Below are 57671 nucleotides of genomic sequence, written 5' to 3'. Positions count from 1 at the left end.
CCTGCTCGACCACCTGCTGACGGTACGAGAAGCCCAGCGGAACCATCGCGTACTTGCCGCCGAAGAACCCGGGAAGGGTGTCGGAGCCGCCCATGCCGAGCGCGGTGCGCGCGGCACTGTGGTCGGTGTTGACCTGGTCGTGGACGGTGTCGGGGACGATCCGGTCGCCCTCGTCCGCGCGAATGGTCACCTTGCCGTCGTCGGCGCGGTGGAAGAGCTCGCCGCCGGCGGAGAGCCCCAGGTTCAGCGTGACGGAGACCGGCTCCTTGAGCGGCCAGGCGATGCCGTAGCGACCCCTGCCCGTCAGTTCCCCGGTGACCTGCCGGAACTCGGACCAGCTCCAGGGGTGTTCGGGCGTCGGGATCCGGACCCCGGACTCCGTCAGGATCCTGGTGTTGGCGATCAGGACGCGCGGCTCCTGGAGGAACGGCACTCCGTAGACACCGTCGCCGAAGGTGGTGGTGGACCAGCTCTGCCGCGGGATGTCCGCGGTCAGCCGGTCGGGGAGGAGTGTCCGCAGATCGGCCAGGTAGCCGCCGTACGCGAAGTCGGCCAGGTCGTCGGATGCGTCATGGATGATGTCCGGCGCCTCGTCGCCCTCGAAGGCGGTGAGCAGCTGGTCGTGGACGGTGTCCCAGCTGCCCGGGATGTAGTTGACATGGATGCCCGGGTGGGTCTCGTTCCACTCCTTCACCAGCTGCTTGTTGGCGTCGACCGACTCCTTCTGCCAGGCCAGCGACTGGAAGCTGAGCTCGATCCGCCCGCTGTCGCCCCCGCCGTCGTCCGTTCCCGCGCAACCGGTGAGCAGCAGGGCCAGTGCGGTGGCCGTCGCGGCGGCCGTCCGCCGCAGGGATGCCCGCATCAGTTCTTCACCGCCCCGGCCAGCATGCCGCCCGTGATCCGCCGCTGGATGATCGCGAAGATGACCAGCGAGGGCAGGGTGGCGAGGAAGGCGGCCGCGGCGAGCGGCCCGAGATCGGCCGCGCCCTCCGCGCCGATGAAGTGGGTCAGTACGACCGGCAAGGTCTGCTTCTCCGGTGTCTTGAGCAGGACGAGCGCGAAGAAGAGCTCGTTCCACGCGGTGATGAAGGCGAAGAGCGCGGTGGCGACGATGCCGGGGGCCAGCAGCGGGGCGGTGACCGAGACGAGCGTCCGCAGCCGCCCCGCCCCGTCGACCGAGGCGGCCTCCTCCAGCTCCGCGGGCACCGCCCGTACGTAGCCGACCAGCATCCAGAGCGCGAAGGGCAGCGCCCAGACGACATACACCATGATCAGCCCCCACCGGGTGTTGATCAGATGGAGGTTCTTCAGGATCAGGAAGAGCGGAATGATCACCAGGACGAGCGGGAACGCCTGGCTGATCACCACCCATCCGGTGGCCGCCGTCGAGAGCCTGGAGCGGCGGCGGGCCATCACGTACGCCATGGGCGTGGCGACGAGGACCGCGATGAAGGCGGCGCAGACCGCGGCGACCAGCGAGTTGGCGGCGGCCTGGAGCAGCGGCTGTTCGTCGAACGCGGCGCGGAAGTTGTCGAGCGTCGGGTTCTCGGGGATCCAGGTGGGGTGCAGGGAGCCCAGTTCGCGGGCGGGTTTGAAGGCGGTGGAGATCAGCCACAGGAACGGGAACGCCAGGAAGACGAGGTAGCCGAGCAGTGCGGCGTACTGTCCGGCGCGTGCGGCTCTGCCGGTGCGCATGCTCATCGGTCCTCGCCTCCCCTGAGCCGGCCGGCCAGATACACCGCGAGGATCACGGAGATCACCGCGACCATCACACAGCCCATGGCCGCCGCGTACCCGAACTGTCCGTAGTGGAACGCCTCCTCGTACGCGAAGAGCATCGGCAGCCGGGTACGGCCGCCGGGGCCGCCGTTGGTCAGCACGTAGACCAGGGCGAAGGAGTTGAAGTTCCAGATGAAGTTGAGCGCGGTGATGGAGAGCGCGACGGGCTTGAGCACCGGCCAGGTGACGGTACGGAAGCGGCGCCAGGCACCGGCGCCGTCCAGGGCGGCCGCCTCGTGGAGTTCGTGCGGGGTGTTCTGCAGCCCGGCGAGCAGGGCGACGGTGGTCTGGGGCATGCCCGACCAGACGCCCACGACGATCACGGCGGGCAGGGCGGTGGCGAGTCCGGTGAGCCAGTCGCGGCCGTCGCCCAGGCCGAGATCACGGATGGTCTCGTTGAGGATGCCCGCGTCCGGGTTGTAGACGAGCCGCCACATGAGGCCCACCACCACCTCGGGCATCGCCCACGGGATGATCGCCAGGGCCCGTGCCAGCCAGCGCAGCCGCAGATTCTGGTTGAGCAGCAGGGCGAGGCCGAGGGCCAGTACGAACTGCGGGACGGTGACGCCGAACGCCCAGACCAGACCGATCCGGAACGAGTCCCAGAAGAGTGTGTCGTGGAGCAGGTCCTGGAAGTTCAGTCCGCCCACCCACTGGGTGGAGCGGGTGCGGCCGGACTGGGCGTCGGTGAAGGCCAGTGCGATGCCGTAGAGCAGCGGGCCGACGCTCAGGACCAGGATCGGGATCAGCGCGGGCAGCACCAGGAACCAGGTACCGGCGCTCCGGTTGACCGGCCGGGACCGTTTGTCCTGCGGGCTTCCGGGCGGACCGTGCCTCTCGGAACGTACGGTTGCACTCGCCAATGTCACGAATCCGCCCCCTTGTGTCATTACATCGGATTCATACCGTTCTGGCCGCTCAGATGGCCTCCGTCATCGTGCTGACGGGTCATCGGTTCGTCAAGCAGGCCTGCACGGATGCGAAAATCGGAGTCATGAACGAGATGCGTGCGCGTGAGGTGCTGACCGCTGCCGGGCTGTCCGGCGGTGCGGAGCTGCTCGCGATGGGTGAGAACGCGGTGTTCGCCGTCGGCGACCTGGTGGTCAAGATCGGCCGCGACGCCGTGCGCCACCCGGAACTGCGGGACCGGGCGGAGCGCGAGGTGGCCGTCGCCCGGTGGCTGGCCGCCTCGGGCGTCCCCGCCGTACGGGCCGCCGAGCCCGCGGCACGCCTGGTCGAGGGTCATCCCGTGACCCTCTGGCACCGGCTGCCCGATGCCGTACGCCCCGCCGAGCCGCGGGACCTCGCACCGCTGCTCGCCCGGGTGCACGCGCTGACCGTCCCGGACGGCCTCGCCCTGCCGCCGCGTGAACTGCTGGGCGGGGTCGAACGCTGGCTGCGGCTCGCGGGCGATGCGATCGACCCGGCCGACGCCGACTATCTGCGCGAGCGGCGCGACGGCTTCGCGGCGGCCGCCGCCGCGCTGGTCCCCCACCTGCCGCCGGGTCCGATCCACGGCGACGCGCTGCCCCGTAACGTCCATGTCGGCCCGGACGGTCCGGTGCTGGTCGACCTGGAGACCTTCTCCGCGGATCTGCGCGAGCACGATCTGGTGGTGCTGGCGCTGTCCCGGGACCGGTACGGCCTGGCGCCCGAGGCGTACGACGCCTTCACCGCCGCCTACGGCTGGGACGTCCGGGAGTGGGAGGGCTGCGCGGTGCTCCGCGGGGCCCGGGAGACGGCCAGCTGTGCGTGGGTGTCCCAGCACGCACCGGCCAATCCGAAGGCGCTCGCGGAATTCCGCCGCCGGGTGGCCTCGCTTCGGGACGGCGACACGGCGGTGCGGTGGTATCCGTTCTGAGGGCGTCCCCCGGATCCGGCCGCGGGGCCGGAGCGCCGGAGGCGGCCCGGCCCGTCCGCGTCGGGTCCGTACCTCTGCGCGCCGTCAGCCGGCGGTGACTCCGGCCGGCTCCCGCAGCGGCCAGTGGCCGTCGACCACCGCGTCGGCCGTGCCCTTGCGGCGCAGGAACTGCTGGAAGTCCGCCGCCCATTGCGCGTACCACTCCACCTGGCGCTCGTGCAGCTCGGCGGCGGTCAGCCCGGCCACCGAGCCGTGCCGCTCGGCTATGGCGTACGCCACCCGGACCGCGGCCAGCGCGTCCGCCCCCGCGTCATGGGCCCCGCCGTGCACCACGCCGTACTCGACGCAGACCGCCTCCAGGTTGCGTTTGCCCTTGCGGTAGCGGTCGACGGCCCGGTCGATGGTGTACGGGTCGATGACCGGGCCGATCCCGGCCCCGTCGAGCCGGTCGCTCAGCGACGGCAGCCCGTGCCGGCGCAACTCCGCCGTGAGCAGCGTCAGGTCGAAGGCCGCGTTGTACGCGACGACGGGGACGCCCCGGCGCCAGTAGCCGGTGAGGGTCTCGGCGATCTCGTCGGCCACCTCGCGCACCGGCCGGCCCTCCGCCGCCGCCCGCTCGCTGCTGATGCCGTGGATCGCCGAGGCCTGCGCGGGGATCCGGATGCCCGGATCCGCCAGCCAGGCGCGCTGGCGCACCGGCTCCCCGTCCCTGCCGCGGACGCCGACCACCGCGGCGGTCACGATCCGTGCCTCCAGCGGCTCGGTGCCCGTCGTCTCCAGGTCGAAGCCGACCAGCGGCTCCCGGTGCCAGCTCATCCCGTACCTCCTTCGTGGTGCTCTCCCCCAGGTGATGACCACCCTCGCACGCACCACTGACAACGCGGTGGCGGCCCCTCAGGAGACGGGCCGGGAGTCCGCCCACACGGACTCGAACTCCTCGCGGTACGTCTCGAACAGCCCGTGCTCGTTGTCCTGCCCCGCCCGGACCACCGCGCGCCCGCCGCCGCGCAGCACCAGCACGGGCGCCTCCATGCCGCGTGCGCGCCGCAGATAGGTCTGGACGACCCCGACCGCGTCGGTCCCGTCGCCGTCCACCAGATAGGCCGTGAAGCGCGGTGTCTCGTCGAACACGTGGATCTCGAAGGCGCCCGGGTCGCGGAGCTTGGAGCGGACCCGGCGCATATGAAGGATGTTCATCTCCACCGACCGGCTCAGCTCGCCCTTCTTCAGCCCCAGCTCCCGCTCCCGGCGCTTGACCGCGCTGCTGGCCGGGTTGATGAAGAGCAGCCGGACCCGGCAGCCCGACTCGGCGAGCCGGATGAGCCTGCGGCCGGAGAAGTTCTGCACCAGCAGGTTGAGTCCTATGCCGATCGCGTCGAGCCGGCGCGAACCGCCGAAGAGGTCCTCGGCGGGCAGCTGGCGCTGGAGCCGCACCCGGTCGGAGTGGACCGAGACCACATCCGCGTACCGGTCGCCGACCAGCTCCTCGACGGCGTCGACCGGGAGCCGGTCGGCCGACGGAACCGCGGCGCCGCTGCCCAGGATCTCCAGGAGCCGGGCGGAGGCGCGCTCGGCCTGGGCGAGGACCGCCTCGTTCAGGGCGCGGTTGCGGGAGACCACGTTGCGGGCGACCTCCAGCTCGTCCAGGGCCAGCTCCACCTCGCGCCGGTCGTCGAAGTACGCCTCGAAGCACGGCCAGTGCTGGACCATCAGCTCACGCAGCTGCGGCAGCGTGAGGAAGCTGAGAACGTTGTCGTCGGCGGGGTCCAGCAGATAGCCCTTGCGGCGCGAGACCTCGCGCACGGCGACGGCCCGCTGCACCCACTCCTGCCCGGCGGGCCCGGCGGCGGCCACCACCCAGTCCTCGCCGTGCACCGGTTCGTAGATAGGCCGGAGCACCGCGGCGACCACGGCACGCAGCCGCTGTTCCACGAGATTCAGCCAGATGTAGGCGCGTCCGGCCCGCTGCGCGCGCGTCCGCACCTCGCTCCAGGCGTCCGCTCCCCAGTCCAGCTCCGCGCCGATCTCCATGGGCTGCGCAAGCGATACCGCCCCTGGCGGGACATCGGTGGAGTCCCCCTCGTGACCCGGGTCACCTGGGGGCAGCTCGAATCCGCCCGAGCTCACCCGCGCACCGCCTTCCACTCCCCCACGAACGATCAAGGAAGGGTACTCCGGGAGCGGGAGCCGGTGCAGCCGGATGCGCATGCTGCTTCGTCAACTCCCCTACGGCGCAGGCATGTTCTCAGCGGCAAGATCTGCCGCAGTGAGGTGATTCATAGTGATTAACCACCCCAACCCGGGCTCAGTACCGGGCGAGCGCCGGTTTCCCGGGCCCGGATCCCGGTTCCGGGCGACACAGAGGGGCCCGATGTTGACCGGACCCCGTGACGTCCCCGGCCGCCCGGCCCCGCGACGCCGCCCCCCGATTGCCGGTCGGTCCTAGGTAGCCGCACCTGTTTCGGGGAAGATCTGGCACCAGGGCCCGCCCGGCGGATCAGGGGTCGGACGCGCCCTGGCAGCCCGCAAGCTCCAGGCACCCGGATCAGAAGTGGAAGGGTCGAACCTATGCAGGTCTGGCCGGGACAGGCGTATCCCCTCGGTGCCACGTACGACGGCGCCGGGACCAACTTCGCGGTCTTCTCGGAGGCCGCCAGACGCATCGAGTTGTGCCTGCTGCACGACGACGGTTCCGAGACGGCGGTGGAGCTCAGGGAGACCGACGCATTCGTCCGCCATGCCTATCTCCCCGGCGTGATGCCGGGGCAGCGGTACGGATTCAGGGTCCACGGGCCGTACGAACCGGAGCGCGGCGCCCGCTGCAATTCGGCCAAGCTGCTGCTCGACCCGTACGCCCGTGCCGTCGCCGGGCAGATCCGGTGGGGCGAGGCGGTGTACGGCTATCCGTTCGGCCGGCCCGACGCGCGCAACGATCTCGACTCGGCCCCGCACACCATGACCTCGGTGGTGGTCAACCCGTACTTCGACTGGGGCGACGACCGGCGTCCCCGTACGGACTACCACCGCACGGTGATCTACGAGGCCCATGTGAAGGGCCTGACGATGCTCCACCCGGGGCTGCCCAAGGAGCTGCGCGGCACGTACGCGGGGCTGGCCCATCCGGAGGTGATCGCCCATCTGACGGAACTGGGCGTCACGGCGATCGAGCTGATGCCGGTGCACCAGTTCGTCCAGGACCACCGGCTGGCGGACGCGGGGCTGGCCAACTACTGGGGCTACAACACCATCGGCTTCTTCGCCCCGCACAACGCCTACGCCTCCTGGGGCGACCGGGGCGAGCAGGTGCTGGAGTTCAAGCAGGCGGTCCGGGCGCTGCACCAGGCCGGCATCGAGGTGATCCTCGACGTGGTCTACAACCACACCGCGGAGGGCAACCATCTGGGCCCGACGCTCTCCTTCCGGGGCCTGGACAACGCCTCGTACTACCGGCTGGCGGACGACCAGCGGTACTACATGGACACCACGGGGACCGGGAACTCCCTGCTGATGCGGTCGCCGCACGTGCTCCAGCTGATCATGGACTCGCTGCGGTACTGGGTGACCGAGATGCACGTGGACGGCTTCCGCTTCGATCTGGCGGCGACCCTGGCCCGGCAGTTCCACGAGGTGGACCGGCTGTCGTCGTTCTTCGACCTGGTGCAGCAGGACCCGGTGGTCAGCCAGGTGAAGCTGATCGCCGAGCCGTGGGACGTGGGCGAGGGCGGCTATCAGGTGGGGAACTTCCCGCCGCTGTGGACCGAGTGGAACGGCAAGTACCGGGACACCGTGCGGGACCTGTGGCGGGGCGAGCCGCGGACCCTCGCGGAGTTCGCGGGGCGGCTGACCGGGTCGTCGGACCTGTACCAGGACGACGGGCGGCGGCCGCTCGCCTCGATCAACTTCACCACCTGCCACGACGGATTCACGCTGCACGACCTGGTCTCGTACAACGACAAGCACAACGAGGCGAACGGCGAGGGCAACCGGGACGGCGAGAGCCACAACCGGTCCTGGAACTGCGGCGCGGAGGGGGACACCGACCAGCCGGAGGTCCTCGATCTGCGGACCCGGCAGATGCGGAACTTCATCGCCACGCTGATGCTGTCGCAGGGCGTGCCGATGCTGAGCCACGGCGACGAGTTCGCGCGTACCCAGCGGGGCAACAACAACGCGTACTGCCAGGACAGCGAGTTGTCGTGGGTGCACTGGCCGGACCCCCGGGAGCCGGTGCGGGAGGGCGCCGACGGGGCCGAGCGGGGCGAGGACGGTGCCGGGGGCAGCAGTCTGCTGGAGTTCACCCGGGCGATGGTGTGGCTGCGCCGCGACCATCCGGTCTTCCGGCGCCGCCGGTTCTTCCACGGCCGTCCGGTCGAGGGCACCCACGACGAGCTCTCGGACATCGCGTGGTTCACGCCCGAGGGCGGCGAGATGAAGCAGCGGGACTGGCAGGCCGCGCACGCGAAGGCGCTGACGGTCTTCCTGAACGGCCACGCGATCTCGGAGCCCGGGCCGCGCGGCGAGCGGATCTCCGACGACTCGTTCCTGCTGATGTTCAACGCGAGCGCGGAGACGCTGGAGTTCTCCGTGCCGGTGAACCACGGCCGGCAGTGGCTGGTGGTGGTCGACACGGCGCGTCCGGTCGGCGTCATGCCCGGTTCCGGGCCGAAGGTGGCCGGAGGCGATCGGGTGACGCTGGTCGGGCGCAGCATGGCGGTGCTGCAACGGCCCGCGTAGGGCCGGGGGCCGCCCCGCCGGGCGGGCGCGGACACCGCCGGTCGAGCCCTTTGCGGCGTTCCGTGACACAGAAGCCGCCAGGCTGGGTACGAACGTCCGCATGACGCCCACCGCCACCTACCGGCTCCAGCTCCAGCCCGACTTCCCGTTCCCGGCCGCCGGACGGGCCGTGCCGTATCTCGCCGCGCTCGGCGTCTCGCATCTGCATCTGTCCCCGGTCCTGGAGGCCGTGCCGGGCTCCCGGCACGGCTACGACGTCGTCGACCACAGCCGGGTACGTGCCGAGCTCGGCGGTGAGCAGGGACTGCGGGAACTGGCCCGCACGGCACGCGAGCACGGTCTCGGGCTGATCGTGGACATCGTGCCGAACCACATGGCCGCAGTCCCCCGCCACAACCGCGCGCTGTGGGAGGTGCTGCGGGAGGGGCCCGCGTCGCCGTACGCCCGCTGGTTCGACATCGACTGGGCGGCGGGCGGCGGCAAGGTGCTGCTGCCGGTGCTCGGCGGGCCGATCGGCGACGAGCTCGGCTCGCTCCGGGTGGACGGGGACGTGCTGCGCCACGGCGAGCAGGAGTTCCCGCTGCGGACCGGCACCGCCGGTCTGCCGCTGCCCGAGCTGCTGGACGCCCAGCACTACCGGCTCGGCTGGTGGCGGCTGGCCCGTACCGAGCTGAACTACCGGCGGTTCTTCACGATCTCGGAGCTCATCGGGGTGCGGGTGGAGGACCCCGAGGTCTTCGCCGCCACCCACGGAAAGATCCTCGAACTGGTCCGGGACGGTGTCGTCGACGGGCTGCGCATCGACCACCCCGACGGGCTGGCCGAGCCCGCGGCGTACCTGGAGCGGCTGTCGGAGGCGACCGGCGGGCGGTGGACGGTGGTGGAGAAGATCCTCACCGGCGGCGAGCCGCTGCCCGCGGACTGGGCCGTCGCGGGGACGACCGGGTACGACGCCCTGCACCGGGTGGACGGCCTGTTCGTCGACCCGATGGGCGCCGCGGAGCTGGTCGGCCGCTACCGGGAGTACGCGGGCCCCGCCGGCGACCGCGGCGGCCACTGGACGGCGACAGTCCGCCGCGCCGCGTACCGGGTGGTGACGCATGAACTGGCCGCCGAGACCGAGCTGCTGACCCGGCTCGCCGTACGGATCTGCGCGGCCGGCCCCGCGCTGCGCGACCACGCCCCGTGGGCGCTGCACGCCGCGGTGCGCGAGCTGCTGGTGCGGGTGCCCGTCTACCGCCCGTACGTGACGGCCGGCGGGCCCTGCCCGGAGACGGCCGAGGAGACGCTGTCGGACGCGGTCGTCCGGGACGCGAAGGCGATGTTCGCCGTCGCCCAGGAGGCGTCGGCCGTCGACGTGGTCCGGGAGCTGGCGCTGGGGCGGCTGGGTGAGGGGCCCGAGCGGGCGGCGTTCTGTGCCCGGTTCGCGCAGACCGCCTCCGCGTTGCGCGCCAAGTCGGTCGAGGACACGGCGTTCTACCGGTACATGCCGTTGATCTCGGCGAACGAGGTGGGCGGCGACCCCGGGCAGCCGGCGGTGACGCCGGAGGAGTTCCACGCCTTCTGTGCCCGGCTGGCCCGGGACTGGCCGGCCACCGGAACGGTGCTGACCACCCATGACACCAAGCGGAGCGCCGATGTGCGGGCCCGTGTCGCGGTGCTGACGGAGTGCCCGCAGTCGTGGTCCGGGCTGCTGACCGAACTGGAGCGGGCGACCCCGGCCACCGCTCCGGACCCGCAGCTCGCCTGGCAGGCCTGGCAGACGGCGGCGGGCTGCGCGAAGGTGCCGGGCCGCGAGATGGCGGGCCGGCTGGAGCCCGCGCTGCTGAAGGCGGTGCGCGAGGCGGGCCTCTTCACCGGCTGGACCGAGCCCGATCCGGCGTACGAGCGGGCGGTGACGGACTTCGTGGCGGCGGGGCCCGCCGCCGGCTCCGGTCCGGTGCGCGAGACGCTGGAGCGGTTCGCGAGCACCCTCGATCCCTATGTGCGGGCCAATGTGCTGGGTGCGGCGCTGGTGCAGCTGACGATGCCGGGGGTGCCGGATCTGTACCAGGGCACGGAGCGGGAGTACCTGGCGCTGGTCGACCCGGACAACCGGCGGCCGTTCCGCGAACCGGACGGGAACGGGGCCCTCGGCGAGAAGGGCGAACTCACGACGGCCGCCCTGCGGCTGCGGCGCGAACGGCCTGAGGTGTTCGGCGGGTCCGGTACGTACGCCCCGCTGGGCGCCCGTGGCCCGGCGGCCGCGCACTGTCTGGCGTTCTGCCGCTCCGGCGAGGTGGTCACCGCGGTGACCAGGCTGTCGTTGCGGCTGGCGGAGTCGGGCGGCTGGCACGACACGGAGCTGGTGCTGCCGGACGACGGCCCGTGGACCGATCTGCTGGCGCCCGGCCGGGAGTTCGCCGGGGGCTCCGTCGCGCTCGCCGAACTCTTCGCCGGGCGGCCGGTGGCGCTGCTCAGCCGGGCCGGACGAGGAGCGCCCGCGGACCCCGGGTGAGCAGCCCGGTGCCGGCCGGGCGGAATCCGTCCGCCCAGCGGAGCCGGGGCATCGCGTCGAGCAGCGCGCGCAGGCCGTGCCCCGCCTCCAGCCGGCCGAGCAGGACGGCGGGGCAGGACGCGGGGCCGGTGAGGGACCGGCCCTGGTCGCGGCGGAAGGGATCGAAGAGGTCGGGGGTGGCGAACCGTTCCGGATCGCGGCCGGCCGCGCCGATCAGACAGGCGACGTCCGCCCCGGCGGGGAGTGTGCCGCCGCTGAGGGTGACCTCGGTGACGGTGCGGCGCAGCACCACCTGGACCGGCGGATCGCGGCGCAGCGACTCCGTCCAGGCCCGGTCGGCCAGGGCGGGTTCGACGCGCAGCGCGGCGAGGAGGTCGGGGGCGTCCAGCACATTGGCGAGGAAGGAGGCGAGCGCCCTCTCGCGGAGGCCGGTGTGCCGGGTGCAGGGTGCGGCGGAGGCGGGTGCGGCGGAGGCGGGTGCGGCGGAGGTGGATGCGGCGGAGCCGGGCTGGATGGCGTAGGTGATGCGTGGCGGGGTGGTGTGGGCGGTGGCCGGTGCGGCGGGGGGCCGGGGGCTTCGTGCGATGCCGGGTGTGGTGCCCGGCACGAGGCCGGACAGCCGGTCGGCGTAGCGGCGGGCGCTCGTGCCGGGGGCGGCGCCGATGGGCAGCCAGCGGCAGAACTCATCGACGAGGTCCGCCTGTTGCCGGCCCGCGATCCTGCGCGCCAGCACGTACGCGGTCCGTTCGATCCGCGCGGCCGTGTGACAGGGGACCGATGGATGTGGCACCGGGGTGGGGTCCGGCATATGGCCTGGGTCCGAAGCGGGGTTCCACATGTGACGTGGCACTGGATCGGGGCCTGCCGTGTGACGTGTCACCGCATACGGGCCGGGGCTCGGGTCCGGGTCCGGCATGTGACGTGACCCAGCCTCCGGGTCCGGCATGTGACGTGACCCAGCTCCTCGATCTGCCATGTGACCCGGTACAGCCTCCGGCGGAGCCGGGGGCAGGTCGCGGGGTGCGCAGCGGGGGTCGCCGTGGCAGAGGCCGAGCGGGGCGGGGGCGCCACGCGGTGCGGTGTCGTTCGGGAGACCGGTGAACCGGGGGTCGGTGAGGGCCGTGACCACGTCGGCGTACCGGCTGACCAGCCACGCGCCCAGAGGTGCGTCGTAGCTGAGCGGGTACTCCTCGCGCAGGACCCGGTAGAGCCGGTACGGGTCGTACGCCGCGCCGGGTTCCAGCAGGCTGGGGCCGGTGCTCGGGTGGGGGCCGCGCACCGGCCGGCGCACTCGGCGGCCGAGGCCCGGTGCGGATATGCCTTCCGGCGCGTCGGCCTGCATCCGTACCCCCGGGGCGTCAGGGCGCCGGTGTGCGGCGCGGTTCCTCACCAGGGGATCACCGGCGGGGGCGTCGCGCAGTCGGCGTACGGCCGTACGGGTGAGGGCGGCGCGCCCCGCCCGGCGGTACACCGGGCGGCATGTCTCAGCCCGTCGGTGTACGGGGGCCGAGCGGCCCGGAGCCGGCGAGCAGTTCCGTGAACGCGGCGGTGGCCCCCGTCAGTTCCACCCGGGAGAAGACCGCCAGTCGGCGCCGCCACGGTGGATCGACGGCGAGGACCGCGCAGTCCTCGCCGACCGCGCCCCGGACGACATGGGCCGGAGCCGTGGCGACTCCGACTCCGGCCGCCGCCATCCGTACCGCCGTCGACGTGTGTTCGGTGCGCACCGCCGTACGGGGTGTGAAGCCGGCTTCCCCGCAGGCCAGGTCCAGGAACGGCCGGCCCTGGATCACGGGTTCCATCGCGCAGCGCACCCAGGGCCGGTCGGCCAGCTCCTGCAGGCGGACCGAGGCCCGTCCGGCGAGCGGGTCGTCGAAGGGGACCACCAGGACGATCTCCTCCTCACCGACCGGGACGACCGGCCCCGGCCAGTGCGCGGGCGGCGGGCCGACGGCGAGGTCGGCGGTGCCGCGTTCGAGCTGTTCCGCCAGGGTTTCCGGGGTGGCGTACTCGTGGAGCACGAGAGCGACCCCGGGATGCGCCCGGCGCCAGTGCGCGAAGACGTCCGGGAGGATGCCGACGGCCACCGCGTGCACCGTCGCGATGTGCAGCTCGCCGCCCTCCGCGCCCGCCGCCGCCCGTGCCGCCCGCCGTGCCTGGGCGGCACTGCGTACGGAGCGCTCGGCGTGCGGCAGGTAGGCGCGGCCCATCGGGGTCAGCCGCACACCGCGCGGCAGCCGTTCCAGCAGGGCGCCGCCGACGGTCCGCTCCAGGGCCTTGATCTGGTGGGAGAGCGCGGGCTGGGTGACGTGGAGGATTTCGGCGGCGCGGGTGAACGACGACTCCTCGACGACGGTGACGAAGTACTCCATCTGTCGCAGGCTCATCGTGCTCTCCCCCGCGGGCCGTACCCATGAAGACTGTGCAGGCTCATCGTGCTCTCCCCTGCGGGCCGTACCCATGAAGACTGTGCATCGGTGCCACAGAAACATTGCCTTGGACTCATGGCAAGTGCCGGGCGGAGGCTGTGGTCATGACACCAACAACGGATGGGCACGAGACCGATGTCCTGGTGATCGGCGGTGGCACCGGCGGATACTCCACCGCCCTGCGGGCAGCTTCCCTCGGGCTGAAGGTGGCCCTCGTGGAGCGCGACAAGGTGGGCGGCACCTGTCTGCACCGCGGCTGCATTCCCAGCAAGGCCATGCTGCACGCCGCCGAACTCGTGGACGGTATCGCGGAGGCCGGGGAGCGGTGGGGGGTGAGGGCGACCCTGGACCCGGTGGACTGGCCGGCCCTGGTCGCCACCCGGGACGACATCGTGGCGCGCAACCATCGCGGGGTGGTGGACCACCTCGCGCACGCTGCGGTCGAAGTGGTGCACGGAAGCGCCGAGTTGACCGGTCCGCGCAGTGCGCATGTCACCGGTCACGGAACGATCGTCGCGCGCCGCGGCATCGTCCTGGCGACCGGCTCGCGACCGCGCATGCTGCCGGGGCTGGAGGCCGACGGGCACCGCGTCGTCACCAGCGACGACGCACTCTTCGCGCCGGGGCTGCCGCGGTCCGTGCTGGTGCTGGGCGGTGGGGCGATCGGCGTCGAGTACGCCTCGTTCCACCGGTCGATGGGTGCCGATGTGACGCTGGTGGAGGCCGCGGACCGGCTCGTTCCGCTGGAGGACGTCGACGTGTCACGTCATCTGACCCGGGGTCTGAAGAAGCGCGGGATCGATGTGCTCACGGGGGCGCGGCTGCTCGGCGCGGAGGTGGTCGGCGACGGGGTGTCCGCGACGGTACGCACCCCGCGCGGCGAGTCCCGCACGGTGCGGGCCGAGCGACTGCTCGTCGCGGTGGGGCGGGTGCCGGTGACCGAAGGGCTCGGTCTCGCGGCGGCGGGACTGGCCGTCGACGAGCGCGGCCATGTCGCGCCCGCCGACTGGTCACGGCTCGAAACGTCCGTGCCGGGCATCCACGTGGTGGGCGATCTGCTGCCGCCGCCGTCCCCCGGGCTGGCCCACGCGTCGTTCGCGGAGGGCATGTCGGTCGCCGAGACGCTGGCCGGACTGAGCACACCGGCGGTGGACTACGCCGCCGTGCCGAGGGTCACGTACTCGTCCCCGCAGACCGCCGCTGTGGGCCTGACCGAGGCCCGGGCCCGTGACGCCGGGCACGATGTCGTGGTGGGCAGCATGCCGCTGACCGCCGTGGCCAAGGGGATGGTGCACGGGCGGGGCGGGACGGTGAAGGTGGTCGCCGAGCGGAACGGGCGGGTCCTCGGGGTGCATCTGGTCGGGCCGCAGGTCTCCGAGATGATCGCCGAGAGCCAGCTGATCGTGGGGTGGGACGCCGAACCGGCCGATGTGGCCCGTCACGTACACGCCCATCCGACGCTCTCCGAGGCGGTCGGCGAGGTCTTCCTCACCCTCGGTGGACGCGGCCTGCACCAACGGACCTGAGCCGGGCCGCCCGTCGCCGGCCTTCGACGTGGCCCGGCGACGGGCGCACCGGCCGTTCGACCGGCTCCGGCCGGCTCCGGCGGCTCCTCGGGCGGGGGCTCGGCCGGCTCTCAGGCAGGGGGGCCGAGCACGGGCGCGGAGAGCCGGAAGCTCATCCGGCCGAAACTCACCTGGTCCCCGTCGCGGACCGGGACCGTGCCGGTGACCCGCTGGCCGTTGACGCAGGTGCCGTTGGTCGAGCCGAGGTCGCGCAGCAGCCAGTGCCCGCCCTGGGCGGTGAGCTCCGCGTGCTGCCGGGAGACGGTCTCGTGGTTGAGCCGCAGCCCGTTCACCGGATCGCGGCCGATCCGCAGCGGGTGCGGGCTGGGCGCCGGGAGCAGGAGCTTGGGGAGCCGTTCGGTCTGCCAGACCCGGCGCACCCGGCCGGGGAATCCGGACACCCCGCTCACCACCCGGAGTATCCGCCGGGACCAACGGCCCTCGCTCTCCAGGTCGGCGGTGAGCGCCTCCAGTTCCTCGGGGCGGCGGGCGGTGAGGACGAGCTCCATGCGCCGCATGAAGGTGTCGTGGGAGAGCTTGCCCTGTGCCGCGCCGTCTCTGAGTACGCCGAGCACACGATCGCGCTGGGCATCGGACAGCCGCACGGGATACGTGTGGGACTCGAAGGAGGACGTCACGCGGCCAATTGTCGGTCCGACCGCCCCGGAGTGTCCAGAACATGCCCGTGGTCCGCCCCTCGGCCTGCCCGGCGCACCTCTTGGGAACCCGTTCGTCACGCCCCGCCGGCGCCGCCGCGGATATCCCCGCGCGGGGCCGCGACGACGCTGCTACCGTCTCCCGCCGCGGCCCGCACAGCATTCGCCGGTGGGCCGATGTCCGCACTTCAAGGAGCTTGTGTGACCCGTGCACCACAGGAACTGACCATCCGTCCGCTCGTCGGTCCCGAGGAACTGGGGCTCTTCCGCCGACTGTCGTACACCCTCGATCACGAGCTCGTCGACGACCTGGGGAGCGGACGGCGTCGCCCCGAGTGGATGTGGGTGGCGTTGCGCGGCGAGCGCCTGGTGGCGCGGGTCGCGTGGTGGAGCAAGGGCGGGGAGACGCCGCTGTTCCTCGACTTCTTCGACCTGGACGACACCCTGCCCGAACCCGAACGAGGCGAGGCGGGCCTGAAGCTGCTGGAGGCGGCGACGGCGGCGGTCGTGCCGGCCGGCTCCCCGCGGCCCGAGTACGGACGCTTCGTACCGTCCGACTGGCGCGAGGACCCGGTCACCCGTGACGCCGTCGAGGCCCGGATCCGGGTCATGGAGCGCTCCGGTGCGCGGATGCTGGTCGAGCGGCTCCGCCTGGAGTGGCGCGCCGGTACGCCGGTCCCCGCCGGCAGCGGCCGGCTCCGGTTCCGCCCGGTCGACGGCCGCGAGGACCTTCTCGCCCTGATGACACCGGTGATGGAGGGCACCCTGGACGCTCATGGGCAGGCCGACCTGGCGTCCGGGCTCAGTGCCCGCGAGGCCGCCGAGAAGCACTACGACGAGGAGCTGGCGGTGTACCGGACACCGCGCGCGTGGTGGCGGATCGCCGAGCTGCCCGACGGTGAACCGGTCGGCTTCGTGATCCCGGCCCGCAACGACTACAACCCGATCGTCGCGTACATCGGTGTGCTGCCCGCCCACCGCGGCCACGGCTACATCGACGACATCCTCGCCGAAGGCACCCGGGTGCTGGCCGCGCAGGACGGTGTGGAGCGCGTCCGGGCCGCCACCGACCTCGGCAACGTCCCGATGGCCAGGGCCTTCGCACGTCTCGGGTACGTGAACTTCGAGCGGTCCTTCGACATGGTGTGGGACTGACCGGGCTGCGGGGCTGAATCCTGTGGACGGCCCGCCGGAGCACCGGTTATGGTGACGACCCCGCCCCAGAACCGAGGAAGGAGGCGAGAACAGTGCGTACACCCACCCTTTCGTTCCCGCGCTCCCGTCCCGTTCGCCGGGCGGCATCGGTTTCTGTCTGACCGGGAGCGCACCGCTTCTTCCGGAGGACTGTTTCCATGACCGATCTGGTCGTCCGCGCGCTCACCGAGAGCGACGCGCACCTCTTCCACACCATGCGGGGCCGTGACCTCGTCGGCCGCGCCGCGTTCGGGCACCGGTACGCCACTGCGGACAACGGCGGCGACTACCGCCCCGAGTGGACCTGGGTCGCCCTGCGCGACGGTGTCGTGGTGGCCCGTGCCGCCTGGTGGGCCGGGCCCCACGACACCGAGCCGGTGCTGCTCAACTGGTTCGACTTCGCCGACGGCGAGGAGGCGGCGGGCGCCGAACTGCTGCGCCGCGCACCGCTGCACGCCGAGTACGAACTGATCCTGCCCGCCGACTGGCGGGAGCGGCCCGATGTCCGGGCCGCCGCGCAGGGCCGGATCTCCGCCGCCCGCGCGGCCGGGATGAAGCCGCTGGTAGAGCGGTACAACTACCGGTGGAAGCCGGAGTTCGGCCTGCCCGAGCGGCCGGGGCGGCTGGAGTTCCGGCCGGAGCCGGACGACGAGGTGATCCTCGATGTGCTGCGCCGGGTCCACTCCGTCACGCTGGACGCCCATGCCCGAAAGGCCATCGAGGCCGGCGGTCCGGAGCAGGCGGCGCGGGAGGAGCTCGAATTCTTCCACTGGTGCCCCTCGCCGCGCTCCTGGTGGCAGTTGGCGTACACCGCCGCCGGTGAACCGGTCGGCATCCAGGTGCCCGCCCGCAATCCGTCCGGCCCGTGCGTCGGCTTCATCGGTGTCGTGCCCGAGCAGCGGGGGCACGGCTACGGGTACGACCTGCTCGCGGAGTGCACCCACTTCCTGGCGGCCGAGGGCGCCGAGTTCATCGCGGGCGCCACCGACCGGGGCAATGTGCCGATGGCGGCCGCGTTCGCCAGGGCCGGTCATCGCATCAACCAGGAACGCGTCCATCTCGTGTGAGTTCAGGGGCTGTTTCCGCCAGCCATCGCAGGCGGAGCCGCTGCGCGGCGGGGATCTTCGCGTCCTCGCCGCGCGGCCCCACGCCGAGCAGCAGATTGCCGCCCCGGGCCGCCGTATCCCGTACCAGCGATTCCAGCGCCCGCCGGCCGAGGTGCGCCTCGGGCGGGGAGTTGCGGTTGTAGCCGGAGCCGTGGTCGATGGAGCGGGTGATCTCGTACGGGTCCGGTCCGGCGTGGCGGGCGGACTCAGGGGTGCGGAAGTCGTAGTACGGGGGCCGGCGCGGCACGAAGCCCCCGCCCCGGGCGGTGGTGCGGCGTTCCCGGTTGTTGTACAGGGCCTTGGCGCCGGGGACGGACAGTGTGCGCCAGACCGGTGCGCGGGGCAGCAGCCGATCGTTGACGACGCCGTGCGGGACGGTGAAGCGGTAGTACTCGACGATCCTCTGGACGTCGGTGCGTGAGCCGGGCCAGGCGATGTCGTTCCAGAGTATGTCGGGGTGGTGACGGCGGATCAGTTCGCGCAACTGGGCGCCGGCGTAGGCCGGGTAGCGGCCGCGCGGGACAGCCGAGACGGTGTCCGCGCCGGTTCCGATCGGGCGGTCGTCGAAGGTCCAGTCGAGTCCGCCCGAGTAGTGGATGCCGAACCGCAGCCCCTCGGCCCGTACGGCTTCGGCGAATTCGCCGACGACGTCGCGTGGGGTGTGCCAGCCGGCCCGGTGCGGGTTGGCGACCTCGGAGGGCCAGAGGCAGAAGCCGTCGTGGTGCTTGGTGACGAGGACGGCGTAACGGGCGCCCGCGGCACGGAAGTCACGGGCCCACGCGGTGGGATCCCACTGCTCCAGGGCGTCGTTGAAGTCGCCTCCGAAGGCGGCGTACGGGCGGCTGCCGTAGGTCGCGCGGTGGTGGGCCGAGACGGGGCTGCCGGGGAACCGGAGCGCGTTCTCGTACCACTGCACGTACGGCGTCCAGCCGAGCGGCGACCGGCGCCCGGCCAGGGGGAGTTCGGCCGCGGGGACGTACGGCGGGGCCCAGCCCGGTACGGAGGCGGGCGTCCAGTGCACGAATATCCCGAGGCCGGCCCGGGACCACCATGAAGCAACCATGCCGCGAAGTATGGATCACTCCGGGGGCCGTCCGTCGGGTCAGTGTGCCGGGCTGCCCGTCTTCTGCGTACGGATCAGGTCGCGGTACCAGGCGTAGGAGTCCTTGGGGGTGCGGCGCAGCGTCTCGTAGTCGATGTGGACGAGACCGAAGCGCTTGCTGGCGCCCTCGGTCCATTCGACGTTGTCGGTGAGCGACCAGGTGAAGTAGCCGCGTACGTCGACCCCGGCGTCGATGGCCGTGCGCAGGGCCCGCAGGTGGCCTTCGAGGTAGGCGATCCGGCGGGTGTCCTCGGCGGGCTCGTCGACGGCGCAGCCGTTCTCGGTGATGTAGAGCGGGGGGAGCCGGTCGCCGTAGCGGGTGTGGAGCTGGACGAGGGTCTCGCGCAGGCCGTCGGGGACGACGGGCCAGCCGAAGTCGGTCCTCTCGTAGCCCTCTATCTCGCGGATGCCGAAGGGGAGTTCGGGGGGCATCCGGTAGCCGGAGAAGGTCTCCGGGGCGCTGGTGTCGGGGGCGCCGACGAGGGTGGGGTTGTAGTAGTTGATCCCGTACCAGTCGAGCGGGGTGGAGATGGTCGTGAGGTCGTCCTCGACCGGGCCCGGCATCAGTGCGGCGATGTTCTCGTCGGGGTAGCGGCCGGTGAGGACCGGGTCGGCGAACATCCAGTTGGTGATGGTGTCGTACAGTTCCGCGCCCAGCCGGTCCTCGTCGCGGTCGCCGGCGGTCCAGACGGGGGTGTGCGAGACGGCGATGCCGATGTTGTCGGCGCCCGCGCCGCGCAGCGCGCGCACGGCGAGGCCGTGGGCGAGGAGCTGGTGGTGGGCGGCGGGCAGGGCGTCGAAGAGGAGGGTGCGGCCCGGTGCGTGCTCGCCGAGGGCGTAGCCGAGCAGTGTCACCTCGGCCGGTTCGTTGATGGTGATCCACATCGGTACGCGGTCGGCGAGGCGTTCGGCGACGATGCCCGCGTACTCGGCGAAGCGGTAGGCGGTGTCGCGGTTGAGCCAGCCGCCCTCCTCGTCGAGCGGCAGTGGGGTGTCCCAGTGGTAGAGGGTGGGGGCCGGGGTGATTCCGTGGGCGCACAGTTCGTCGACGAGGCGGTCGTAGAAGTCGAGCCCCTGCGGGTTGACCGGTCCGCTGCCGCCGGGCACGACGCGCGGCCAGCTGACGGAGAACCGGAAGGCGTCGGCGCCGAGGCCGGCCAGCAGGGCGACGTCCTCGCGGTAGTGCTGGTGGAAGCCGGTGCCGCGGGTGGTGTCGGTGCCGTCCTTGATCCGTCCGGGCTGTGCGGCGAAGGCGTCCCAGCCGGAGGGGCCCTTGCCGTCGGTGTCGGACGCCCCCTCGGTCTGGAAGGCGGACGCTGAGGCTCCCCAGAGGAAGCCGGGCGGGAACGACGGCACAGTCATCTCGGCCTCCACAGCCGTACGAGGGAGTGCGTATTGAGCGGAACCTGACGGGGCAATGATCAGAACCAGACCTTAATCGCCAGTAACGGGCTCGATCCAGTGTTGTGGGCCGGTGATCGTGGCCGCTGCCCACGATGGGGCGCGGGGCGATGAGACGAGGAGCGTTGCATGCTGTTCGAGGTATGGGCACCGGAGGCGGACGAGGTGGGGCTGCGGCTGGCGGGCGAGCCGTGGGAGATGGAGCGTGATCCGGCCCGTTCCGGCTGGTGGACGGCCGAGGCGCCGGCGTCGGACGGGGACCGCTACGGCTTCGTCCTGGACGGGGGCGGGAGCGCCGGGCGGGTGCTCCCCGATCCGCGTTCACGGCGCCAGCCGGACGGCCCGGACGGCGAGAGCGCCGTCGTCGACCACTCGTTGTTCGAATGGCGCGGCGACTGGCCGGGCCGGGGGCTGCCGGGCGCCGTGCTGTACGAGCTGCACATCGGTACGTACACCGAGGAGGGCACCTTCGACGCCGCGGCCGCCCGGCTGGGGCATCTGGCCGAGCTCGGTGTCACCCATGTGTCGCTGATGCCGGTCTGCCCGTTCCCCGGAACCCACGGGTGGGGGTACGAGGGGGTGTCGCTGTGGGCGGTGCACGAGCCGTACGGCGGACCGGACGGGCTGAAGCGCTTTGTCGACACGGCGCACGGTCTGGGGCTCGCGGTCCTGCTGGACGTGGTCCACAACCATCTCGGCCCGTCCGGCAACCACCTGCCCGCCTTCGGCCCGTACTTCACCGAGACCCATCACACGCCGTGGGGAGCGGCGGTCAATCTGGACGCCCCCGGTTCGGACGAGGTGCGGGCCTTCCTGCTGGGCAGCGCGCTCGGCTGGCTGCGGGACTACCGGCTGGACGGGCTGCGGCTGGACGCCGTGCATGCCCTGGCCGACGGCCGGGCGCTGACCTTCCTGGAGGAACTGTCGACGGCGGCCGACGCGCTCGCGGCGGAACTGGGCCGTCCGCTGCCGCTGATCGCCGAGTCGGACCGCTGTGACCCGAGGACCACGACACCGCGCGAATCGGGCGGCATCGGGCTGCACGCCCAGTGGAACGACGACTTCCACCACGCCCTGCACACCGCGCTGACCGGTGAGTCCCAGGGCTATTACGCGGACTTCGCCCGGGCTCCGCTGGCCGCCGTCGCCAAGACCGTGACCAGCGCGTTCTTCCACAACGGGACGTACTCCAGCTTCCGGGGCCGGACCCACGGCCGTCCCGTCGACATCGCCCGCACGCCCGCCCACCGCTTCGTCGGCTACGCCCAGACCCACGACCAGATCGGCAACCGCGCCCTGGGCGACCGGCTCTCCGCGACGCTCTCCCCCGGCCTGCTGGCCTGCGCCGCGGCCCTCGTGCTGACCGGGCCCTTCACTCCGATGCTGTTCATGGGCGAGGAGTGGGGCGCCCGCACCCCCTGGCAGTTCTTCACCGACCACACCGATCCGGAGCTCGCCGAGGCGGTCCGCAACGGCCGGCGGCGCGAGTTCGCGGCGCACGGCTGGGCGGCGGACGAGGTTCCGGACCCGCAGGACCCGGCCACCCGCGACCGCTCCTGTCTGGACTGGGACGAACCGTCGCGGGAGCCGCACGCCCGCCTGCACGCCTGGTACCGGGAGCTGATCGCACTGCGCCACGCGCTGCCCGACCTCAGCGATCCGGATCTGGCGTCGGTGCGCACCGCCCACGACGAACAGGCGCGCTGGCTGGCGTACCGCAGGGGCGATCTGCGGATCGCGGTCAACCTGGGCGAGAAGCCGGCCACGATCCCGCTGGGCGGCGGCCGGCACCAGGGCGGCGGGGACCGGGTGGTGGCGGCGTGGGAGCCGGTGGCGGCCCCGGGCGCCGACGGGCTGCTGCATCTGCCGCCGGAGTCGTGCGTGGTGCTGGCCGACGGCTGAGGGGCCCGGGCGCGGCGGCCGGGCCCCCGCGTCCGGCTACTCGACGATCGCGAGTTCGCGCGCCGTGCTGTTGAGGCGCCGGCCGCCGTCCTCGGTCACGGTCACGATGTCCTCGATCCGTACCCCGAACCGGCCCGGCAGATAGATGCCCGGCTCCACCGAGAAGCACATCCCGGGCACCAGCGGCTGCTCCTCGCCCTCGATCATGTACGGCGGTTCGTGGGTGGTGACGCCGATGCCGTGGCCGGTGCGGTGGATGAAGCGTTCGCCGTAACCGAACTCGGTGATGACGGCGCGGGCCGCCCGGTCGATCTCCTGGCAGGCGACGCCAGGACGGACCGCCTTGCAGCCCGCCTCCTGCGCCTCCCGCACGATGTCGTGGACCCGCTGCTCCTCGGCGGTGGGCTCGCCGACGTGGACCGTTCGGGAGGTGTCCGAGCCGTAGCCGTGCTTGAGACCACCGAAGTCGAGTACGACCATGTCGCCACGCTCGATGGTGCGCTCCCCGGCCTCGTGGTGCGGGTTGGCGCCGTTGGGGCCGGAGCCGACGACCGTGAAGTCGACCTGGGAGTGCCCGAACCGCTTGAGCAGTCCGGCCAGTTCGGCCGCGATGTCGGTCTCCTTGCGGCCGGAGAAGCGCACCTTGAGGATCTCGCCGTACGTGGCGTCGGCGGCGGCCCCGGCGGCCGCCAGCCGCTCCAGCTCGGGGGCGTCCTTCACGGCGCGCAGCATCGGCAGGGCCTCGGTGAGCGAGACGTACGAGGTGTCCGGCAGCGTCCGCCGGAGCCCGAGCAGATGCATCGCCCAGGCGTTGTCGCTGATCCCGAACCGGCCGTGGCCGTCGAGCAGCGGGGCGGTGACGGCGTAGGGGTCCTGGCCGTCGGTCCAGTCCCGCAGGGTGAGCGCCGGGGCGCCGACGGCCCTCTCCGCGTCCGGGGCCTCCAGCGTCGGGACGACGAGGACCGGGTCCTGCCCCGGTGCGAGGACGAGGACGGTGAGGCGTTCGGTGTTCACGGGCCGGTAGCCGGTGAGGTGGACGAGATCGGGGCCGGGAGCGACCAGCACGCCCGCGAGCCCGGCCTCGGCTGCGGCGTCGGCCGCGCGCGTCATGCGGGCCCGGTAGTCGTCGGCGGTGAACGGCACGGGCGTGCTCTGGCTGGACATGCGGGACCTCCTGGCGGCGCGACACGGCACACAGCATCCTGCCCGTCCGCGCCTGCCGACGCGAGCGGGGCCCTGTCTTCCCGATCCGGCCGTACGACAAGGCCGGGGCTCAAGATTCCCGATCCGGCCGTACGACGAGGTCGGCGCGGGTGCGGCCCCGCTCGACCAGGCGCGCGTTGGCTTCGTCGGACCGCGCCACCCAGCGCTCGGCGTACGGCCTGGGCTTCCCGAACCGCACATGGCGCTCGACGAGCCGCCGTACCCGCAGCACCGGGTCGGTGTCCAGGAACCACACCTCGTCGAGCAGCCCGCGCACGGGCGCCCAGGGGCCCTCGTCGTGCAGCAGGTAGTTGCCCTCGGTGATGACCAGCGGGATGTCCGGGGGTACCGGGACGGCGCCGGCGATCGGCTCCTCCAGGGCGCGGTCGAAGGCGGGCGCGTACACGGTGGTACCCGGCTGCGGTGTGCGCAGGCGTCCGAGGAGGGCGGCGTACCCGGCGGCGTCGAAGGTGTCGGGGGCACCCTTGCGCGCGGCGCGGCCGAGCCGCTCCAGCTCGATCCGGGCGAGGTGGAAGCCGTCCATGGGAACGAGGACGGCGAGGCCGTCGAGCGCGTCGACGAGCTGGGCCGCCAGGGTGGACTTCCCGGCCCCGGGCGGCCCGGCGATGCCGAGGATGCGGCGATGGCCGGGGACTGCGAGACGCCGGGCGCGGGCGCCCGCCCCGCTGGGATCTCCGGTGGCCGGATCGCTGATGTCCATACGGGGCATTGTCGCGAACCGGAGGCGTCAGCGCGCCCCCTTGCCCTCCAGGTACGCCAGCACCGCCAGCACCCGCCGGTGCACGGTGCCGTCGTCGGGCTCCAGGCCGAGCTTGGCGAAGATCGAGCCGATGTGCTTGCTCACCGCCCGTTCCGACACGACCAGTTCGGCGGCGATGGTGCCGTTCGCCTTGCCCTGCGCCATCAGTTCCAGCACCTCGCGCTCGCGCGGGGTGAGGCTCTGCAGCGGCTGGGCCGACGACTTGCGGGTCAGCAGCTGGGTCACCACCTCGGGGTCGAGCGCCGTGCCGCCGCCCGCCACCCGCTCCAGCGCCTGGAGGAACTGGTCGACCCGGCCGATCCGGTCCTTCAGCAGGTAGCCGATGCCCTGCGCGCCCCGGGCGAGCAGCTCGGCGGCGTACGTCTCCTCCACGTACTGCGAGAGCACCAGGATCGGCAGTTCGGGCAGCTCCGCGCGGGCGGCGAGCGCGGCGCGCAGTCCCTCGTCGCGGAAGGTGGGCGGAAGACGTACGTCGAGCACGGCGGCGTCCGGGCGGTGTTCCAGCAGGGCGGGCAGCACCTCGGGCCCGGTCGCCACGTCGGCCACCACCTCGTGGCCCGAGCTGGTGAGCAGCAGGATCAGGCCCTCCCGCAACAGCGCGTTGTCCTCGGCGATCACGATCCGCACGGCAGCTCCACTTCGATGTCCGTCGGCCCCCCGATGGGGCTGCTGATGCGGGTGGTGCCGTCCAGAGCGGCGATCCTCCGCCCGATGCCGACCAGACCGCTGCCGGTGGAGGGGTTCTGCGAGGTGCCGTGCCGTTCGTCCGCGCCGCCGTGCCCATTGTCGCTGATGGTCACCCGCAGGCTGCCGGGGGTACGGGCGATGCGCACGGTGGCCGCCGTCGCGCCGCTGTGTTTGCTGATGTTGGTGAGTGCCTCGGCGATGACGAAGTAGGCGGCGGCCTCGATCGCGGCCGGAAGCCGTCGGCCGTCCTCCACGCCGTCCAGCTCCGCCGCGACGGGAACGCCCGCGTCGGCGGCCAGCGCCCTTACCGCACCGGCCAGTCCGCGGTCCGTCAGCACGGGGGGATGAATGCCGCGCACGACGTGCCGGAGCTCCGCGAGGGCCGCCTCCGCGCCGTCCTGCGCCTCGTCCAGACGGACGCGCGCGGCGGCCGGGTCGCTGTCGAGGAGCCGTCTGGCGAGGCCGATGCGCAGGGACAGGGCGACGATCCTGGCCTGGGCGCCGTCGTGCAGATCGCGTTCGATGCGGCGCAGTTCGGCGCCGTGCGCCTCCACCGCGCCTGCCCGGCTCTCGGTCAGCTGGGCGATGCGCTCGGCGAGCGCGGTGGACGGCGAGGAGGTGAGCAGGGACCTGGTCCAGCCGGCCGACAGGTCGGCGAGTACGCAGTGCCAGCGCAGCACCCAGCCGGGCCGCTCGGGCACCGGTGTGCCGTATTCGTCGGCGGCCCGCCGGTCCAGCAGGCGCACGACCGGCAGCGCGGCGCCGTCCACGAGGAGCCCGACCGGCCACAGCACCATGGCCGCGTATGCGACCGCATTGCCCATGAGCGCCTGGAGCGGCAGCCAGAGCGCGTCGCGCCACACCGTCGGATCGGTGAGTACGCGCCGCACCCGTTCGGAGAGTTCGGCGCTGTCCAGTGGCGGATAGAGCGTCGGTGTGAACTCGACGCCCAGCCGCCTCGCCGCCCTGCGCCGCTCGAACTCCGCGAACCGGCGCAGCACCTTGGCGGCCTCCGGCAGCGCGGGCAGCCCGATGACCACGGCGCCGAACAGCAGGACCGCCACCACCAGGAACGCGCTCACATACGCGAGCAGCGCGACCCCGATACCGACGGCCAGATAGCGCGACGCGTCCCAGGAACGCCGGATGGCGGTGGTCAGCGGGGCGGGTGCGGTGCTCATGGCGGACCACGTTACGGGGGTTGTCCGGCCGCCGGAGTGGGGCCCTCCCCCGGGCCTCGGTGGAGCTGGCTGCACCCCCGTTCCGGGACCGCGCACTCTCGCCCGGCCGGCCTCCGGTTCATAGCGTTTACGCAGGTCGGAACGGGCCCGGCGGGGCATACGAAGGAATGGTGGAATCAACGGTGGACACGATCACGGCGGTGCGGGCGTCCGCGCTGAGTCTGGAGTCGGTGAGCCGGCGCCACGGCCGGGGCGGCCGGGAGACGACCGCGCTCGACGCGGTCAGCTGCGCGGTACCGGTGGGGAGTTTCACCGCGGTCGTGGGTCCTTCGGGCTCGGGGAAGAGCACGTTCCTCCAGTGCGCGGCGGGGCTGGACCGTCCGACGGAGGGCACGGTACGGATCGGGGGCACCGATCTCGGTGCGCTCTCCGAGGCGGCGCTGACCAGGTTGCGCCGGGACCGGATCGGTTTCGTCTTCCAGTCGCACGCGCTCAATCTGGTCTCCTCGCTGAGCATCGAGGAGAACGTCGTGCTGCCGCTGGTGCTGGCGGGCGCCGACCCGCAGGACGAGCGGGTGCTGGGCCGGGGGCGGGATCTGCTGACCCGGGTCGGCCTGGCGGGGCGCGGCGCGCAGGGCCCCTCGACGCTCTCCGGCGGACAGCAGCAACGGGTCGCGGTGGCACGGGCGTTGGTGACCGAACCCGAGGTGATCTTCGCGGACGAGCCGACGGCCTCCCTGGATCCGGAGTCGGCGGAGCTGGTGCTCGGCCTGCTGCGGGACGCGGTGCGGATCGATGGCCGTACGGTCGTCATGGTCACCCATGATCCGGTGGCGGCGAGCTGGGCGGACACCGTGCTGACGATGGACGGCGGCCGGCTGCGATGAGCACGACCGTACGCGGGAACAGGACCGGGAAGACGACCGGGAACAGGGGCGGGGCCGGCGGGGAGCGGGCGGCCCGGCCCGGGGCGGATGTGCGGGCCGGGGTCCGGCGGGCGTCGGCGTTTCTCGCCCGGCGTTCGCTGAAGGCCCACCGCCGGGCCTGGGGCGCGGTGTTCACGGCGACCACTGCGGCGGCGGCGCTGATCGGCGCCTTCGCCTTCGTCGTCGGTTCGCTGCTGCTGGCGCAGCCGCCGGTGGAGCGTTACGCGGCTGCCGACGCGGTGGTGGCGGCCGACCAGCGGGTGACGTACACGGCGAAGCCGTGGGGCAGCGAACCGCAGACCGCGACGGCGTACCTGCCGGAACGGGCGCGGCTGGACCGGTCCGTGGTGGCGAAGGCGGCGAGCGCGCGGGGCGTCGCGAAGGCCGTCGCGGACGATTCGGTCCCGGTGACGGTGACGGGGACGGGAGGTGGGGCGGGCTCCGGGCGCGGTGGTGCCGGGGCGGACACCGCCGTTGCCGTCGGCCGTTCCTGGGCGGCCGCCGCGCTCACCGCGTACCGGCTGACGGACGGACAGGCGCCCCGGACCGCCGGTGAGGTGGTGATCGACGGTGCGCTGGCGGACGCCACCGGGAGCGGAATCGGTGCGCATGTGACATTGCAATTTGACGGGGCTCCCCGGCCGTACACCGTCAGCGGGATCGCCGGCACCGATCACCGGGACGCTTCCCCCGCCGTCTTCCTCACCGAACACCACCTCGCCGCCGTGGCCGGACACCCCGGCACGGTCGATGCGATCGGTGTCCGCGCCGAGGACGGCGTCTCCACGGACGCGCTGCGGGCATCGCTGGAGGCGGCGCTGCCCGACCGGGCCCGTGGCGACCGTGAGATCCGAGTGCTCACCGGCGCCGAGCGCGGACAGGCCGAGCATCCGGACGCGCTCGGCGCCCGCAACGAACTGCTGCCGCTGCTCGGCTCCATCACGGGAACCGTCTTCATGGTGGCACTCCTGGTGATCGCCACCACCATCTCCCAGGCGGTCCACCAGCGCTCCGGCGAACTGGCGCTGCTGCGTGCCGTGGGGGCGACGCCGAGACAGCTGAGGTCGGCCGTCGGCCGTGAGGTGAGCCGGGTGGCCGGGGCCGCCGCGGTGCTCGGCGCGGTCGGGGCCGTACCGCTGGGGCTGCTGATGCGTTCGCTGCTGACGACGGACCCGCTGCCGTTGCCGGTACCGGTGTGGCTGCCGTTCGCCGCGACGGTCACGGCCGGGGTGCTCGTCGCGCTCGCCGCCCGTCCGGTGGCGGTCCTCGCGTCCAGGGCCGTCACCGGGCTGCGCCCCGCCGCCGCGCTGGGGGCGGCCGGTGCGCCCGAGCCGGGCGAACCGGGACGCGTCCGTACGGTCGCCGGAGCGGTGCTGGCCCTGGCGGGGGTGAGCGCGGCCGGGGCGGCGACGGCGCAGGGCGGGCAGGCCGCAGCGGTGGCCGCGTCGGGCGCGGCGACCTCGCTGATCATCGCGGTGGCACTGCTCGGTCCGTGGATCGCCCGGGGGGCGACACGGGTGCTGGGCACACCGTTGCGGCGGGCCGGCGGGGTCTCGGGCTTCCTCGCCGACAGGTCCGCCGCCGCGCACCATCGGCGCCTCGGTGCGGCGATCACCCCGATCGTGCTGGTGGTGGCGTTCGTCTGTGTGCAGCTGACGGCGGGCTCGACGCTGGAGCGGGCCGCCGACCGGCAGGCCGCTGCCGCGCTCCGGGCCGACCTGGTGGTGACGGGCCCGGCCGCCGGGCTGCCGGCCGGTGCGGCGCGGGCGGTGCGCGAGGCCCCGGGAGTGGCGGCGGCGACCGGGGTGCTGCGCTCCGGTGTCGTGCTCGCCCACCGCGAGATGGGCGATCCGAAGCTGGACCGGTTCCCCGTGCTGGGTGTGACGGCGGACCAGCTGGCCGGCACGCTCGACCCGCACATCACGGCGGGCGATCCGGCGGACCTCACCGGCAGGGGCACGGTCGCGGTCGGCGAGGACCGGGCCGCCAATCTCGACGTGGGCGTCGGCGACTCGGTGGAGCTCCGTCTCGGCGACGGCACCGAGGTACGGCTGCGGGTGGTCGCACTGTACGAACGGGCCCTGGGACTGGGCGAGTTCATGCTGCCTCGCGAGGCACTGGCCGGGCATGTCGCGGTCCCTCGCGACCAGCGGATCCTGGTCCGCTCGGCGGACGACGGGGCGGCCCCGGCCGTACGGCGCGCCCTCGCCGCGTACCCGGGTGTCCAGGTGCGTCCCGCGACGGCCGACGACGTACGGATCGCACCGCCGTCCTCGGACCAGGACGACGCCATGGTCGTCATCGGTGTCGGGGTGATCGGCGGCTTCGCGCTGCTCTCCGTGGTCAGCACGCTGTCCCTGATCACGGTGGGCCGCCGCGCCGAGCTCCGGCTGCTGCGGACGGTCGGTGCGGGCCGCCGTCAGGTGCGGCGGATGCTGGCGCTGGAGACCGGGATCGTGGCGGCGGCCGGGCTCGTGATCGGCACACTGGTCGCGGTGATCCCGCTGCTGGCGTTCGCGGTGTCGTTCACCGGTTCGATGCCGTATCTGCCACCGGCACAGTACGGGGCGCTCGCACTGGCGGTGGCGGTGGCGGCGGGTGCGGGGGCGTTGTTGCCGGGATGGTCCGGCGGCGGCCGCTCCGCACTCGGGCGCCGGACGTGAAGCCGCCGGACGAGAGGAGGCCGGACGTGGGAACGCCGGACGTGAGGACGCCCCGCCGGTCCGGCCCTGGCCACGTCCACGTCCACGAGGCCGGTCCGTACGGCTCGCGGCGCGGTGTCACGGTGACGCGGGCAGGGGCAGCGCCCCCTCCCGCGCCGCCGCGGCGGCCAGCGCGTCGAGCACCGGGGCGATCAGCGGGTGCGCCGCCGCCCCCTGCCGCACCGCGGCGAAGACCCGGCGGGTCGGCGCGCTGCCCTCCACCGGCCGCACCACCACCCCGGTCAGCTCCATCCCCCGCAGCGCCGACCGCGGCACCAGCGCCACCCCGGCGCCCGCCCCGGCCAGCGAGACCACCGCGCGGAAATCGTCCGAGGAGTGCTCCATCCTGGGCTGGAAGCCGGCGAACTCGCAGGACAGGACCACCACGTCGTGGCAGGGGTTGCCGGGGTACGGGCCGATCCACGCGTCCTTCTCCAGGTCCGCGATCGCCACCTGCTCCCGGTCGGCCAGCCGGTGCCCGACCGGCAGCACCGCGTCGAACGGCTCGGAGTACAGCGGCACCCGGGTCAGCCGCCGGTCGTCCTCGTCGGGGGCTCCCCGGTACTCGACGGCGACCGCCACATCGACCTGCCGGTCGAGCACCATCGGCACGCTGGCGTCGCCCTCGGCGTCCTGGACCCGGACCCGGATGCCTGGCGCGGTGCGTGACAGCGCGGCGATCGCGGGGGCGAGGACCAGGCCGATGCCGGTGGCGAACGCGGCGACGGTGACCGTACCCGCGTCGCCCGCGCTGTAGGCGGCGAGCTCCGCCTCGGCCCGTTCCAGCTGGGCCAGCACCGCGTTGGTGTGGGTCAGCAGGATCTCCCCGGCGGCGGTGAGGCGGGCGCCGCGCGCGCCCCGTTCGACCAGCCGGTGCCCGGTCTCCTGCTCCAGCGCGGCGAGCTGCTGGGAGACGGCGGAGGGGGTGAGATACAGCGCGGCGGCCGCGGCGGTCACCGTGCGGTGGTCGGCCACCGCACGGAGGATGCGCAGCCGCCGTGAATCGATCATGTGCCCATTGTCCCAGGTCACGGCGGGAACCCTCGCCCGGCCGGGGTTCCCGGCCGGGCCTCGGGCGCTACTCCCCCAGCGCGGCCCGCGCGTCGACGAACGCGTCGACGGCGCGGTTCACGTCCGCCGTGGAGTGCGCGGCGGAGAGCTGGACGCGGATGCGGGCCGCGCCCTGCGGGACGACCGGGTAGGAGAACCCGATCACGTACACACCGCGCTCCAGGAGGAGTTCCGCCATCCGGCCTGCCTTCGCCGCGTCCCCGATCATGACGGGGGCGATGGCGTGGTCGCCGGGCAGGATGTCGAAGCCCTCCTCGGTCATCCGGGTACGGAAGAGCGCGGTGTTGGCGTTGAGCTGCTCGCGCAGGTCGCCGGCGGCCTCCAGCAGGTCGAGGACCTTGAGCGAGGCGGCCGCGATGACCGGGGCGAGGGAGTTGGAGAAGAGGTACGGGCGGGAACGCTGGCGCAGCAGCGCGACGATCTCGGCGCGGGCCGCGACATAGCCGCCGGACGCACCGCCGAGCGCCTTGCCGAGGGTGCCGGTGATGATGTCGACCCGGTCCATCACCTCGTGCAGCTCGGGCGTGCCGCGGCCGCCGGGTCCGACGAAGCCGACGGCGTGCGAGTCGTCGACCATGACCATGGCGTCGTAGCGCTCGGCCAGGTCGCAGATCTCGCGCAGCGGCGCGACGTACCCGTCCATGGAGAACACACCGTCGGTGACGACGAGCCTGCGCCGGGCGCCGGAGGCCTCCTTGAGCTGCTTCTCCAGGTCGTCCATGTCGCGGTTGGCGTAGCGGAACCGCTTGGCCTTGGAGAGGCGGATGCCGTCGATGATGGAGGCGTGGTTGAGGGCGTCGGAGATGACCGCGTCCTCCGGGCCGAGGACGGTCTCGAAGACGCCGCCGTTGGCGTCGAAGCAGGAGGAGTAGAGGATCGTGTCCTCCTGGCCGAGGAACGTGGAGAGCCGCTGCTCCAGTTCCTTGTGGACCTCCTGGGTGCCGCAGATGAAGCGGACCGAGGCCATGCCGTAGCCCCAGCGGTCCAGCGCCTGGTGGGCGGCGGCGATCACGTCGGGGTGGTCGGCGAGGCCCAGGTAGTTGTTGGCGCAGAAGTTGAGCACCTCACCGGGGCGGCCGCCCGCGGTGACGGCGACCGACGCGGACTGCGGGGTGCCGATCACGCGCTCGGGCTTGTGCAGTCCGGCGGCCTCGATCTCTTCGAGGGTGGTGCGCATGTCGTCGCGTACGGAGTCGAACATGAGGGGTGTCTCCCAGCTGTCTACGGTGGCGTCGGGTCAGGAGGTCCAGTCGAGGATGACCTTGCCGCCGCGGCCGCTCGCCGCGTCGTCGAAGGCCGCCTCGAAGTCGCGGTAGCCGTACCGGCCGGTGATCACGGGGGCGAGGTCGAGGCCGCCCTCCAGCAGTACGGACATGGCGTACCAGGTCTCGTACATCTCGCGGCCGTAGATGCCCTTGACGGTGATCATCGAGGTCACGATGCGCGCCCAGTCGACGGCGAACTCCTCGGACGGCAGTCCGAGCATGGCGATCCGGCCGCCGTGCGTCATGTTCGCGATCATGTCGCGCATGGCCTCGGGCCGGCCGGACATCTCCAGGCCGATGTCGAAGCCCTCGCGCAGTCCGAGGTGCTTCTGGCCGTCGGCGATGGTCTCCTCGGCGACGTTCAGGGCGAGGCTGACGCCGACCTTCCGGGCCAGTTCGAGGCGGGCCTCGCTGACGTCGGTGATGACGACGTTGCGGGCGCCCGCGTGCTTGGCGACGGCGGCGGCCATGATGCCGATCGGTCCGGCACCGGTGATCAGTACGTCCTCGCCGACCAGCGGGAACGACAGCGCGGTGTGCACGGCGTTGCCGAACGGGTCGAAGATCGCGGCGACGTCGAGGTCGACGGGGACCCGGTGCACCCAGACGTTGGACGCGGGCAGCGCGACGTACTCGGCGAACGCCCCGTCCCGGCCGACGCCGAGCCCGAGCGTGGAGCGGCACAGGTGGCGGCGGCCGGCCAGGCAGTTGCGGCACTTGCCGCACACCAGGTGGCCCTCGCCGCTGACCAGGTCGCCGACGTTGATGTCGACGACGTCGGCGCCGGTCTCCGCGACCTCGCCGACGAACTCGTGGCCGAGGACGAGCGGGGTGCGTACGGCCTGCTGGGCCCAGCCGTCGTAGTTGCGGATGTGCAGGTCGGTGCCGCAGATGCCGGTACGGAGCACCTTGATCAGTACGTCCGAGGGGCCGATCTCCGGCTCCGGCACGTCCATCAGCCAGAGTCCCGGCTCGGCCTTCTGCTTCACGAGTGCCTTCACGGCTGTGGCTCCCTGCGCTGGTGCGGCGTTGAGTACCCCGGGCCGGGGGCTCACCTGAACGAAGCCTGCGGCCCGGGGAAGATCGAGAGGGACGGGACACATCGGCAGCGCGCGTCGATCGGCTGCCGCGCACCATCCTCGGCCGTCACGGAGAAATCTGCCGCACCCCGCGCCACAGGTCCATCGAGGTTTTCTTAAGCGCGCCCGAAGATCCGCTTCAGGCCCCCGCGCCGGGAACTCGCTTTCAGACCTTCGTGTACGGCCCCAGGAAGCGGGCCCGGCCGTCCTCGACCCGGTAGAGGAAGATCCCGTTCTCGTACCGCACCCGTCGGACGGTGTCGAAGGACAGCGTCCGGGTGATGCCCGGGTGCGTGGTCAGGAAGAGGCGCTGCGCGATGCCTTCGCGTTCCGCCCCGGTGGCGCTGGTGGTGCGGGCCGCGCGGGCGATCAGCCCGACCGCGTCGTACGCCTCGGCGGCCCAGCGGGCGGGTGCGGTACCGAAGCGCTTCCGGTACGCGGCGGTGAACGCCTTCGCGGCCGGGACCGCCGCCGGGTCGCTGTACGCCTGGGCGAACACCCATCCCTCGGAGGCCTTCCCGGCACCGCTGAGGAAGGCGGGCGCCAGGACCGGCCCCGTGGACACGCGGGTTCCGGTGAACCCGGCGGCCGCCAGGGCGGCGGCGCAGCGGGCACCCCGGGCAGGGGACGTCGAGGCGAGGACGACGGCGTCCGCACTCCCGGCGACCACCGCACGGGCCACCGGGCCGAAGTCGTCGGTGCCCGCCGCGACCGGGTGCACGCTCACCTCGACGCCTTCGGGCGGGGGGTCCCGGAAAATATCCGTGCTGGCCCAGGCAGCCTCGATGGCAGCGCCGTCCTGCACGATCGCCACCCGGTCGGCCGGACGGACCTGGAACACGTAGCGCGAGATGCCGATGGGCAGCGCGCTGTCGAAGGGGCGGGCCACGCAGAGCGTCGCCGTGGCCGACATCTCGGCGGTGGTGGACCCGGCCGAGACGACGACCTGGGCGAGGTCGGCCTTCTCGTAGCGCTCGACGACGGATGCGGCGAGGACGTCCTCGGTGGGGCCGACGACGGCCAGCAGCTTCGGGTCGGCGGCCAGCCGGTCGGCGGCCCGGAGCGCGCGGGCGGGGTCCCCGGCGTCGTCCTCGGTGCGCATGGCCAGCCGGAAGGGGGCGTCGGCGCGGGCGTTGTGGTCGTCGACGGCGATCCGCATGCCCCGCTGGTGCGCGAGGCCGACTGCCCGGCCCGGCCCGGTGAGGTCCGCGTGCAGGCCGATGGTGTGGATGGGCCGGGTGCGGGGGGCCGGGGACGCCCCGGAGCCGGGCCGCCGCGCCGTCGTCCGGGCCGCCACCGCGCCCCCCGCCAGCAGGATCCCTGCCGCCCCGGCGATCAGCACGGTCCGCCGGGCGGGACGGGGCGGGACGGATTCCCCGACGATGGTGGGCGGTTCCGGGGCGGTGACGTCGAGGGCGGCGGCGGAGCGGGCGGCGATCAGTGCGGCCAGTCCGGGCGGCGCCCAGGCGCCCGGGTCCTCGCCGGGCGGTGCGGCGAGGACCCGGGCCACGTCCCGGGCCGTGGGCCGGTCCGCCGGGCCCTTCGCCAGGCAGGCCTCGACGAGCGGCAGCAGGGCGGGCGGCAGGCCGTGCAGGACCGGTGGCTCGTGCACGGTACGGAACAGTACGGACGCGGCCCCGCCGTCTCCGAACGGGCGGCGGCCGGTCGCCGTGTACGCGAGGACACACCCCAGCGCGAAGACGTCGCAGGCGGGCCCGGCCCGCTCCCCCGATGCCTGCTCGGGAGCGAGGTAGCCGGGGGTACCGATGACGGCGTCGGTCGCGGTGAGAGCGGTGGCGCCCTCGTGGCGGGCGATGCCGAAGTCGATGAGCCGGGGCCCGTCGAGCGCCAGGAGCACGTTCGCCGGTTTCACGTCGCGGTGGACCAGACCGGCTCCGTGCACCGCGTCGAGCGCGTCGGCGAGGCGGGCCCCGAGCGCGCGGACGGTCGCGGGCGGCAGCGGGCCTTCGGCGGCGACGACCTCGGCCAGCGAAGGGCCCGGCTCGAACACGGTGGTGAGCCACGGTTCACGGGCCTCGGTGTCGGCGTCCGTCACCGGGACCACCCAGGGACCGGTGACCCGGCGGGCGGCCTCGGCCTCGCGCCGGAACCTGGCCCGGAAGCCGGGGTCGGCGGCGTGTTCGGCCCGGATGACCTTCACGGCCACGAGCTGCCCGCCGGACGTGCGGGCCAGGTACACGACGCCCATGCCGCCCGCGCCGAGCCGCGCCAGGACGCGGTGGGTGCCGACGGTCCGGGGGTCGTCCGGGGTGAGTGGCCGCATGCCCGGTCAGGTCTTGCTCGTGGCCAGCGGGCCGAGGTAGCGGAACGCACCGCCGCGGACACCGTGGAGGTGGGCCGCCTGGCCCTTGAGCCGGTTGCCCTCACCGAAGGCGTAGTCGCGCGAGATGCCGTGGTACGAGGAGGCGGCGATCTTCGCGACCAGGGCGGCCCGTGCGGGGGGCCGGTTCTTCCGGGCGAGGGCGGTGAGAGCGGCGAGAACCAGCCCGGCCCCGTCGTACGCCTCGGCGGCCCAGGGGGCGGGGGCGCCGCCGTACTTCTTCCGGTGCGCCGCGGCGAACTCCTTCACTGCGGGGGCCGTCGCGCCGACGCAGGGCGAGACGAACTCCCAGCTCTCAGCGGCGTCCCCGGCGTCCTTCAGGAAGCGGGCGCCCATGGCCGAGTGCATGGCCATGCGGGGTCCCTTGTAGGAGGTGGCGGCGAGTGCCCGGGCGGTGCGGGCGGCCCCGGCCTGGTCCCCGGCGTGGAAGAAGGCGTCGCTGCGGTGTGCGAGCAGGTCGGCGACGACCGGGGCGAGGTCGCGGGTGCCGGCGGGCACCACGCGCGGGTAGGTGGTCCCGTCCGTGGAATCGACGACGATCCGGTTCAGGAAGTAGCCCGTCAGGTACGCGGACTGGCCGCCGGCCCGGTCGACGAGCACGCCGAGCCGTTGCACGTCGGGCCGGAGCACCAGCCGGTTGCGGATCGGGTACGCCAGCGCTACATCGGACGGGACCGCCTGGAAGAAGGACCTCATGGACCGTACGGCGAAGCTGATCTGCTGGGACGAAACGGTGACGAGCGGCAGCATCGCCTCGTCGTAGGTTCCGAGCACCGCGGTGGTGGCGGGGTCGTCGGTCGGGCCGACCACGGCGAGCACGTCGCGGTCCCGGGCGAACCGCTCGGCGGCGCGCACGGCCGCGGCGGTCTCGCCCCGGTCGTCGAGCACCTTCACCCGCAGGCCGAACGGCTTGTCCGTACGGGAGTTGAACCGGTCGACCGCGAGCCGCACCCCGCGTTCCTGGGCCCGTCCGTCCGCTGCCCGGGGCCCGGACAGATCGGCCTGCACGCCGATGGTCCAGGTCCGTGCGTCCGCCCCGGCCGCGCCGGAGCCTGCGGTGTCGTCGTCGCGCAGCCACTCGCGCACGGCGAAGGCGCCGCCGCCCGCGACGGCCACCGCTCCGGCGCCGGCGAGGAGGAGCAGCCTGCGCCGGGCCGGGGCGGGGGCCCCGGATTCGTCGGCGAGTGTGGCGTCGATGCCGGGCAGGACCAGGATCGCGGCGGACCGGTCGGCGATCAGCCGTACGACGGCCTCGGGAAGCCAGTCGATCGAACCGTTCGGGGCGTCCTCGGTGATCCGTCCGTCGAGTGCGGCGGCGGTGGGGCGGGCGGCCGGGTCCTTGTCGAGCAGGGCGCCGAGCAGTTCGCGCAGTTCGGGGTCGTCGATGCCGTCGAGGTCGGGCGCCCCGTGGACGGTGCGGTAGAGCAGGGCGTCCAGGGCCCCGCTCCCGAAGGGCGGTCGTCCGGTCGCGGCGTACGCGAGGAGGCAGCCCAGCGAGAAGACGTCACCGGCGGGCCCGACGGCGGCGGCGCCCTCGGTGGCCTGTTCGGGCGCGAGGAAGCCGGGGGTTCCGACCACCATGTCCGTGGCGGTCAGCGCGGTGGCGTCGGTGACCCGTGCGACGCCGAAGTCGATCAGCCGCGGCCCATCGGCGGCGAGCAGGACGTTGCCGGGTTTGACGTCGCGGTGGACGAGCCCCGCCGCGTGCACCGACGCCAGCGCGCGGGCCAGCAGCCGGCCGAGGACCCGGACGCTGCGCGCGGGCAGGGGGCCGCACCGGGCGACCGCCTCGGAGAGCGCGGGGCCGGGTACGAACTCGGTTGCCAGCCAAGGCCGTTCGTCCTCCATGCCGGAGCCGGTGACCCGTACCGCCCAGGGGCTGTCCACTCGGCGCGCGGCCTCTGCCTCGCGGCGGAAGCGGACCCGGAAGTCGGCGTCGCCGGCGTGTTCGGGCAGGATCACCTTGACGGCGGCCAGCGCCCCGTTGGCGGTCCGGCCGAGGTAGACGGCGCCCATGCCACCGACGCCGAGGCGTCCCAGCAGCCGGTGTCCGCCGATCCATGACGGGTCCGAGGCCCGCAACTCTTCCACGTGCTCTCAGCCCTTCTTCGCGACGGCCGCGCGCAGCCGCATCAGCATGGCGCTCTGTGCCTGGACGCCGAGGTCGCCGATCTCGGTGTCCGTCCACCCCTTGGCACCCTTGGCGGTCACGGCGAAGGTGAACCGGAGGATCTGGTCCTGCTCCCAGAAATAAGGGTGAGGGCCGCCGAGTTCGGAGCTGCGGTATTCGCCGGATTCCATCAGCGTGTCCTCGGAGCTGACCTGGTTGGCCTCTCCCCCGGCCAGGGCGCCCGCGCCGAGCCCGCCGATGAACTCGCCCTGGCGCAACTGCTGCGTGGGGCAGCGCATCGATTCCTCCAGCGATCCGGCCATCTCCCACCGTGCGCCGTCGTCCGTGCGGTGCACCGTGACGATCGCGGCGAGCCGCAGCGGCCCCTTGCCCTTGCCCGCGGGGACCTCGAAGGAGCGGGTGAGGGTGGCGAGGACCCCGTGGCCCGGCTCGCGCTGCTGCCACACGCAGTCGGCGCCGAGTACCGGCCAGGTGCCCTGGCCGCTTTCGTACGGGGTACGCGCGACGACCCCGGGGCCGAAGCTCTCGGGGTCCGCGATGACCTGCCCGATGAGGTGAAGGGCCGCTTTCCGGGTGGTGGGCAGCCGTGCCGGGTCGGCGTCGATGACGGGCTCGCTCGTGGCGGCGGGCTTTTCCTTCTTGTCCTTCCCGGTGGCACTGCCGGCGGAAGGGGAGGCGCCCGGCCGCCCCTTCGCCGTGTTCCCGCCGCCCCCGCCGCACGCCGTCGCCAGCAACAGGACCGCCGCCAGGACTCCGCACCCACGCCACCCGCGTATCGATCCGCCGCGCGCCACGATCGACCACCCCCGTATCCCCGAAGTCGCGTCGATCCTACGAGCACGGAAGACGGGCTGCCGGTGCCCGGGGAAGTTGTTGCACCATCAGGACATCCGGGGGTCCCGGGCGGGCAACCGTATCGGTGATGGTCCGACAAGTCGCTTGTCCCGCATCACAGTTGGCGCCACCGAATCGGCGTACGGGGGTTTGGTCCGGGCTACTTCCCCTAGTCCCCGGCGGGCTCGGGGTCGGTGGACAGCCGGGCGTGCAGGTGCTCGTCGTGGTACTTCCCGTCGCCGAAGACGTGGGAGTCGCGCAGGGTGCCCTCGGGGAGGTAACCGCAGCGGTCGGCCACCCGGCAGGACGCCTCGTTGCCCACGGCGTGGGCGATCTCGATGCGGCGGGCGTCGGCCGTCGCGAAGCCCCAGCTCGTCACCGCCCGGGTGCCCCGGGTCGCGAGGCCCCGTCCGCGGGCGGCCGGCAGCAGCCAGTAGCCGATCATCGCCAGCCCGTCCTCGCGGTCGACCCAGCGCAGGTTGACGCCGCCCAGCAGGGTGCCGTCGGTGGCGTCCAGGGCGACGAAGGGGGCGGCCGCGCCGCGCTCCCACACTCCGTCGCGCGCCTCCACCCACGCGCGGGCCGCGTCCCGGTCGGCGACCGCGATGGGGTTCCAGAGGGCGATGTCCGGGTCCGCCCCGGCGGCCACCAGGCCGTCCAGCAGGGCTTCCGACCCGGCGTCCTCCCGGGTCCATGGGCGCAGCACCACATCACCGAGGTCGAACGTGGTGCGGACGAAGTCTCGTCGGTCGTCGGGGTCCTGCGCGGTCTGCGGGGGCATGGATGTACTCATGGCGGCATCCTCACCTGCCGGTCGTGCCCGTGACCAGCGAATATCCGCCGGTCACGGGCACGACGGGGCCGCGCCGGCCCCGTCGCGGCGCCGCCGTACCCGATACCTCCGGTCGCCACCGGCCTCCAGTGGTCCGGGAGTTGGACGGCTGTTAACCCGCGCGCGGCCCCGCGATTCCCGCACGGCACGGACGCGGGCGATCGAATAGGTCCGGACCACTCCCGGACACCTTGATCCGCATCGCATTTAACACTCCCTTAGCGAATGGTCTATACCTTTGACGGTACGGTGGATCTTCCGATGCCACCACATGCACGGCCATGGGGGTCATATGCCGATCCATCACCTTCCGCAACCGCCGTCCGATCAAGAGCTCTACTGGTATTTCGGCCCACAGCGCCGCTGGGTACTGGTCAGCTCCTCGCTGGCCTTCGTGCTCACCGCGGCGACGATGCTGACCTTCGCCCTGCGCACCCCGGCCCTGTGGGCCTTTCTCGCGGTGCTCGCCCTCAACCTCGTCGCCCTGGTGCTCTCCTCGGTCAACAGCCTGCGCCGGCGACGACTGACCGGACGCTCGCACGAAGTGCTCGTGCACGCCTGGAATCCTGCCGAACTCCCGGATGTAGACCTGTACTTACCGACCTGCGGCGAACCCCTCGCCGTTCTCGACAACGCCTACCGCGCGGTCTCGGCGGTCGACTGGCCCGGCGCGCTGACCGTGTGGGTGCTGGACGACGCCGCGAGCCCGGAGGTCGCCGAGCTGGCCGCCTCGTACGGGTACCGGTACGTCGTCCGGCCCGACCGGGGTCGCCTCAAGAAGGCGGGCAACCTCAACCACGCGCTCACCCTGAGCAGCGCCCGGTACATCGCCGTCCTGGACGCCGACTTCGCGCCCAGGCCCGACTTCCTGCGCCATCTCGTGCCGTATCTCTCCGATCCGCGGGTCGGCATCGTGCAGAGCCCGCAGTGTTTCGACACCGACGGGACGATGAGCTGGATCCAGCGCGCCGCCGGATCCGCGCAGGAGTGGTTCTTCCGCTGGATACAGCCCTCCAGGGACGCGAGTGACGCCGCGATCTGCTGCGGCAGCAACGCGGTCTACCGCCGCAGCGCCATCGACCTGGCCGGCGGCTTCGCCCGACTCGACCACAGCGAGGACCTGTTCACCGGGCTCGCCCTCCACGAACAGGGCTTTCGCACCCTGTACGTGCCGGTGCTGGTGGCCAAGGGCACCTCACCGGACAACCTCGCGTCGTTCGTCAATCAGCAGTACCGCTGGGCGATGGGCAATCTGCACCTGCTCGGCACGCCCGTACTCGCCCGCATGCGTGCCCCCTGGCGGATGCGGCTGTGCTTCTACGAGGGCGTCGTCGGCTATCTGACGACGGCGGTGAACACCTTCGCCGCCCCGCTGCCGCCGCTGGTGATGCTGCTCCGGTACCCGGACGACATCCGCCCCTGGCACGTACTGCCACTGCTCGCCCCGCTCTGGCTCTGGCACGTGCTGCTGCCGAGGGTCAGCCGGACCCGCTGGCGGGTCGAGGTGATCCGGGCCAATGTCCTGACGAGCGTCGCCGCCGGGGCCGCCTTCCTGCACACCCTGCGCGGCCGCAGCGCGGCCTGGGTGCCCACCGGGGCCGGCGGCACGGCGAAGGGCGGCATGGCCCGCCGGGTCGTGATCGTCTCCCTCCTCTGGCTCTGCTGCTCCACCGGTGCGGCCACCGCCGGTCTCACCCTGGCCCTGGTCCGCAACGGGTGGGCGCCCAACTGGGGGCTCGCGCTCTATCTGCTGGTGCAGTGGCAGATCAACCTGCCCCTGATCCGCGATCTGTGGGCCGAACTGCGCCCAGGTTCCACAGCACGCCGGCCCGCACGGCCGCGGGGGCGCCCGCTGCTGCCCAGACGCTGGCCCGAGGCACTGGCCGCCACAACACTGCTCGTGCTCACCGCCCTGCTCGCATCCGGTTGGGTCAACCCGATGCTGCCCTGGCTGAGTTGAAAGGCCCGTCAGAACAATGCCCACGCCCATACCCCCTGTCGCGCCGCCCGGCGGCTCCGGACCGGGTTCGCGCCGCGCCGGGTTCCGCCCCGACATCGAGGGACTGCGCGCGGTCGCGGTACTCGGGGTACTCGCCTTCCACGCGGCCGTACCCGGTCTGACCGGCGGCTTCGTCGGGGTGGATGTCTTCTTCGTCATCTCCGGCCATCTGATCACCGGGCTCCTGTTGCGCGAGGCCGTCACCACCGGGCGGATCCGGCTCGGCGAGTTCTTCTCCCGCCGGGCCCGCCGGCTGCTCCCGTCGGCCGCCGTGGTCCTCGGCGCCGTCGCACTGGCCGGGGCCTGGTTCACCGTCCCGCTGCGCCGCACCGAACTGGAGTACGACGTGGTGGCGGCGGCCCTGTCCACCGCCAACTGGCGCTTCGTCCAGCAGCAGACCGACTACCTCGCGGCGGGGCACGACCAGAGCCCGTTGCTGCACTTCTGGTCCCTGGCGGTGGAGGAGCAGTTCTATCTGCTCTGGGCCCCACTGCTCGCCGGGTTCGTGTACGCCGCCGCCGGGGCGGCACGCCGGGGGCGGGCTGTGCGGTCGGCGGTGACCGCCTTCACCGCGGTGCTCGCACTCGGCGCGTTCGTCCTGTCGCTGCGCTGGACGGGCGACTCCGTTTCGCTGGCGTACCTCGGAACTCCCTCGCGGGTATGGCAGTTCGGCATCGGCGCGCTGCTGGCGCTGCTGCCGTGGCACCTGCTGCGCGGCCCGCGCCCGTTGCGTCTGCTGTGCGGGTGGGCGGGGGCCGGGGCGCTGTTGTGGTGCATGGTCGAGTACGACGCGTCGACGCCGTACCCCGGGTACGCGGCGCTCGTGCCGACGCTGGCGACCGCGGCGATCATTCTGGCCGGGACACCCGACCGGTCGGCCGGCGGGAGCACGGAGCGCCCGGACGCGCGCGGCGTCGGGCGGCTGCTGGCAGGCCGGGCGCCCCGGGCGGTCGGGCGGCTGTCGTACAACCTCTATCTGTGGCACTGGCCCGTGCTGGTGCTCGCCGAGGCCCGCCTCGGGCCGCTGGACTGGACGGCGAAGGCGGCGCTGACGGTGGCGGCCGTGCTGCCCGCGCTGGCCACCATGCGCTGGGTCGAGCAGCCGCTGCGGCACAGCCGTACGGTCTCCGAACTGCCCCGGCGCGGGCTGTCGGTGGGGGTCTCGGCCGTCGCCATCCCCGTGGTCCTCGCGCTGGTGATGGGGACCACGACCCTGCGTCTGCTGGGCCCGGCCGCACCGGTGGACGTGAAGGGCCTGCCGCCGGGCGCGGCCGAGGGCCCGCATCTGCTGTCTCGGGACGGCACGCCGCTGCGGAGCGGGCCCGTGGTGCCCAGTCCCGTACAGGCGCGCAAGGACTTCCCGCCGGACGGTGCCTGCGAAGTGGCCCCGCCGGTGACCAGCAGCCCGCGCTGCCTGTTCGGGGCGGCCGACAGCCCGGACCGGATGGTGCTGCTCGGCGACTCGCATGCCGGGCAGTGGTTCTCCCCGATGCTCGCCCTGGCCGCCGAACGCGGCTGGGCGCTCCAGGAACTGGTGAAGCAGGGCTGCCCACTGCCCGAACTGAGCGTGGTCAACCCGCAGTTGGGGCGCACGTACCACGAGTGCGACACCTGGCGCGCGGACGCGCTGGCCCGGATCACGAAGGGGCCCAGGCCCCGCCTCGTGGTGATCGCCTCCCTCAACCGCTACACCGGCGACCAGCGGCTTCTCGCCAGGGGCTGGGAGCGGACGCTGAAGCCGCTGCGTGCGCTCGGTGTCCCGATCGTGTACCTGGAGGACACGCCCGTACCGGGGAAGGACATCCCGGCCTGCGTGTCCGGGCACACCTCGGACCCGGAGGCATGCGCGTTCGCCCGCTCCGCCGCACAGTTGCCGGACCCGCTCGCGCGGCGGATCGCGGCCGGCCGGCTGCCCGGGGTGCGGGCCGTCTCGGTCAATCCGGTCCTGTGCCCGCCGGAGGGGGCCGACTGCCCGGCGGTGCTGGACAGGATCCTGCTGTACCGGGACGACGCCCATCTGACCGATGTCGCCGCGGTGGTCCTCACGCCCCGGCTCGAACGGCTCCTCTCGGAGACGGGAGCACTGGCCGGCGGCACCGGGGCGTCGGCGGGCGCGGACGGCTGGACCCGGGTCATGCACGACGACTTCGAAGGACCGGCGGGGGCCCGCCCGTCCGCCGACCGCTGGAAGTACGACACCGGCACCTGCTACCCGGGCTGCCCGGCCCCGCAGTGGGGAACCGGTGAGATCGAGACCATGACGGACTCGGCCGACAACGTACGGCTGGACGGGAAGGGGGCACTGGAGATCGTCCCCACCCGCAGGGACGGGAAGTGGTACTCCGGCCGGATCGAGTCCCGCCGGGCGGACTTCGCCCCACTGCCCGGCGGTGTGATGCGGATCGAGGCGTCCATCGCGCTGCCCGATGTCACCGGCCCCGCGGCGGCGGGATACTGGCCGGCCTTCTGGACCCTGGGGGCGAAGCTCCGCGACGGCTACACGGGCTGGCCGTCCGTCGGCGAGCTGGACGTCATGGAGTCGGTCAACGGCCGCGACACGTTCTTCGGCAGCATGCACTGCGGGATCGCCGAGGGCGGCCCCTGCGAGGAGCCGGTGGGCCTCACCTCGGGACCGCAGCCGTGCCCCGGCTGCCGTACCGGATTCCACTCCTATGCCGTCGAGGTCGACCTCACGCCCGGCGCCGAGGAGGTGCGCTGGTACCTGGACGGGCGGGTCCACCACCGGGTCGGTGCGGCCCGGATGGATGCCGGGACGTGGAACCGGGCGGTGCACCACGGGCTGTTCCTGATCCTGAACGTGGCGATGGGCGGCAAGCTGCCGGCCGCCGACGGCCTCACAGCGGGCCCCGGCACCGAACCGGGCCACCCGATGCGCGTCGAACACGTCACCGTCTCGACCCGGGAGGCCGCTGCCCGCTCCTGACCAGCACCCCCGCAACCTGATGCGCCGCACCCCGATGCGCCGCAGCGTGCGCTCCCGCGCGGTGCAACTCACCGCGCGGGACCGCGCCGCGCCGCGCACCGAGTCGGCTCCGGCACGCGGCGGGGCGGGGGCGGGGCGGCGTTTCAGATGTCACATGTCACGTGCCCGATATCCGGCGCCACATGTCGTATGTCACGCGCCGGACACCAGGTGCACCATGTCGCATGCCACGCGCCGGACGCCGCTCATGCCATGTCACACACCACGTACCAGGTCCAGGCGTCACATGCCACACGCCATGCAGCGGATCCACGCGTCACCTGCCACACACCCCTGCTCCTAGGAGAGCGCCAGTTCCGTGACGTCGTCCGCCTCCAGGACCCATGTCGCGCTCAGGCCACCCTCCTTGACCCGTGCGTCGCCGTCGCCCTTGAGCACGCCGATGCGGTTGCCGGACAGGGCGATCTGAATGGCCTGGTTGTACTCGTGGACCCAGTTCGCGCTGAGGCCGCCCTCCTTCACGTGGGCCTCGCCGTTGTCCTTCAGGATGCCGATGCGGTTGCCCGACAGTTCGAGCTGGATGACGTCGTCGGCCTCACGCACCCAGGAGGCGCTGAGACCGCCCTCCTTCACCCAGGCGACACCGTTGCCGGCGAGGACGCCGATGCGGTTGCCGGCCAGGTCGATGCCGATGGCGTTGTCGGACTCGCGGACCCAGCTGGCGCTGAGACCGCCTTCCTTGACCCACGCGACCCCGTCACCGGTGACGACACCGATGCGGTTGCCCGACAGTTCGAGCTCCTTGACCTTGTCGGACTCCTTGACCCACGTCGCGCTGAGGCCGCCCTCCTTCACATAGGCGTCGCCGTTGTCCTTGAGGACGCCGATGCGGTTGCCGGACAGGGCGATCTGCTTGACGTCCGTGGCTTCCTTGACCCACGTGGCGCTGAGGCCGCCCTCCTTCACCCACGCGACCCCGTCACCGGTGAGGACGCCGATGCGGTTGCCGGAGAGGGTGATCTGCTTGACGTCGCCCGACTCCTTGACCCACGTGGCACTGAGGCCGCCCTCCTTGACGAAGGCGTCACCGTTGACACGCAGGGTGCCGATGCGGTTGCCGCCGTCGCCGGAGACCGTGCCGGGAACCGCGCCTGCCCGGGTCGTTCCGGCGAGACCGGCCAGGGCCAGCGCGGCGACCGCCGCGGCGAGTGTCTTGCGCTTCATTGGAGCATCTCCTCAGTTCGGATGGCCCCTTGGATCCGTCGAGCGGAGCCCTCGGGGAATCGATCGATCCGAAGACGACCAACGATCGGCGGGGCGGTCGGTACCTGAGCCATTGAGGTGAGCAGGGCGCACTGGACACAGTCCACCGCGCGCCCGAAATGCGCCGTCGGGAAGCGTGGTTGAGGAGGTTGTGACCTGCGGGAGTGGTGGCCTGAGCGCAGTGTTGTGCTCCACGCACACGAGCGACGAGGAGCGCATCATGCGTATCAGCCATGTCCTTGCCGGCACAGCGACGGGGGCCGCTCTCCCGCTCGGGGGAGCCGTCGCCGCTCCGGCCCCCCGGGCCGCCACCGCACCCGCTGGTTCTCGGAGCACTTCCGCCACCGTGGCGGCGATCCGGCAGCAGACCGGCGAGTACGTCCCGGCGAAGTCCCGTTGCGACGACCGGGCGTCGCACTGCCCGGCCGCCTCGAACGTCCACGACTACAAGTGCGGCGCACGGGCGGCACGCGGCACGCTCTCTCCCCCACCGCACGGGCCGGCTTCGTCACGTACGCGGTGGGCACCGCGCGCGTCTGACACACCGTGTCGCGTACCGGAGTGATTCCGGTAGGCGATACGGCCGTTCGGCGGGGCGCGCGGGGGAGGCACGCGCCTTGATAGCGTCGCTCCCGCGATCGCGGTTTCCGCCTCCCGCCGGGGTCGTCGCCGTGCGTCGTACGGTCCGCCCCGAGGGGCACGGGGAGTTCTGCGGCAAGGACGAAGAGGGCCCGACGCATGAGTCTCGCGCAGTTGCACTACACCTCTGCCTCTGCTGCTTCCGCTGCCTCTGCGGACGACGACGGGGGCGGCAGCGGCGCGCACTTCACCGCTGTCGGCACAGGACTGCCCACGCAGGTGCTGGCCGAGGCCGAACAGCTCCTTCGCTACGATCCGCCCGCCGACGCCCCGCACCGGCCGACAGCCGACCAACTCCGCTCCCTCCCCGAGGCGTTCAGCTTCAGCGCGCTGCCGGACGGCGGACACCTGCTGTCCCGCACGGTGGCGTACGCCGGTCACGGCGCCCTCGGGTTCCACGCGCACGCGGTGCATCTGGAGGCCGGTACGCGGCTGCCGGGCGACGCCCTGCCGATCACCGCCTGGCGGTCGCCGAGCTGGGCCTCGACCCCGCCGGACGGCGGCACTCCCGAGCGGATATCCACGCTGCCCGCCTCCGCCGCCTTCGGCCCCGAGGCGCTGAACGACTTCGCGGTCTCCCGGAGCCCCTGGCTGGCGGCGGTCTTCGCCGACCTGCGCCGGGTGTGCGAGGACCCGTCGGCGGGGCGCCTGGTGCTGGTGGAGCGGCACAGTGCGGATGTGGCCAGATGGATCGCCCTCGCCTCGGCCGTGCTGCCGCCGGACGACGCGCACCGGCTGACGTTCACGACGTACACCCGCCGCCCGGCGCACTCCCCGCACCGGGTCGTCGGAGTACTGCCACAGGATGCCCCGCCGCCGGACGGCTCCGAAGACTCGGGCGCCGGGCCGCTGCGGGTGCGCGACTGCGCGGGCGCCCGGCCGGGCGGGCCGGTGGACGACGCCTGGGCCGAGACCTGCGCCCGGATCTGGCGGAACCGGTCCCCGGAGTTGTTCCGGGCGGCTGCCGAACTGCCCGGCGGGCCGTTCGCCGCCGGGCCGCTCGCCGTGACGGCGCTCTGCGCGGGCGTTCCGCTCGGGGCGGCCGAGCGGGCCGCGGCGGCCGAGTGGGCGGCCGAGCGGCCGTACGCGCTGGACGAGGAGCGCACCCACCGGCTCGCCGACGCCCTGACCGACCCGGACATCGATCGCACACCTCACGAACTCGCTGCGGTGGCCCGGTTGCTGACCGCGCTGGACGGAAGGGCCCCGGCCTCCGTGACGGGCTCGCTCGGTGCCCTGCTGGTGACGGTGGCGGTCTACGGGGGCGATGTCTCCGTGGCTCCCCCGGGGCGTTCGGTCTTCGCCGAGCCGGGCGGGGAACGCGTGGCCGCGGCACTGGTCGAGGCCGTCGGCGACGATCTGCGCGCCGAACTGGCCTCCGGCGGGCCGGTCGTCCCGGACGCCTTGCCCGGGCGGAGCGTGGGGCGCACCGTGCAGTTGCTGCGGATCGCGCGGCTGCTCGACGTGGACTGCGCGGAGCTGCTCCCCGCCGTCGTGAGCCGGATGGCACGGTCCTTGCTGGACGAAGGGGTGGGCGACTTCGGGCCGGTGCTGCTCGACCTGCTGGACGAGCAGTTCGATGTCCGTACGTCGCTCCTCGGTGAGCTGGACCGGATCGCCCCGCAGGATCCGCCGGCGACGGAGCGGTTGCTGGCCGGGGTCGCGCTGCCGTTCACCGGGGCCCAGGCGCTGCCGCATCTGCGGATGTGCGCGGCTGCGCCGGAGGCCAGGGCGAGCGGCGGCGACGACCGGGTGAAGGTGTTGAACGCGGTGCTGCGGGCCGGTGGCATGTCACCGTTCACCGAGCCGCTGGTGCTGCGCACAGCGGTGGGCCTGGTCTGGGGCGACGACGTCCCCACCGTGGGCGAGGCCCGGCTGCTGCTGGCCGGGAGCACGTCCGACGCGCATCGCACGTCCGGCACGTGGTCCGTTCTCGTCGCGGCGGCGCTCGGTGCCCCCGCCGACGAACCGGAAGCCCCCGAACTCGCCCATGATCTGTTGCGCGGGTTCCCGCAGGAGATCGACGCGCGGGCGCGCGGTGCGCTGCACCTCCTGGAGTTCGCGCGGGACCTCCGGTCGGGGGCGGCGGAGCCCGGCTGGGCGGAACGGGCCCGGACGCTGTGCGCCGGGGCCGAACCGGTGGAGTCGGGCGTGCGCGAGCAGGCGTTCGGCGCCCTGGCCGGGCGGTTGCTCGACCCGGACCGGCCCGAGGCGGAGCTGTACGCGTTCGTCCACTGCGACGACCCGGACCTGATCGCGGCCTACGGCAGCGCCGCCCGCCGGGACGCGGTGCTCGCCCGGCTGCGCTCCGATCCGGCCTATGCCGCGGACTGCTTCACCGTCTGGAGTTCCCATCCGCACGCGGGCCGTGCCTGGAGCGAGACCCGGGCGGCGCTGCTGGAGGATGTGCTGCGTCCGGTGGTGCGCGGGCTGTCCGCCGGCGAGGTGACGGCGGTGGAGGAGGCGGCCGAGCGGGCGGGCAGCAGCCGTACGGCGGAGGCGTTCCGGGCGTGGAACCGGCCGGACGGCTTCCGCAGACGGCTCGGCAACAGGCTGGCGGCACGGGTCCGGCGGTCGTGACAGGCCCCTTCGGCCTTCCCGGACGGGACACGGAAGTCGTGCCCCGTCCTGGGTGACCGGTACCGTGTGACCTATCGATCTCGTGCGCTCCCGGCGGGCTGCGTGACACCCCCAGGAGGAACAGATGACGACGAACCGCGGACGCAAGGACGTCATCCGGGACCGGATGGCCGCGACCGGCGAGTCGTACAACGTCGCGGCCCGCAATCTGAAGGCCATGAAGGACATGGGTGCCACCCGCGAGGCCGTCCTCACCCAGCGCTGGCACCCTGCGGACACGCTCGACGTCCCGTGCCCCTGCGGCGGCACCTGCGAGCCCGGCGAGCGGTGCGAGCGCTGCCACGCGCTGCACCGGCACGTGGCGCGCTACCCGGGCAGCGTCACGGACGTGGAGACCTGGGCCGACCGCTACGACTGCATGGGCTGTGCGTCCTCGTACATCCTGACCGTGGTGCTGCCGGGACGGCCGTGGGGTGTGGCCGAGACGGTGGTCCAGGGCGGATCCGCCGAGCCGGTCGTGCGAGCCCGGGTGTTCCCGGGAGTCGCCCATCCGCTGCTGAAGCCGGAGAGCGCCGAGGACGAGGGCTGACGGCGGAGGTCGCCCCCGGCGCGGAGCACCACGCCGCATCACCACGCCGCATCACCACGTCACATCACCACGTCACAGCTCTGCCTCACAGCTCTGCCTCACATCCGTCACAGCACTGCGTCACAGCACGGCCCGCACGACGGCCGCACCGACCGCGACGGCGAGGAGCGATGCCGTGGCGACGAGGACGCGCGGGTTGCCGAGGTTGACCGTCCAGCCGATGCCGACCCGTTTGGGCACCAGGACCGCGGGGTCGTCGGCATTGACGTAGACGGTGCCGGCGCCCCGCCAGAAGCGGTCGTCGTCACGCGGGACCAGACCGGTGTCATCCTCGCCCGCGGGCGCCGGCAGCCGGCTGCCGGCCGGCCCCACGCGCAGGGTGAGGCAGGCGACCAGGGCGAGCACCGCGACCAGCGGCACGCCGGTGACGGCCCAGGTCAGGGGCGTGGAGCGGGTGTCGCTCCACATCAGCGCGGACAGCCCGAGCAGCATGAGGTCCAGCAGCGCGGCGATGCCCATCATGGAGCGGGCCGTGAAGACGAGGTAGCGGCGGTATCGGGCGGCGGCGGCCGCGGGACGTGCCACATCGAGGTCGGCGCGGGCACGCAGCAGACCGGCGACCACGGCGGCGACGACGAGGGTGAGCAGCACCTGGCACAGGACCAGGCCGAAGGCCGTCCACACAGTGGTCGGGTAGGACTCGTAGACGGTGCCGCCGGCCGAGCGCCGGGGCATCGAGATGTGGTCGGGCAGACCGGGGTAGACGATGACGCCGGCGGCGACGCTGACGGCGATCACGACGAGCGCGGGGACGGTCCAGTACCAGGGGAAGCGAACCGGGTCGGTGCGCAGCGAGGTGTCCATGACGGCGCCCTGCCGGGTGTCTTCGTACCAGCCGCCGTCCGCCTTCGCACGGGCTATGCCGCGATGGGCCCGTACCCACAGCGCGGCGGCGAAGGCGCAGAGCAGCAGGGAGCCGACGGCCCCGGCGGTGAGCGTGCCGAGGGCCGCGCCGAGCGCCGAGGAGAGCACGGTGACGACGGCCGCGGCGACGAGGATCGCGCCGCGGTAGTGGTGGCGCTGTTCCTCGACGACGGCGGCGCGCGCCTTGTCCGGCGGTACGCGCACGCCGAAGGGGACGGCGGCGGGGTTGAGCAGCGGGCTGGGGGCGGCGTACAGGACGGCGCTCAGCACCACGAGCGTGCCGAAGTTGAGAGCTGCGTCGACCAGCAAGGTGTTCACCTGTCCGTTCATGTCACTTCACTGATCCCGGCGGGGCGGGATGTCGCGTCACTGAGCCCGGCGGGGCGGGATGTCGCGCCGGGATCCGGCGGGGTCTTCCGGATCCGCGGGCCGTTTCCCGGGCGGTCCCACGGGTCAGGGCGTCTCGTCCGGTCGCCCGGGGAAGCCGTCCAGAACCGTGCCGACATGGCGCGTCACCTCCTGTCTCGGGATCCCGCGGACATCCAGCTCGGCCAGGAGGGTGCGCATGCGCGCCTCCCAGTCGACACCGGCCCGCAGTTCGTCCGACGGCTGCTTGACGTCGGATCGGACCGCCGCGCCGCTCTTGCGGTTGACGCGGATGATCCCTTCGCGTCGTAGCAGGTCATAGGCCTTGTTGACGGTGTGGAAGTTGATCGCCAGATCGACGGCCAGCTGCCTGGTGGACGGAAGTCCGGCACCGGGCGCCAGCGCGCCTTCCGCGATGGCTTCCACCACCCGGTCCCGGATCTGCTGATAGATCGGCACCTCGCTGTCGAGGTCGAGCACTAGGTACACACCCCAATCCTATCTGCTATACATCTAATAGAACAGACGCTCATGGCGACGCGGCAAGCGCGGCGGCAGCCCGCGACTGTCCAGGGGCCCCACCCGGGCCCCCGAAGGAGGGGGAATTCCCATGGCACTGATGAACATTTCCGACACCGGCCTCACCATCGGGTTCAGCGGTCGCGAGCGCACCTGGACCCGGCGCGGCTCCCTGACCGTCCCGCTCGCCGCGATCCGCCGGGTGACCGTCGTCGACAACCCCCTGCGCGCCGCCCACGGCACCCGAAAGGGCCTGCACGCCTGCGGAATCGCCAAGATCGGCGTATGGGGACTGGTCGTCGGCCCTCGTCAGCTCGTGGCCGCCTACCGGGGCAGGCCGGGACTGCGCGTGGAGCTGGACCGCGCCGCCGCCGGTGGCGACTTCGACGAGCTGGTCCTCTCGCTCGACGAGGCGCCGCAGGCCGCGCGGCTGATCGAGCAGCGGGTGGGGAGCCGGCGATGAGCGGACGGCCGCAGGGCCCGCACATAGAGGTAAGCGGGCTGACCAAGCGGTACGGAGCGGTCCGGGCCGTCGACGACCTGAGCTTCACCGTGCGGCCGGGCGTCGTGACGGGCTTCCTCGGCCCCAACGGCGCGGGCAAGAGCACGACGATGCGGATGATCCTCGGTCTGGTGGCCCCCACCTCCGGCACCGCCACCATCGGCGGCAGGCGGTACGTGGACCTGCCCAGGCCCTCCGCCACCGTGGGCGCCGTGCTCGACGCATCGGCGGTCCACCCCGGCCATTCGGCACGGGACCACCTGCACATCTACCGCACCATGGGCGGCCACCCGGCCGGCCGGGTCGACGAGTTGCTGACCCGGCTGGGGCTCGCCCGGGCGGCGGACCGCCCGACCCGCACCTTCTCCACGGGCATGCGGCAACGGCTCTCGCTCGCCACCGCGCTGCTGGGCGACCCGCGGGTCCTGCTGCTGGACGAGCCGGGCAACGGGCTCGACCCGGAAGGCATCGCCTGGCTGCGCACTCTGCTGCGCGGGCTGGCCGCCGAGGGGCGCACCGTGCTGGTCTCCAGTCATGTGCTGAGCGAGGTGCAGCAGATCGTCGAGGACGTCGTCGTGATCCGCAGGGGCCGGCTGGTGGCGGCGGCCCCCCTGGCCGAGATCGAGCGGACGTCGCCGGGCACGGTGCTGGTCCGCTCCCCGGACGCGGCGGAGCTGCGCGCCGCACTGCTGCGCGGCACCGCGCGGGACGGAGCGGCGGACCGGGTGGACCTCATGGCGGACGGAAGCCTGCGCGTGTACGGGATGGCGGACCGTGCCGTCGCCGATCTGGCCGCCGCCGAACGGCTGCGGGTCCACGGGCTGACCGCCGAGGCCGGCCTGGAGCAGCTCTTCCTCCGGCTGGCGGGCGACGTCGGACCGACCGGTGACGACGGACCGACCCGTGGCAACGGACCAACCCGTGGCAACGGACCAACCCGTGACGACGGACCAACCCGTGGCAACGGACCAACCCGTGACGACGGGCCGCCGGTACCGGCGAACGTGAAGGCGGACCGGTGATGAACGCACTGATCAGGGCGGAGTTCCGGCGGCTGTCCGCCACCCGCCTCCCGCTGTGGGCGCTTCTGGCTGCCGTGGTCCTCGGCGGCGGCATCGTGGGCGCCATGACGCTGGTCGGCCCGGAGAACTTCGATCCGCCCGCGCCCGGCCTGGACACCGAGGCCGGCGTCCGCTCGGTGCTCGGGATGCTGAGCTTCACGGTGTTCCTGCCGGCCGCGCTCGGCACCCTGGCGATGACGTCGGAGTACCGCCACCGCACCGCCACGTACACCTTTCTGTACGCCCCGCGGCGCCGTCGGGTGCTGAGCGCCAAGCTCGTCGCGTACGGCGTCGCGGGTCTGCTGTACGGGCTGGTGCTCACCGGCACCGCGGCGGCCGCCTTCTTCGGGGGTGCGGCGGTGCGCGGGGTGACGCCGGGCATGGCCACCGGCGAGGTGCTGGGGCTGCTCGTCCGGCCGGCGGTGGCGATGGCGGTGTACACCCTGCTGGGCGTGGCCGCCGGGGCACTGATCCGGCATCAGGTCGCGGCGCTGGCCGTCGTCATCGGCTATCTGTACGCGGGCGAGTACCTGCTGATGATGATCCCGGGCGTCAAGCTGCTCTACCCGCTGCTGCCCGGCGGCGCCACGGCGTCCCTGACCGGCTTCAGCTACATGGCGGACACGATGGCCGCCGAGCTGGCGACCGGCCCGGTGCAGCTGCTCTCCCCCGTCGGCGGCGCGCTGCTGCTCGCCGGGTACGCGCTGGTCGCTGCGTTCGTCGCGGTCCTGGTGCCGATGCGCAGGGACGTGCACTGACCCCGCACGACGAGGCGGGTGCCCCGGACCGCGGTCCGGGGCACCCGCCGTTCCTGCCTGTCTCAGCCCTCGTCCGGGGCCAGCCGCAGCGAGATCGAGTTGATGCAGTACCGCTGGTCCGTGGGGGTGGGGTAGCCCTCGCCCTCGAAGACATGACCGAGGTGCGATCCGCAGCGTGCGCAGCGGACCTCGGTGCGGACCATGCCGTGGCTGCGGTCCTGGATCAGTTCGACCGCGTCACTGTCCTTCGGGTCGTAGAAGGACGGCCAGCCGCAGTGCGACTCGAACTTGGTGTCCGAGCGGAACAGGTCGGCGCCGCAGGCGCGGCAGGAATAGACGCCCGTGGTCCTGGTGTCGGTGTATTCGCCGACGAAGGCGGGTTCGGTGCCGGCCTGGCGCAGGACCGCGTACTCGGCCGGGGTCAGCTCCGCCCGCCACTGCTCGTCCGGCTTCTCGATGTCGTACGACACGTCGCTCCCTCAGCTCGACAGGTGGTCCAGGATCCGCGGGCCGAGGTCGGTGACGTCGCCCGCTCCCATGGTGAGAACGAGATCGCCGGGCTTCGCCATTCCCGCGACGGTCCCGGGTACCGCGGCCTTGTCGTGGACGGCGGTGACATCGGCACCCGCGGCCCGTGCGGCGTCGATGATCAGCTCGCTGGTGATGCCGGGGATCGGGTCCTCCCGGGCCGGGTAGATGTCCAGCACCACGGAGGCGTCGGCCAGCGCGAGGGCCTGGCCCATCTCGGTGCCCAGCTCCTGGGTGCGGGAGAAGAGGTGGGGCTGGAAGACGACCAGGATGCGGGCCTCCGAGGCGGCGCCGCGCATCGCTTCGAGGTCCGCGGTCATCTCGGTGGGGTGGTGCGCGTACGAGTCGATGACCTGCACGCCCTGCGCCTCGCCCTTGAGCTGGAGGCGGCGCTTGACCCCGGTGTACTTGCCGAGGGCCGAGGCCAGGTTGTGCGCCGGGACGCCGAGGGCGACACCGGCGGCGAGGGCCGCCACCGCGTTGAGGGCGTAGTGGCGGCCGGGCACGGAGACCGTGAACGTGAGGTACTTCCCGTTCAGGACGACCGTGACCTCGCTGGTCAGTCCGCGCGGGGTGATCTTGTGGACGCGTACGTCGGCGGCCTCGGACTCGCCGTAGGTGACGACGTTCGTCGAGGACAGGGAACGGACCCGCTCCGTCAGCTCGACGGCGCCGGCCTGGTCGGCGGAGATCACCAGGGTGCCACCGGGGACGATCTTGCCGGCGAACGCCTCGAACGACTCGTAGATCTCGTCCATCGAGGCGTAGTTCGCGTGGTGGTCCAGCTCGACGTTGAGGACGATGGCGACCTCGGGGTCGTACTTCTGGAAGCTGCGGTCGCTCTCGTCCGCCTCGGCGACGAAGATCGCGCCCTCGCCGTGCGCCGCGTTGGTGCCGGGGCCGGCGAGGTCGCCCCCGATGGCGTACGACGGGTCGAGGTTCAGCTCGGTCAGGGCGACGGCCAGCATCGACGTGGTGGTCGTCTTGCCGTGCGTACCGGCCACCGCGATGGCGCGCAGCCCGCCCATGAGCGAGGCGAGCGCGTCGGAGCGGTGGACGACGGGGACCGACAGCTCGGCGGCGCGCAGCAGCTCCGGGTTGTCGGCGCGGATGGCGCTGGAGACGACGACGCACGAGGCGTCGTCCGCCAGATGTCCGGCGGCGTGCCCGATGTGGACGGTCGCCCCCAGCGCCCGCAGTGCCTCGGCGGTACCCGACTCCTTGGCGTCGCTGCCCGCGACCTTGGCGCCGCGCTGGGCGAGGATCTTCGCGATGCCCGACATTCCGGCGCCGCCGATGCCGATGAAGTGCGGCCGTTCCATGGCGGCAGGAATACCGGGTGCCATGCGTGTGTCTCCCAGAGATCGATGCGGGTACCGGGGTCGGTACGAGGTGCCCGCCCAGCCTATTCGCTGTGCGCGAAGAGCTTGAGCACCGGTACGCCGACCTTGTGACGGGCCCTGGAGGCCCAGTCGCGGTGGAAGAACTCCTCGACGTAGTGCGGCGCGGTCAGCACGATGACCTCGTCCGCCTCCGCGTCGTCGACCACGGACTTCAGCAGGTCCAGGGGGTGGTTCTCGATCACCTGTCCGACCGCTTCGGACCCGGCCTGCCGCAACGCCTCCAGGGACACTTCGAGCGCGAGTTCGGCGGGCTGTCTGGCGTTCTTGCCCTCCGGCTCCTCGCTCTCCCTGGCGGCTTCCTTGAGTTCGCCCATCGCCAGGTCGTCGATCGCCCGCAGCAGCACATCGGCCTGGTCACCGCGCGGCTGCATGAGCACGACGAAGGAGGTCTGCTCCTCCCCGTGCAGGGTGGTGACGAAGTCGACGTCCTCGGAGGTGAGGGGCTTCTCGATCATCAAAACGCTGGTGAACACCACGGGTGCCCTTCTGCTTCAGTGACCGTCGCCGATCACTGCTGAAACCATCCTTCCCCGTGCTCGCACGGGGTCTGCGAGAGTAATTGTGCCCACCGGAAGCTAACCGGAACGACAAATTCCGCTGAATGTCAGCTCCGACGGTACCGAGTGAAGAGGAACCCGGCCTCTTCCAGCATCGATGCCAGGGCGAATCGTTCCGGCACGGCCACCGACGGACCACCCGCGATCCGCTGCGCGTCTCCGGCGGTCATCATCGGCGAAAGGGTCAGACAGAGCTCGTCCAGCACCCCGGCGGCCACGAACTGACCCAGCATTCTGGGGCCGCCCTCGGTCAGCAGCCGCTTGAACCCCCGGTCCGCCAGCTCCCGTACGGCCCTGGCGGGGTCCACCCGGGAACCCTCCCCCGCGACCACCACCTCGGCACCCGCCCGGCGCGCCTCCTCGATCCGGCCCGGCGGGGCCCCGGCGCCGGTCAGCACGAGGGTCGGGACGAGCGGCCGGGTGAAGAGCGGCAGCGAGAAGTCGAGGTCCAGGCTGCCGCTCACCACGGCGATCGCGGGGGCGGGCCCCTGCCCCGCCGCGGCCCGGCGGGCGGCGAACGCCTCACGGGCCCTGGCCGGACGGTAGCCCTCCAGGCGTACCGTCTCCGCGCCGGCGAGGACCACGTCCGCCAGACCCCGCAGGGTGCCGAAGATCCGCATGTCGCTCTCGCAGGAGATCGGCTGCGAGCGGCCGTCGTGCTGGGCGGCCCCGTCGAGCGTCGAAACCATGTTGGCGCGCAGCCAGGGGCCGTCCTGTTCGGGGTAGGCGTAGGCGTCGGCCAGGGCGTCCAGACTCCACTCCCCCTCGTCGTCGGCCGGTGTCGGGTCGGTCACAGGGAAGAGGCGTCGCATGTCGTGCAGTCTGGCACGGCGCTTAAGGTGGACAGTTGTGTCGTCCTCCACAGCCGTGCCGGGGCAGAGCCCCATAGCCGAAACGGCCCCCCTGTCCCTCTGCGCACTCGAACCCCGCGTACCCGCCGACCGGCTGGTCGCCGAGATGGTGCCGCCGCCGCGCTTCGACTCCGTACGCTTCGATACGTATGTCCCGGACCCGAACCAGCCCAGCCAGACCGAGGCGGTCACGGTCCTGAGCGACTTCGCGGCGGGGCTCGGTGGGGCGCACGCCAGCGGCTCGGGCAGGACCGGAAGAGCGCGAAGCGCATCCCTTGAGGGGTGGTGGCGGGCGACGGGCGGGCGGTTCAGCAGGAAGCCCGCGGTCCCGTCCGCGCCGCTCGGGGTCTACCTCGACGGCGGCTACGGCGTCGGCAAGACCCATCTGCTGGCCTCCCTCTGGCACGCCACCCCCGCCGCCCCGTCACTGAAGGCGTTCGGCACCTTCGTCGAGCTGACGAACCTGGTCGGCGCGCTGGGCTTCCAGCAGACCGTGCAGACGCTGAGCGGGCACCGGCTGCTGTGCATCGACGAGTTCGAGCTGGACGACCCGGGCGACACCGTGCTGGTGTCGTCGCTGCTGAACAGACTGGTGGAGGCGGGGGTCGCGCTCGCCGCCACCTCCAACACGCTGCCCGGCAAGCTCGGCGAGGGCCGGTTCGCCGCGGCGGACTTCCTGCGGGAGATCCAGGGGCTGTCCGCGCACTTCCGCCCGCTGCGGATCGACGGGGAGGACTACCGCCACCGCGGGCTGCCCGAGGCGCCCGCGCCGTACTCCGAGGAGCAGGTCACGAGAGCGGCGTACGCCACCGAAGGGGCCAGTCTGGACGACTTCCCCTCGCTGCTCGGCCATCTCGCCCGGGTCCACCCGAGCCGCTACGGCGCGCTCACGGACGGCCTGCGGGCGGTCTGCCTCACCGAGGTCCAGC

45 protein-coding genes (2 of these 45 running past the window's edge) are annotated in these 57671 nt (G+C 73.0%); 17 read left to right on the top strand and 28 right to left on the bottom strand.

All coding sequences use genetic code 11. From position 1 onward, the window contains the following. The 3 genes in view from ACGF8B_RS08615 to ACGF8B_RS08605 are tightly spaced (each overlapping or abutting the next) and all read right to left on the bottom strand, a layout consistent with a single transcriptional unit that may run on beyond the window. Positions 1-862, bottom strand: the 5' portion of a protein-coding gene (locus tag ACGF8B_RS08615) for an ABC transporter substrate-binding protein (protein WP_392736017.1). It extends 437 nt beyond the left edge of the window; the window shows 862 of its 1299 coding nt (coding positions 1-862); it begins with the start codon at positions 860-862; its stop codon lies off the left edge, out of view. Further along, a complete protein-coding gene (locus tag ACGF8B_RS08610) occupies positions 862-1701 on the bottom strand; it encodes a carbohydrate ABC transporter permease (RefSeq protein WP_392736015.1) in 840 nt (279 codons plus the stop codon). Before ACGF8B_RS08610 ends, ACGF8B_RS08615 begins: the two co-directional genes overlap by 1 nt. Further along, complete coding sequence (locus ACGF8B_RS08605) at positions 1698-2669, bottom strand: carbohydrate ABC transporter permease (RefSeq protein WP_392736013.1); 972 nt, start codon at positions 2667-2669, stop codon at positions 1698-1700. The genes ACGF8B_RS08610 and ACGF8B_RS08605 overlap by 4 nt, the downstream gene beginning before the upstream one ends. Positions 2670-2773: 104 nt before the next feature. Here ACGF8B_RS08605 and ACGF8B_RS08600 point away from each other — a divergent pair, with 104 nt between their 5' ends. Beyond that, entirely contained in the window at positions 2774-3640 is an 867-nt protein-coding gene (locus tag ACGF8B_RS08600; protein ID WP_392736010.1) for a phosphotransferase enzyme family protein, read from the top strand. A gap of 84 nt (positions 3641-3724) precedes the next feature. Here the strand turns inward: ACGF8B_RS08600 and ACGF8B_RS08595 are convergent, their stop codons facing one another. Both ACGF8B_RS08595 and ACGF8B_RS08590 read right to left on the bottom strand, forming a co-directional pair. Further along, positions 3725-4456, bottom strand: a complete 732-nt coding sequence (locus tag ACGF8B_RS08595) for a 3'-5' exonuclease (RefSeq protein ID WP_342281398.1) — start codon at positions 4454-4456, stop codon at positions 3725-3727. A gap of 78 nt (positions 4457-4534) precedes the next feature. Beyond that, the gene (locus ACGF8B_RS08590; protein ID WP_266428444.1) at positions 4535-5767 is read right to left on the bottom strand and encodes an SAV2148 family HEPN domain-containing protein; all 1233 of its coding nucleotides are present in this window, start codon (positions 5765-5767) and stop codon (positions 4535-4537) included. A gap of 441 nt (positions 5768-6208) precedes the next feature. On the opposite strand from ACGF8B_RS08590, the gene glgX reads away from it, so the two are divergent. Together glgX and treY are read left to right on the top strand one after the other, a co-directional pair. Continuing rightward, complete coding sequence (glgX, locus tag ACGF8B_RS08585) at positions 6209-8374, top strand: glycogen debranching protein GlgX (RefSeq protein ID WP_392736008.1); 2166 nt, start codon at positions 6209-6211, stop codon at positions 8372-8374. 100 nt (positions 8375-8474) lie between these two features. After that, positions 8475-10871, top strand: a complete 2397-nt coding sequence (treY, locus tag ACGF8B_RS08580) for a malto-oligosyltrehalose synthase (RefSeq protein WP_392736005.1) — start codon at positions 8475-8477, stop codon at positions 10869-10871. Here treY and ACGF8B_RS08575 read toward each other — a convergent pair. Further along, on the bottom strand, positions 10831-11787 hold the full coding sequence (locus ACGF8B_RS08575) for a cytochrome P450 (RefSeq protein WP_392736474.1): 957 nt from the start codon (positions 11785-11787) through the stop codon (positions 10831-10833). The two genes, treY and ACGF8B_RS08575, sit on opposite strands and share 41 nt — an antisense overlap. Before the next feature lie 568 nt (positions 11788-12355). Next, positions 12356-13258: a LysR substrate-binding domain-containing protein gene (locus ACGF8B_RS08570; RefSeq protein WP_392736003.1), complete on the bottom strand. Its 903-nt coding sequence runs from the start codon at positions 13256-13258 to the stop codon at positions 12356-12358. A 146-nt stretch (positions 13259-13404) separates the two neighbouring features. Between ACGF8B_RS08570 and lpdA the strand changes: the two genes are divergently transcribed. Continuing rightward, positions 13405-14826, top strand: a complete 1422-nt coding sequence (lpdA, locus tag ACGF8B_RS08565) for a dihydrolipoyl dehydrogenase (protein ID WP_392736001.1) — start codon at positions 13405-13407, stop codon at positions 14824-14826. Positions 14827-14936: 110 nt separating this feature from the next. On the opposite strand, the gene ACGF8B_RS08560 is transcribed toward lpdA, so the two are convergent. Further along, complete coding sequence (locus tag ACGF8B_RS08560) at positions 14937-15503, bottom strand: FHA domain-containing protein (protein ID WP_392735999.1); 567 nt, start codon at positions 15501-15503, stop codon at positions 14937-14939. A gap of 195 nt (positions 15504-15698) precedes the next feature. Between ACGF8B_RS08560 and ACGF8B_RS08555 the strand changes: the two genes are divergently transcribed. After that, on the top strand, positions 15699-16676 hold the full coding sequence (locus ACGF8B_RS08555; protein WP_392735997.1) for a GNAT family N-acetyltransferase: 978 nt from the start codon (positions 15699-15701) through the stop codon (positions 16674-16676). A gap of 197 nt (positions 16677-16873) precedes the next feature. Beyond that, on the top strand, positions 16874-17782 hold the full coding sequence (locus tag ACGF8B_RS08550) for a GNAT family N-acetyltransferase (protein ID WP_392735995.1): 909 nt from the start codon (positions 16874-16876) through the stop codon (positions 17780-17782). On the opposite strand, the gene ACGF8B_RS08545 is transcribed toward ACGF8B_RS08550, so the two are convergent. Beyond that, positions 17754-18884 carry an alpha-L-fucosidase gene (locus ACGF8B_RS08545; RefSeq protein ID WP_392735992.1) on the bottom strand — a complete coding sequence of 377 codons (1131 nt, stop codon included), beginning with the start codon at positions 18882-18884 and terminating at the stop codon, positions 17754-17756. The genes ACGF8B_RS08550 and ACGF8B_RS08545 overlap by 29 nt on opposite strands. Positions 18885-18923: 39 nt before the next feature. Next, positions 18924-20285 carry a GH1 family beta-glucosidase gene (locus ACGF8B_RS08540; protein WP_392735990.1) on the bottom strand — a complete coding sequence of 454 codons (1362 nt, stop codon included), beginning with the start codon at positions 20283-20285 and terminating at the stop codon, positions 18924-18926. Between the two features lie 168 nt (positions 20286-20453). Here ACGF8B_RS08540 and treZ point away from each other — a divergent pair, with 168 nt between their 5' ends. Then, on the top strand, positions 20454-22226 hold the full coding sequence (treZ, locus tag ACGF8B_RS08535; RefSeq protein ID WP_392735989.1) for a malto-oligosyltrehalose trehalohydrolase: 1773 nt from the start codon (positions 20454-20456) through the stop codon (positions 22224-22226). A gap of 36 nt (positions 22227-22262) precedes the next feature. Here the strand turns inward: treZ and ACGF8B_RS08530 are convergent, their stop codons facing one another. The 4 genes from ACGF8B_RS08530 to ACGF8B_RS08515 all read right to left on the bottom strand — a co-directional run bounded on the left by ACGF8B_RS08530 (position 22263) and on the right by ACGF8B_RS08515 (position 26078). Next, positions 22263-23390 (bottom strand): M24 family metallopeptidase, encoded by a 1128-nt coding sequence (locus ACGF8B_RS08530; protein ID WP_392735987.1) that lies wholly within the window; start codon positions 23388-23390, stop codon positions 22263-22265. 109 nt (positions 23391-23499) lie between these two features. Continuing rightward, positions 23500-24150 (bottom strand): nucleoside/nucleotide kinase family protein, encoded by a 651-nt coding sequence (locus ACGF8B_RS08525; RefSeq protein ID WP_392735985.1) that lies wholly within the window; start codon positions 24148-24150, stop codon positions 23500-23502. A gap of 27 nt (positions 24151-24177) precedes the next feature. Continuing rightward, on the bottom strand, positions 24178-24837 hold the full coding sequence (locus tag ACGF8B_RS08520; protein ID WP_392735983.1) for a LuxR C-terminal-related transcriptional regulator: 660 nt from the start codon (positions 24835-24837) through the stop codon (positions 24178-24180). Continuing rightward, positions 24825-26078, bottom strand: a complete 1254-nt coding sequence (locus ACGF8B_RS08515) for a sensor domain-containing protein (protein WP_392735981.1) — start codon at positions 26076-26078, stop codon at positions 24825-24827. Before ACGF8B_RS08515 ends, ACGF8B_RS08520 begins: the two co-directional genes overlap by 13 nt. 167 nt (positions 26079-26245) lie before the next feature. Between ACGF8B_RS08515 and ACGF8B_RS08510 the strand changes: the two genes are divergently transcribed. Continuing rightward, positions 26246-26965 carry an ABC transporter ATP-binding protein gene (locus ACGF8B_RS08510; RefSeq protein WP_392735979.1) on the top strand — a complete coding sequence of 240 codons (720 nt, stop codon included), beginning with the start codon at positions 26246-26248 and terminating at the stop codon, positions 26963-26965. Beyond that, positions 26962-29667: an ABC transporter permease gene (locus ACGF8B_RS08505; RefSeq protein WP_392735977.1), complete on the top strand. Its 2706-nt coding sequence runs from the start codon at positions 26962-26964 to the stop codon at positions 29665-29667. Before ACGF8B_RS08510 ends, ACGF8B_RS08505 begins: the two co-directional genes overlap by 4 nt. Before the next feature lie 117 nt (positions 29668-29784). On the opposite strand, the gene ACGF8B_RS08500 is transcribed toward ACGF8B_RS08505, so the two are convergent. The 7 genes from ACGF8B_RS08500 to ACGF8B_RS08470 form a co-directional block, all read right to left on the bottom strand. Next, positions 29785-30717 carry a LysR family transcriptional regulator gene (locus tag ACGF8B_RS08500; protein ID WP_392735975.1) on the bottom strand — a complete coding sequence of 311 codons (933 nt, stop codon included), beginning with the start codon at positions 30715-30717 and terminating at the stop codon, positions 29785-29787. Between the two features lie 67 nt (positions 30718-30784). Continuing rightward, complete coding sequence (locus ACGF8B_RS08495; RefSeq protein ID WP_342284394.1) at positions 30785-31978, bottom strand: glycine C-acetyltransferase; 1194 nt, start codon at positions 31976-31978, stop codon at positions 30785-30787. Between the two features lie 36 nt (positions 31979-32014). Further along, positions 32015-33043 carry an L-threonine 3-dehydrogenase gene (gene tdh, locus ACGF8B_RS08490; RefSeq protein ID WP_392735973.1) on the bottom strand — a complete coding sequence of 343 codons (1029 nt, stop codon included), beginning with the start codon at positions 33041-33043 and terminating at the stop codon, positions 32015-32017. Between the two features lie 244 nt (positions 33044-33287). Beyond that, positions 33288-35405 (bottom strand): bifunctional serine/threonine-protein kinase/ABC transporter substrate-binding protein, encoded by a 2118-nt coding sequence (locus tag ACGF8B_RS08485; RefSeq protein ID WP_392735971.1) that lies wholly within the window; start codon positions 35403-35405, stop codon positions 33288-33290. Positions 35406-35411: 6 nt separating this feature from the next. Beyond that, positions 35412-37553, bottom strand: a complete 2142-nt coding sequence (locus tag ACGF8B_RS08480; protein ID WP_392735969.1) for a bifunctional serine/threonine-protein kinase/ABC transporter substrate-binding protein — start codon at positions 37551-37553, stop codon at positions 35412-35414. 6 nt (positions 37554-37559) lie between these two features. Further along, on the bottom strand, positions 37560-38324 hold the full coding sequence (locus ACGF8B_RS08475; RefSeq protein WP_392736472.1) for a hypothetical protein: 765 nt from the start codon (positions 38322-38324) through the stop codon (positions 37560-37562). A gap of 272 nt (positions 38325-38596) precedes the next feature. Further along, positions 38597-39220 (bottom strand): GNAT family N-acetyltransferase, encoded by a 624-nt coding sequence (locus ACGF8B_RS08470; RefSeq protein WP_392735967.1) that lies wholly within the window; start codon positions 39218-39220, stop codon positions 38597-38599. Between the two features lie 331 nt (positions 39221-39551). On the opposite strand from ACGF8B_RS08470, the gene ACGF8B_RS08465 reads away from it, so the two are divergent. Together ACGF8B_RS08465 and ACGF8B_RS08460 are read left to right on the top strand one after the other, a co-directional pair. After that, complete coding sequence (locus ACGF8B_RS08465; RefSeq protein WP_392735965.1) at positions 39552-41219, top strand: glycosyltransferase family 2 protein; 1668 nt, start codon at positions 39552-39554, stop codon at positions 41217-41219. Between the two features lie 16 nt (positions 41220-41235). Beyond that, entirely contained in the window at positions 41236-44202 is a 2967-nt protein-coding gene (locus tag ACGF8B_RS08460) for an SGNH hydrolase domain-containing protein (RefSeq protein WP_392735963.1), read from the top strand. A 339-nt stretch (positions 44203-44541) separates the two neighbouring features. Here ACGF8B_RS08460 and ACGF8B_RS08455 read toward each other — a convergent pair whose 3' ends face one another. After that, entirely contained in the window at positions 44542-45426 is an 885-nt protein-coding gene (locus ACGF8B_RS08455; RefSeq protein WP_392735961.1) for a peptidase S1, read from the bottom strand. A gap of 777 nt (positions 45427-46203) precedes the next feature. Here ACGF8B_RS08455 and ACGF8B_RS08450 point away from each other — a divergent pair. Both ACGF8B_RS08450 and ACGF8B_RS08445 read left to right on the top strand, forming a co-directional pair. After that, positions 46204-48684 carry a GTPase-associated protein 1-related protein gene (locus tag ACGF8B_RS08450; protein ID WP_392735959.1) on the top strand — a complete coding sequence of 827 codons (2481 nt, stop codon included), beginning with the start codon at positions 46204-46206 and terminating at the stop codon, positions 48682-48684. Between the two features lie 124 nt (positions 48685-48808). Continuing rightward, positions 48809-49273: a hypothetical protein gene (locus ACGF8B_RS08445; RefSeq protein WP_392735957.1), complete on the top strand. Its 465-nt coding sequence runs from the start codon at positions 48809-48811 to the stop codon at positions 49271-49273. Between the two features lie 120 nt (positions 49274-49393). Here ACGF8B_RS08445 and ACGF8B_RS08440 read toward each other — a convergent pair whose 3' ends face one another. Together ACGF8B_RS08440 and ACGF8B_RS08435 are read right to left on the bottom strand one after the other, a co-directional pair. Beyond that, the gene (locus ACGF8B_RS08440; protein ID WP_392735955.1) at positions 49394-50527 is read right to left on the bottom strand and encodes a DUF5808 domain-containing protein; all 1134 of its coding nucleotides are present in this window, start codon (positions 50525-50527) and stop codon (positions 49394-49396) included. 123 nt (positions 50528-50650) lie between these two features. Next, entirely contained in the window at positions 50651-51043 is a 393-nt protein-coding gene (locus ACGF8B_RS08435; protein ID WP_392735953.1) for a GntR family transcriptional regulator, read from the bottom strand. Positions 51044-51173: 130 nt separating this feature from the next. Between ACGF8B_RS08435 and ACGF8B_RS08430 the strand changes: the two genes are divergently transcribed. Genes ACGF8B_RS08430 through ACGF8B_RS08420 form a run of 3 tightly spaced genes read left to right on the top strand, consistent with a single transcriptional unit; the run spans position 51174 to position 53403 of the window. Further along, on the top strand, positions 51174-51545 hold the full coding sequence (locus tag ACGF8B_RS08430) for a hypothetical protein (protein ID WP_392735952.1): 372 nt from the start codon (positions 51174-51176) through the stop codon (positions 51543-51545). After that, entirely contained in the window at positions 51542-52606 is a 1065-nt protein-coding gene (locus ACGF8B_RS08425; protein WP_392735950.1) for an ATP-binding cassette domain-containing protein, read from the top strand. Before ACGF8B_RS08430 ends, ACGF8B_RS08425 begins: the two co-directional genes overlap by 4 nt. Then, entirely contained in the window at positions 52606-53403 is a 798-nt protein-coding gene (locus ACGF8B_RS08420; protein ID WP_392735948.1) for an ABC transporter permease, read from the top strand. Before ACGF8B_RS08425 ends, ACGF8B_RS08420 begins: the two co-directional genes overlap by 1 nt. A gap of 62 nt (positions 53404-53465) precedes the next feature. Here the strand turns inward: ACGF8B_RS08420 and msrB are convergent, their stop codons facing one another. The 4 genes from msrB to ACGF8B_RS08400 all read right to left on the bottom strand — a co-directional run bounded on the left by msrB (position 53466) and on the right by ACGF8B_RS08400 (position 56703). Next, positions 53466-53873, bottom strand: coding sequence for a peptide-methionine (R)-S-oxide reductase MsrB (gene msrB, locus ACGF8B_RS08415; protein WP_342284376.1), 408 nt, complete (start codon positions 53871-53873; stop codon positions 53466-53468). 9 nt (positions 53874-53882) lie between these two features. After that, positions 53883-55277, bottom strand: a complete 1395-nt coding sequence (gene murC / locus ACGF8B_RS08410) for a UDP-N-acetylmuramate--L-alanine ligase (RefSeq protein ID WP_392735945.1) — start codon at positions 55275-55277, stop codon at positions 53883-53885. Between the two features lie 59 nt (positions 55278-55336). Then, the gene (locus tag ACGF8B_RS08405; RefSeq protein WP_392736470.1) at positions 55337-55789 is read right to left on the bottom strand and encodes an indole-3-glycerol phosphate synthase; all 453 of its coding nucleotides are present in this window, start codon (positions 55787-55789) and stop codon (positions 55337-55339) included. 149 nt (positions 55790-55938) lie between these two features. After that, the gene (locus ACGF8B_RS08400; protein WP_392735943.1) at positions 55939-56703 is read right to left on the bottom strand and encodes a pyrimidine reductase family protein; all 765 of its coding nucleotides are present in this window, start codon (positions 56701-56703) and stop codon (positions 55939-55941) included. A 37-nt stretch (positions 56704-56740) separates the two neighbouring features. Between ACGF8B_RS08400 and zapE the strand changes: the two genes are divergently transcribed. Next, positions 56741-57671 carry the 5' portion of a cell division protein ZapE gene (gene zapE / locus ACGF8B_RS08395; protein WP_392735941.1) on the top strand. 209 nt of this gene lie beyond the right edge of the window, so only the first 931 of its 1140 coding nucleotides appear in the window; the start codon lies at positions 56741-56743; the stop codon falls past the right edge of the window.

The organism is Streptomyces sp. NPDC047917 (assembly GCF_043204345.1).
GTDB classification, from domain to species: domain Bacteria; phylum Actinomycetota; class Actinomycetes; order Streptomycetales; family Streptomycetaceae; genus Streptomyces; species Streptomyces sanglieri.
Note: the sequence above shows the minus strand (reverse complement) of the source record. Positions and strands in the feature narration are given on the sequence as shown.

Bases quoted from the DNA above. Each gene is read 5' to 3' on its own strand.
- ACGF8B_RS08610 (WP_392736015.1), bottom strand. From the start codon at position 1,701: ATGAGCATGCGCACCGGCAGAGCCGCACGCGCCGGACAGTACGCCGCA.
- ACGF8B_RS08605 (WP_392736013.1), bottom strand. From the start codon at position 2,669: ATGACACAAGGGGGCGGATTCGTGACATTGGCGAGTGCAACCGTACGT.
- ACGF8B_RS08600 (WP_392736010.1), top strand. From the start codon at position 2,774: ATGAACGAGATGCGTGCGCGTGAGGTGCTGACCGCTGCCGGGCTGTCC.
- ACGF8B_RS08595 (WP_342281398.1), bottom strand. From the start codon at position 4,456: ATGAGCTGGCACCGGGAGCCGCTGGTCGGCTTCGACCTGGAGACGACG.
- glgX (WP_392736008.1), top strand. From the start codon at position 6,209: ATGCAGGTCTGGCCGGGACAGGCGTATCCCCTCGGTGCCACGTACGAC.
- treY (WP_392736005.1), top strand. From the start codon at position 8,475: ATGACGCCCACCGCCACCTACCGGCTCCAGCTCCAGCCCGACTTCCCG.
- ACGF8B_RS08575 (WP_392736474.1), bottom strand. From the start codon at position 11,787: ATGCCGGACCCGGACCCGAGCCCCGGCCCGTATGCGGTGACACGTCAC.
- ACGF8B_RS08570 (WP_392736003.1), bottom strand. From the start codon at position 13,258: ATGAGCCTGCGACAGATGGAGTACTTCGTCACCGTCGTCGAGGAGTCG.
- lpdA (WP_392736001.1), top strand. From the start codon at position 13,405: ATGACACCAACAACGGATGGGCACGAGACCGATGTCCTGGTGATCGGC.
- ACGF8B_RS08555 (WP_392735997.1), top strand. From the start codon at position 15,699: ATGTCCGCACTTCAAGGAGCTTGTGTGACCCGTGCACCACAGGAACTG.
- ACGF8B_RS08550 (WP_392735995.1), top strand. From the start codon at position 16,874: ATGACCGATCTGGTCGTCCGCGCGCTCACCGAGAGCGACGCGCACCTC.
- ACGF8B_RS08545 (WP_392735992.1), bottom strand. From the start codon at position 18,884: ATGGTTGCTTCATGGTGGTCCCGGGCCGGCCTCGGGATATTCGTGCAC.
- ACGF8B_RS08540 (WP_392735990.1), bottom strand. From the start codon at position 20,285: ATGACTGTGCCGTCGTTCCCGCCCGGCTTCCTCTGGGGAGCCTCAGCG.
- treZ (WP_392735989.1), top strand. From the start codon at position 20,454: ATGCTGTTCGAGGTATGGGCACCGGAGGCGGACGAGGTGGGGCTGCGG.
- ACGF8B_RS08530 (WP_392735987.1), bottom strand. From the start codon at position 23,390: ATGTCCAGCCAGAGCACGCCCGTGCCGTTCACCGCCGACGACTACCGG.
- ACGF8B_RS08525 (WP_392735985.1), bottom strand. From the start codon at position 24,150: ATGGACATCAGCGATCCGGCCACCGGAGATCCCAGCGGGGCGGGCGCC.
- ACGF8B_RS08515 (WP_392735981.1), bottom strand. From the start codon at position 26,078: ATGAGCACCGCACCCGCCCCGCTGACCACCGCCATCCGGCGTTCCTGG.
- ACGF8B_RS08510 (WP_392735979.1), top strand. From the start codon at position 26,246: ATGGTGGAATCAACGGTGGACACGATCACGGCGGTGCGGGCGTCCGCG.
- ACGF8B_RS08505 (WP_392735977.1), top strand. From the start codon at position 26,962: ATGAGCACGACCGTACGCGGGAACAGGACCGGGAAGACGACCGGGAAC.
- ACGF8B_RS08500 (WP_392735975.1), bottom strand. From the start codon at position 30,717: ATGATCGATTCACGGCGGCTGCGCATCCTCCGTGCGGTGGCCGACCAC.
- ACGF8B_RS08495 (WP_342284394.1), bottom strand. From the start codon at position 31,978: ATGTTCGACTCCGTACGCGACGACATGCGCACCACCCTCGAAGAGATC.
- ACGF8B_RS08485 (WP_392735971.1), bottom strand. From the start codon at position 35,405: ATGCGGCCACTCACCCCGGACGACCCCCGGACCGTCGGCACCCACCGC.
- ACGF8B_RS08470 (WP_392735967.1), bottom strand. From the start codon at position 39,220: ATGAGTACATCCATGCCCCCGCAGACCGCGCAGGACCCCGACGACCGA.
- ACGF8B_RS08465 (WP_392735965.1), top strand. From the start codon at position 39,552: ATGCCGATCCATCACCTTCCGCAACCGCCGTCCGATCAAGAGCTCTAC.
- ACGF8B_RS08460 (WP_392735963.1), top strand. From the start codon at position 41,236: ATGCCCACGCCCATACCCCCTGTCGCGCCGCCCGGCGGCTCCGGACCG.
- ACGF8B_RS08455 (WP_392735961.1), bottom strand. From the start codon at position 45,426: ATGAAGCGCAAGACACTCGCCGCGGCGGTCGCCGCGCTGGCCCTGGCC.
- ACGF8B_RS08450 (WP_392735959.1), top strand. From the start codon at position 46,204: ATGAGTCTCGCGCAGTTGCACTACACCTCTGCCTCTGCTGCTTCCGCT.
- ACGF8B_RS08445 (WP_392735957.1), top strand. From the start codon at position 48,809: ATGACGACGAACCGCGGACGCAAGGACGTCATCCGGGACCGGATGGCC.
- ACGF8B_RS08440 (WP_392735955.1), bottom strand. From the start codon at position 50,527: ATGAACGGACAGGTGAACACCTTGCTGGTCGACGCAGCTCTCAACTTC.
- ACGF8B_RS08430 (WP_392735952.1), top strand. From the start codon at position 51,174: ATGGCACTGATGAACATTTCCGACACCGGCCTCACCATCGGGTTCAGC.
- ACGF8B_RS08425 (WP_392735950.1), top strand. From the start codon at position 51,542: ATGAGCGGACGGCCGCAGGGCCCGCACATAGAGGTAAGCGGGCTGACC.
- ACGF8B_RS08420 (WP_392735948.1), top strand. From the start codon at position 52,606: ATGAACGCACTGATCAGGGCGGAGTTCCGGCGGCTGTCCGCCACCCGC.
- murC (WP_392735945.1), bottom strand. From the start codon at position 55,277: ATGGCACCCGGTATTCCTGCCGCCATGGAACGGCCGCACTTCATCGGC.
- ACGF8B_RS08405 (WP_392736470.1), bottom strand. From the start codon at position 55,789: ATGATCGAGAAGCCCCTCACCTCCGAGGACGTCGACTTCGTCACCACC.
- ACGF8B_RS08400 (WP_392735943.1), bottom strand. From the start codon at position 56,703: ATGCGACGCCTCTTCCCTGTGACCGACCCGACACCGGCCGACGACGAG.